The organism is Mycetocola sp., assembly GCF_025464835.1.
GTDB lineage: Bacteria > Actinomycetota > Actinomycetes > Actinomycetales > Microbacteriaceae > Mycetocola_A.
Genome location: NZ_JAODMP010000008.1, coordinates 1 through 56,274 on the forward strand (window position 1 = coordinate 1; position 56,274 = coordinate 56,274).

The 56,274-nt window shown below is 66.2% G+C and carries 55 protein-coding genes and 3 tRNA genes (1 of these 58 only partly in view); 28 read left to right on the forward strand and 30 right to left on the reverse strand.

The features are described from left to right. Positions 1–469 precede the first annotated feature (469 nt). Positions 470–542, reverse strand: a tRNA-Arg gene (locus tag JWP90_RS01015). A 237-nt stretch (positions 543–779) separates the two neighbouring features. Here JWP90_RS01015 and JWP90_RS01020 point away from each other — a divergent pair. Both JWP90_RS01020 and JWP90_RS01025 read left to right on the forward strand, forming a co-directional pair. Further along, entirely contained in the window at positions 780–2,480 is a 1,701-nt protein-coding gene (locus tag JWP90_RS01020; RefSeq protein WP_297358837.1) for an MDR family MFS transporter, read from the forward strand. Continuing rightward, complete coding sequence (locus JWP90_RS01025) at positions 2,477–2,971, forward strand: MarR family winged helix-turn-helix transcriptional regulator (RefSeq protein WP_297358667.1); 495 nt, start codon at positions 2,477–2,479, stop codon at positions 2,969–2,971. Before JWP90_RS01020 ends, JWP90_RS01025 begins: the two co-directional genes overlap by 4 nt. A gap of 29 nt (positions 2,972–3,000) precedes the next feature. Here the strand turns inward: JWP90_RS01025 and JWP90_RS01030 are convergent, their stop codons facing one another. From JWP90_RS01030 to JWP90_RS01040, 3 genes are read right to left on the reverse strand one after another with little or no spacing between them, the layout of a single operon-like run. Next, positions 3,001–3,810 (reverse strand): carbohydrate ABC transporter permease, encoded by an 810-nt coding sequence (locus JWP90_RS01030; protein WP_297358669.1) that lies wholly within the window; start codon positions 3,808–3,810, stop codon positions 3,001–3,003. Next, complete coding sequence (locus JWP90_RS01035; RefSeq protein ID WP_297358671.1) at positions 3,803–4,765, reverse strand: carbohydrate ABC transporter permease; 963 nt, start codon at positions 4,763–4,765, stop codon at positions 3,803–3,805. The genes JWP90_RS01030 and JWP90_RS01035 overlap by 8 nt, the downstream gene beginning before the upstream one ends. Further along, a complete protein-coding gene (locus tag JWP90_RS01040; protein WP_297358673.1) occupies positions 4,755–6,101 on the reverse strand; it encodes a sugar ABC transporter substrate-binding protein in 1,347 nt (448 codons plus the stop codon). Before JWP90_RS01040 ends, JWP90_RS01035 begins: the two co-directional genes overlap by 11 nt. A gap of 234 nt (positions 6,102–6,335) precedes the next feature. Here JWP90_RS01040 and JWP90_RS01045 point away from each other — a divergent pair, with 234 nt between their 5' ends. Genes JWP90_RS01045 through mgrA form a run of 4 tightly spaced genes read left to right on the forward strand, consistent with a single transcriptional unit; the run spans position 6,336 to position 11,363 of the window. Beyond that, a complete protein-coding gene (locus JWP90_RS01045) occupies positions 6,336–7,772 on the forward strand; it encodes an LLM class flavin-dependent oxidoreductase (protein ID WP_297358675.1) in 1,437 nt (478 codons plus the stop codon). A 30-nt stretch (positions 7,773–7,802) separates the two neighbouring features. Beyond that, positions 7,803–9,032, forward strand: a complete 1,230-nt coding sequence (locus tag JWP90_RS01050; RefSeq protein WP_297358677.1) for an acyl-CoA dehydrogenase family protein — start codon at positions 7,803–7,805, stop codon at positions 9,030–9,032. A gap of 10 nt (positions 9,033–9,042) precedes the next feature. Then, positions 9,043–10,266 carry an acyl-CoA dehydrogenase family protein gene (locus JWP90_RS01055; RefSeq protein WP_297358679.1) on the forward strand — a complete coding sequence of 408 codons (1,224 nt, stop codon included), beginning with the start codon at positions 9,043–9,045 and terminating at the stop codon, positions 10,264–10,266. A 29-nt stretch (positions 10,267–10,295) separates the two neighbouring features. After that, positions 10,296–11,363 (forward strand): L-glyceraldehyde 3-phosphate reductase, encoded by a 1,068-nt coding sequence (mgrA, locus tag JWP90_RS01060; protein ID WP_297358681.1) that lies wholly within the window; start codon positions 10,296–10,298, stop codon positions 11,361–11,363. Between the two features lie 81 nt (positions 11,364–11,444). Here mgrA and JWP90_RS01065 read toward each other — a convergent pair whose 3' ends face one another. Further along, on the reverse strand, positions 11,445–11,831 hold the full coding sequence (locus JWP90_RS01065) for an MmcQ/YjbR family DNA-binding protein (protein ID WP_297358683.1): 387 nt from the start codon (positions 11,829–11,831) through the stop codon (positions 11,445–11,447). A gap of 39 nt (positions 11,832–11,870) precedes the next feature. Further along, positions 11,871–12,107: a hypothetical protein gene (locus JWP90_RS01070; protein ID WP_297358685.1), complete on the reverse strand. Its 237-nt coding sequence runs from the start codon at positions 12,105–12,107 to the stop codon at positions 11,871–11,873. A gap of 42 nt (positions 12,108–12,149) precedes the next feature. On the opposite strand from JWP90_RS01070, the gene JWP90_RS01075 reads away from it, so the two are divergent. Further along, entirely contained in the window at positions 12,150–12,602 is a 453-nt protein-coding gene (locus tag JWP90_RS01075) for a MarR family winged helix-turn-helix transcriptional regulator (RefSeq protein WP_297358687.1), read from the forward strand. 227 nt (positions 12,603–12,829) lie between these two features. Next, the gene (locus JWP90_RS01080) at positions 12,830–13,927 is read left to right on the forward strand and encodes a VIT1/CCC1 transporter family protein (RefSeq protein WP_297358689.1); all 1,098 of its coding nucleotides are present in this window, start codon (positions 12,830–12,832) and stop codon (positions 13,925–13,927) included. A gap of 83 nt (positions 13,928–14,010) precedes the next feature. On the opposite strand, the gene JWP90_RS01085 is transcribed toward JWP90_RS01080, so the two are convergent. Further along, a complete protein-coding gene (locus JWP90_RS01085; protein ID WP_297358691.1) occupies positions 14,011–14,778 on the reverse strand; it encodes a LysR family substrate-binding domain-containing protein in 768 nt (255 codons plus the stop codon). 105 nt (positions 14,779–14,883) lie between these two features. Here JWP90_RS01085 and JWP90_RS01090 point away from each other — a divergent pair, with 105 nt between their 5' ends. After that, positions 14,884–15,327, forward strand: a complete 444-nt coding sequence (locus JWP90_RS01090; protein WP_297358693.1) for a DUF5997 family protein — start codon at positions 14,884–14,886, stop codon at positions 15,325–15,327. Positions 15,328–15,527: 200 nt separating this feature from the next. On the opposite strand, the gene JWP90_RS01095 is transcribed toward JWP90_RS01090, so the two are convergent. The 7 genes from JWP90_RS01095 to serS all read right to left on the reverse strand — a co-directional run bounded on the left by JWP90_RS01095 (position 15,528) and on the right by serS (position 21,520). Next, positions 15,528–16,232 (reverse strand): DedA family protein, encoded by a 705-nt coding sequence (locus tag JWP90_RS01095; RefSeq protein ID WP_297358695.1) that lies wholly within the window; start codon positions 16,230–16,232, stop codon positions 15,528–15,530. 267 nt (positions 16,233–16,499) lie between these two features. Beyond that, positions 16,500–16,588, reverse strand: a tRNA-Ser gene (locus JWP90_RS01100). A gap of 71 nt (positions 16,589–16,659) precedes the next feature. After that, positions 16,660–17,916 (reverse strand): LCP family protein, encoded by a 1,257-nt coding sequence (locus tag JWP90_RS01105; protein ID WP_297358697.1) that lies wholly within the window; start codon positions 17,914–17,916, stop codon positions 16,660–16,662. Between the two features lie 50 nt (positions 17,917–17,966). Further along, the gene (locus JWP90_RS01110) at positions 17,967–19,235 is read right to left on the reverse strand and encodes an LCP family protein (RefSeq protein WP_297358699.1); all 1,269 of its coding nucleotides are present in this window, start codon (positions 19,233–19,235) and stop codon (positions 17,967–17,969) included. A gap of 39 nt (positions 19,236–19,274) precedes the next feature. Continuing rightward, a tRNA-Ser gene (locus JWP90_RS01115) sits at positions 19,275–19,359 on the reverse strand. A gap of 98 nt (positions 19,360–19,457) precedes the next feature. Continuing rightward, positions 19,458–20,258 carry an HAD family hydrolase gene (locus tag JWP90_RS01120; RefSeq protein WP_297358701.1) on the reverse strand — a complete coding sequence of 267 codons (801 nt, stop codon included), beginning with the start codon at positions 20,256–20,258 and terminating at the stop codon, positions 19,458–19,460. Then, entirely contained in the window at positions 20,255–21,520 is a 1,266-nt protein-coding gene (gene serS, locus JWP90_RS01125) for a serine--tRNA ligase (RefSeq protein ID WP_297358702.1), read from the reverse strand. Before serS ends, JWP90_RS01120 begins: the two co-directional genes overlap by 4 nt. A gap of 37 nt (positions 21,521–21,557) precedes the next feature. Here serS and JWP90_RS01130 point away from each other — a divergent pair, with 37 nt between their 5' ends. Both JWP90_RS01130 and JWP90_RS01135 read left to right on the forward strand, forming a co-directional pair. Continuing rightward, positions 21,558–22,529, forward strand: coding sequence for a diacylglycerol kinase family protein (locus tag JWP90_RS01130; protein WP_297358703.1), 972 nt, complete (start codon positions 21,558–21,560; stop codon positions 22,527–22,529). A gap of 576 nt (positions 22,530–23,105) precedes the next feature. Further along, positions 23,106–23,762, forward strand: coding sequence for a hypothetical protein (locus tag JWP90_RS01135; RefSeq protein WP_297358705.1), 657 nt, complete (start codon positions 23,106–23,108; stop codon positions 23,760–23,762). Between the two features lie 193 nt (positions 23,763–23,955). On the opposite strand, the gene gdhA is transcribed toward JWP90_RS01135, so the two are convergent. From gdhA to pheA, 4 genes are all read right to left on the reverse strand, one after another. Continuing rightward, positions 23,956–25,311 carry an NADP-specific glutamate dehydrogenase gene (gene gdhA / locus JWP90_RS01140; RefSeq protein WP_297358707.1) on the reverse strand — a complete coding sequence of 452 codons (1,356 nt, stop codon included), beginning with the start codon at positions 25,309–25,311 and terminating at the stop codon, positions 23,956–23,958. 145 nt (positions 25,312–25,456) lie between these two features. Beyond that, positions 25,457–25,924 carry a hypothetical protein gene (locus JWP90_RS01145; protein WP_297358709.1) on the reverse strand — a complete coding sequence of 156 codons (468 nt, stop codon included), beginning with the start codon at positions 25,922–25,924 and terminating at the stop codon, positions 25,457–25,459. Continuing rightward, positions 25,924–26,529 (reverse strand): hypothetical protein, encoded by a 606-nt coding sequence (locus JWP90_RS01150; protein ID WP_297358711.1) that lies wholly within the window; start codon positions 26,527–26,529, stop codon positions 25,924–25,926. The genes JWP90_RS01145 and JWP90_RS01150 overlap by 1 nt, the downstream gene beginning before the upstream one ends. A 64-nt stretch (positions 26,530–26,593) precedes the next feature. Next, positions 26,594–27,544, reverse strand: coding sequence for a prephenate dehydratase (gene pheA, locus JWP90_RS01155; RefSeq protein WP_297358714.1), 951 nt, complete (start codon positions 27,542–27,544; stop codon positions 26,594–26,596). A gap of 193 nt (positions 27,545–27,737) precedes the next feature. On the opposite strand from pheA, the gene JWP90_RS01160 reads away from it, so the two are divergent. Together JWP90_RS01160 and pgm are read left to right on the forward strand one after the other, a co-directional pair. Next, a complete protein-coding gene (locus tag JWP90_RS01160) occupies positions 27,738–29,045 on the forward strand; it encodes an alpha/beta hydrolase (RefSeq protein ID WP_297358716.1) in 1,308 nt (435 codons plus the stop codon). A gap of 63 nt (positions 29,046–29,108) precedes the next feature. Then, the gene (pgm, locus tag JWP90_RS01165; RefSeq protein ID WP_297358718.1) at positions 29,109–30,728 is read left to right on the forward strand and encodes a phosphoglucomutase (alpha-D-glucose-1,6-bisphosphate-dependent); all 1,620 of its coding nucleotides are present in this window, start codon (positions 29,109–29,111) and stop codon (positions 30,726–30,728) included. Positions 30,729–31,069: 341 nt separating this feature from the next. Here pgm and JWP90_RS01170 read toward each other — a convergent pair whose 3' ends face one another. After that, positions 31,070–31,747, reverse strand: coding sequence for an SGNH/GDSL hydrolase family protein (locus tag JWP90_RS01170; protein ID WP_297358720.1), 678 nt, complete (start codon positions 31,745–31,747; stop codon positions 31,070–31,072). 44 nt (positions 31,748–31,791) lie between these two features. Then, positions 31,792–32,721 carry an amidase domain-containing protein gene (locus JWP90_RS01175; RefSeq protein WP_297358722.1) on the reverse strand — a complete coding sequence of 310 codons (930 nt, stop codon included), beginning with the start codon at positions 32,719–32,721 and terminating at the stop codon, positions 31,792–31,794. A gap of 162 nt (positions 32,722–32,883) precedes the next feature. Between JWP90_RS01175 and JWP90_RS01180 the strand changes: the two genes are divergently transcribed. The 4 genes from JWP90_RS01180 (at position 32,884) to sufU (ending at position 37,273) form a co-directional block, all read left to right on the forward strand. Then, a complete protein-coding gene (locus JWP90_RS01180; protein ID WP_297358724.1) occupies positions 32,884–34,293 on the forward strand; it encodes a GH1 family beta-glucosidase in 1,410 nt (469 codons plus the stop codon). Between the two features lie 21 nt (positions 34,294–34,314). After that, positions 34,315–35,325: a LacI family DNA-binding transcriptional regulator gene (locus JWP90_RS01185; RefSeq protein ID WP_297358839.1), complete on the forward strand. Its 1,011-nt coding sequence runs from the start codon at positions 34,315–34,317 to the stop codon at positions 35,323–35,325. Between the two features lie 188 nt (positions 35,326–35,513). Next, complete coding sequence (locus tag JWP90_RS01190; RefSeq protein ID WP_297358726.1) at positions 35,514–36,827, forward strand: cysteine desulfurase; 1,314 nt, start codon at positions 35,514–35,516, stop codon at positions 36,825–36,827. Next, on the forward strand, positions 36,824–37,273 hold the full coding sequence (gene sufU, locus JWP90_RS01195; protein ID WP_297358728.1) for a Fe-S cluster assembly sulfur transfer protein SufU: 450 nt from the start codon (positions 36,824–36,826) through the stop codon (positions 37,271–37,273). The genes JWP90_RS01190 and sufU overlap by 4 nt, the downstream gene beginning before the upstream one ends. Before the next feature lie 107 nt (positions 37,274–37,380). On the opposite strand, the gene JWP90_RS01200 is transcribed toward sufU, so the two are convergent. The 3 genes from JWP90_RS01200 to JWP90_RS01210 form a co-directional block, all read right to left on the reverse strand. After that, positions 37,381–38,307 (reverse strand): LLM class F420-dependent oxidoreductase, encoded by a 927-nt coding sequence (locus tag JWP90_RS01200; RefSeq protein WP_297358730.1) that lies wholly within the window; start codon positions 38,305–38,307, stop codon positions 37,381–37,383. After that, complete coding sequence (locus tag JWP90_RS01205) at positions 38,304–39,161, reverse strand: site-specific DNA-methyltransferase (protein WP_297358841.1); 858 nt, start codon at positions 39,159–39,161, stop codon at positions 38,304–38,306. The genes JWP90_RS01200 and JWP90_RS01205 overlap by 4 nt, the downstream gene beginning before the upstream one ends. Before the next feature lie 263 nt (positions 39,162–39,424). Then, entirely contained in the window at positions 39,425–40,474 is a 1,050-nt protein-coding gene (locus JWP90_RS01210; RefSeq protein ID WP_297358732.1) for a biotin/lipoate A/B protein ligase family protein, read from the reverse strand. A gap of 62 nt (positions 40,475–40,536) precedes the next feature. Between JWP90_RS01210 and JWP90_RS01215 the strand changes: the two genes are divergently transcribed. Next, complete coding sequence (locus JWP90_RS01215; protein WP_297358734.1) at positions 40,537–41,160, forward strand: histidine phosphatase family protein; 624 nt, start codon at positions 40,537–40,539, stop codon at positions 41,158–41,160. Between the two features lie 167 nt (positions 41,161–41,327). Here JWP90_RS01215 and JWP90_RS01220 read toward each other — a convergent pair whose 3' ends face one another. Further along, complete coding sequence (locus JWP90_RS01220; protein ID WP_297358736.1) at positions 41,328–42,203, reverse strand: alpha/beta hydrolase; 876 nt, start codon at positions 42,201–42,203, stop codon at positions 41,328–41,330. Between the two features lie 106 nt (positions 42,204–42,309). Here JWP90_RS01220 and JWP90_RS01225 point away from each other — a divergent pair, with 106 nt between their 5' ends. From JWP90_RS01225 to JWP90_RS01245, 5 genes are all read left to right on the forward strand, one after another. Next, positions 42,310–42,735 carry a MarR family winged helix-turn-helix transcriptional regulator gene (locus JWP90_RS01225; protein ID WP_367182656.1) on the forward strand — a complete coding sequence of 142 codons (426 nt, stop codon included), beginning with the start codon at positions 42,310–42,312 and terminating at the stop codon, positions 42,733–42,735. A gap of 5 nt (positions 42,736–42,740) precedes the next feature. Next, positions 42,741–44,159, forward strand: coding sequence for an MFS transporter (locus JWP90_RS01230; protein ID WP_297358843.1), 1,419 nt, complete (start codon positions 42,741–42,743; stop codon positions 44,157–44,159). A 423-nt stretch (positions 44,160–44,582) separates the two neighbouring features. After that, positions 44,583–45,503, forward strand: coding sequence for a 2-hydroxyacid dehydrogenase (locus tag JWP90_RS01235; protein WP_297358741.1), 921 nt, complete (start codon positions 44,583–44,585; stop codon positions 45,501–45,503). A 388-nt stretch (positions 45,504–45,891) separates the two neighbouring features. Further along, positions 45,892–46,650, forward strand: coding sequence for a FadR/GntR family transcriptional regulator (locus tag JWP90_RS01240; RefSeq protein WP_297358743.1), 759 nt, complete (start codon positions 45,892–45,894; stop codon positions 46,648–46,650). Between the two features lie 51 nt (positions 46,651–46,701). Then, a complete protein-coding gene (locus JWP90_RS01245; RefSeq protein WP_297358745.1) occupies positions 46,702–47,967 on the forward strand; it encodes an alpha-hydroxy acid oxidase in 1,266 nt (421 codons plus the stop codon). Between the two features lie 69 nt (positions 47,968–48,036). On the opposite strand, the gene JWP90_RS01250 is transcribed toward JWP90_RS01245, so the two are convergent. Continuing rightward, entirely contained in the window at positions 48,037–48,774 is a 738-nt protein-coding gene (locus JWP90_RS01250; protein WP_297358747.1) for a glycosyltransferase, read from the reverse strand. A gap of 153 nt (positions 48,775–48,927) precedes the next feature. Between JWP90_RS01250 and JWP90_RS01255 the strand changes: the two genes are divergently transcribed. Then, positions 48,928–49,107, forward strand: a complete 180-nt coding sequence (locus JWP90_RS01255) for a hypothetical protein (protein WP_297358749.1) — start codon at positions 48,928–48,930, stop codon at positions 49,105–49,107. 243 nt (positions 49,108–49,350) lie between these two features. Here JWP90_RS01255 and rocD read toward each other — a convergent pair whose 3' ends face one another. Continuing rightward, positions 49,351–50,775, reverse strand: coding sequence for an ornithine--oxo-acid transaminase (rocD, locus tag JWP90_RS01260; protein WP_297358751.1), 1,425 nt, complete (start codon positions 50,773–50,775; stop codon positions 49,351–49,353). Next, positions 50,748–51,608, reverse strand: a complete 861-nt coding sequence (ddaH, locus tag JWP90_RS01265; RefSeq protein ID WP_297358753.1) for a dimethylargininase — start codon at positions 51,606–51,608, stop codon at positions 50,748–50,750. The genes rocD and ddaH overlap by 28 nt, the downstream gene beginning before the upstream one ends. A gap of 180 nt (positions 51,609–51,788) precedes the next feature. Here ddaH and JWP90_RS01270 point away from each other — a divergent pair, with 180 nt between their 5' ends. After that, complete coding sequence (locus tag JWP90_RS01270; RefSeq protein WP_297358755.1) at positions 51,789–52,226, forward strand: Lrp/AsnC family transcriptional regulator; 438 nt, start codon at positions 51,789–51,791, stop codon at positions 52,224–52,226. A 90-nt stretch (positions 52,227–52,316) separates the two neighbouring features. On the opposite strand, the gene JWP90_RS01275 is transcribed toward JWP90_RS01270, so the two are convergent. Both JWP90_RS01275 and JWP90_RS01280 read right to left on the reverse strand, forming a co-directional pair. Then, the gene (locus tag JWP90_RS01275; RefSeq protein ID WP_297358757.1) at positions 52,317–52,484 is read right to left on the reverse strand and encodes a hypothetical protein; all 168 of its coding nucleotides are present in this window, start codon (positions 52,482–52,484) and stop codon (positions 52,317–52,319) included. 366 nt (positions 52,485–52,850) lie between these two features. After that, positions 52,851–53,102 carry a hypothetical protein gene (locus JWP90_RS01280; protein ID WP_297358759.1) on the reverse strand — a complete coding sequence of 84 codons (252 nt, stop codon included), beginning with the start codon at positions 53,100–53,102 and terminating at the stop codon, positions 52,851–52,853. 65 nt (positions 53,103–53,167) lie between these two features. Between JWP90_RS01280 and JWP90_RS01285 the strand changes: the two genes are divergently transcribed. From JWP90_RS01285 to JWP90_RS01295, 3 genes are all read left to right on the forward strand, one after another. Beyond that, on the forward strand, positions 53,168–53,917 hold the full coding sequence (locus JWP90_RS01285) for a GTP pyrophosphokinase family protein (protein ID WP_297358760.1): 750 nt from the start codon (positions 53,168–53,170) through the stop codon (positions 53,915–53,917). 58 nt (positions 53,918–53,975) lie between these two features. After that, positions 53,976–54,344, forward strand: a complete 369-nt coding sequence (locus JWP90_RS01290; RefSeq protein ID WP_297358762.1) for a GntR family transcriptional regulator — start codon at positions 53,976–53,978, stop codon at positions 54,342–54,344. Positions 54,345–54,458: 114 nt separating this feature from the next. After that, positions 54,459–54,851, forward strand: a complete 393-nt coding sequence (locus JWP90_RS01295; RefSeq protein ID WP_297358764.1) for a ChaB family protein — start codon at positions 54,459–54,461, stop codon at positions 54,849–54,851. A gap of 40 nt (positions 54,852–54,891) precedes the next feature. On the opposite strand, the gene JWP90_RS01300 is transcribed toward JWP90_RS01295, so the two are convergent. Beyond that, on the reverse strand, positions 54,892–56,274 hold the 3' portion of the coding sequence (locus JWP90_RS01300; protein WP_297358766.1) for a DHA2 family efflux MFS transporter permease subunit. The gene runs 9 nt beyond the window's last position; the window shows 1,383 of its 1,392 coding nt (coding positions 10–1,392); its start codon lies beyond the right edge, outside the window — the gene reads right to left on this strand; it ends in the stop codon at positions 54,892–54,894.

Consider the following 56,274-nt stretch of genomic DNA (forward strand, 5'->3'; position numbering starts at 1 on the left):
GCAGGTCGCGTGGCGCCACGAGCTCGCGCGGCTTACCGGGATCGTCGGTCCGCCAAAGGCCTGATCTCGTGCAGGCCGCTCGGAGGCGCGCAGTCAATACGTATGCGCCCGAGCTGTCGGCGTCAGCATCTGCGTCGGCGAGTGAGGAACATCGCGCTCGCAGGGCGCGGGGCACTCTCAGTGTGAATGAAGCATCGTCGGGCTCCGAGCCCTACCCGCAAAGGCGTTCGGCGACGCCTTGTCTCCACGCCAATAGATCGGCCAAGAACCCATCTGATGGTCCGCGAGGTTCTTGACGTCACCCGCACCGCTTACTCCGCAGCCTTTGCTTGCTCCTGGGAGAGCATGTCACTGCCCTTCCCCGCTAAGCGGTAGAGCAAGCTCGGACTTAACGACGGGGATGACATGGGGCGCCAACGAAAAAACCCCGGAGAGACAGCCAGAACTGGCGTCTTTCCGGGGCATACCGTGCGCCCGAAGGGATTCGAACCCCCAACCTTCTGATCCGTAGTCAGATGCTCTATCCGTTGAGCTACGGGCGCATGGGCTTGGCCTAACAGAACGAGAGTCGCTCCCAGGCCGTATTAGAGACTACATGACGACACGTCGAGGCGCCAATCGACGCAAGCGGTCCAAGCCCCGCCCCGGCGGTCGTCCACCACCGACACGAGGGTATAGTTGATATTTGTCAATGACCGAACCCCCGGAGCCGAATGCCTCGAACCGCACGCCGCGCTATCTCGACGAAGACCAAACGCACGGCATCCGCCGATGGAACCATGACCCAACGCCAAGTCCTGGAAGCGCTGTCCGGCCTGCTGCTTGGGATGTTCGTGTCGATCCTCGCCGGAACGGTAGTCGCAACATCCCTGCCCGTGATCATCTCGGAACTCGACGGAGACCAGTCCGCGTACACCTGGGTCGTGACCTCCACTCTTCTGGCGACGACGGTGTCGACCCCGCTGTGGGGAAAGTTCGCCGACCTCTTCGACCGCAAACTGCTGATCCAGCTCGCCCTCGGGCTCTTCGTCGTCGGATCCGCAGCCGCGGGGTTCTCGCAGGACACCAACACCCTCATTCTCTTCCGCGTCTTCCAGGGGCTCGGTGGCGGCGGGCTGGCCGCCCTCAGCCAGATCATCATGGCCGACATCATCAGCCCGCGTGACCGCGGCAAGTACGCCGGACTCTTCGGCGCCGTCATGGCGGTCGGCACCGTCGGCGGGCCGCTTCTCGGCGGACTGGTGACGGATGCCTTCGGCTGGCGCTGGAACTTCTTCATCGCGTTACCGATAGCGATCGTCGCGATTCTCCTGCTCCAGTCGACGTTGCACCTGCCCAGGCACCCGAAGCGCACCGTCCGCATCGATTACCTCGGCGCCGTCCTGATCGCCGCCGGCGTCTCACTCCTCCTGATCTGGGTCTCGCTGGCCGGCCACCAGTTCGAGTGGGCATCGGTGCCCACCCTCGTGATGGTCGTCGGGTCGGTCGTTCTGCTCGCCGCCGCCGTGATCGTCGAACTCAAGTCGCCCGAGCCGATCATTCCGCTCGGGATGTTCCGCAACCGCACCTTCACCCTCTCCGTCATCGCGAGCATCTCGGTCGGCGTTTCGATGTTCGGCACGTCGGTGTTCCTCGCTCAGTACATGCAGCTCGCCCGCGGCGCCACGCCGACGGAATCCGGCCTGCTCACCATCCCGATGATGGCCGGCCTTCTGATTTCGTCGACGGTGTTCGGCGGCCTGATCAGCCGTCGTGGCAAGTGGAAGGCGATCATGGTGTCCGGGTCGGTGCTGACCGTCGTCGGCTCGATCCTGCTCGGCACGCTGCACTACGACACGAACCTCATCCTCGTCGGCGTCTACATGGCAGTGCTCGGTGCCGGAATCGGCATGCTCATGCAGAACCTGGTTCTCGTCGTTCAGAACTCCATCGAGGTACGCAACCTCGGTGTCGCGACCAGCGCGATCACCTTCTTCCGCAGCCTTGGCGGCACCATCGGCGTCTCCGTACTCGGCTCCATCCTGGGCACTGTCGTCGCGCAGAGCATCAAGGAGAACATTGCCGCCCTCAAGCCGGCCGACCAGGTTCTTGCCGGAACCTATCTCGGGAGCGGAACGATTCCGCAGATCTCCGAATTGCCCACCGTGCTCAAGACCGTCGTCGAAAGTGCCTACGGAAGCGGCGTCGGATTCGTCTTCCTCTGCGCCGTCCCGCTGGCGGTCGTGACACTCATCGCTGTCGTCTTCCTCCCGAACGTGCCGCTTGGGACCCTCAATGCCGTGCAGCTGAAGACGCAGACGGGTGGGCGCTCAACCGCCGCCGACAAGGCGCGCGAACGCGACGACGCCAGCGACATGCTCATCGACGTCTCCACCGCCAGCGTCGCGCTGCCCGCAGTGGGACTCGCCCACCCCACGGAGTCGGCGCAAACCGTGAGCTCGCGGGAGAGCGCCGACCAGGCCCGAGGCGGCGACCGTTGAGCGCCCACCAGACGCACGGGGCGGCATCCGACGACCGGCACGCATCAGCGATCCTGACCGTCGAAGATTCGATCAGTACCCTGTCGCGCAAGCTGCATCTGATCGTCCGGAACGCGGCAACAGCGGTTGACCCGTCGCTCCAGCCCATCAGCTACCGGCTGCTCCGGACAATCCAACGCTGCGGCTCCGTGCAGGCCAGCGTGGCGGCCGATATGCTCGTCGTCGACCGCAGCGTCGTGAGCCGGCAGGTTCGACAGCTCGAGGAACTCGGTCTGGTCGAGACCCGTACCGATCCGGACGACGGCCGGGCGCGCATCCTCGTCCTCACCGACGAAGGCACACGTCGGATGCGCTCGGTCAACCCGACGAACCGCACGATTCTGCACGGATTGCTTTCGTCGTGGTCGGCGGAGGAGCTGGAGAGCTTCGCGGCCCAGGTCGATCGCCTCAACGAAGCGGCCGACGTCGGGACCGCCGATTCGACGACCTGACAGGCGCCGGCCGCACGCCCGGAGGTGAGCTACTTCACGCTGCCGCTGACGAGTCCGGCCACGAGCCAGCGCTGCAGGAACACCGCAGCGGCGAAAACCGGGATCACGCCGATGAGGGATGCCGCGGCGATCTTCCCGAAGTCCTGGAGACGCTCCCCGAGCATGAGGGAGAGCACCACAGGCACTGTTTGCGCTTCCGGCCCCTGGGTGAGGAATGTCGCGAGAACGAACTCGTTGTAGTTCAGCACCGCCACGATCACACCGACGGCCACCAGCCCGGGCGTGAGCAGCGGCACGACGATGCTCCCGAGCACCCGGAAGGCTCCGGCGCCGTCGAGCTGGGCTGCCTCGTCGAGCTCGACCGGGAGCTTGCGAACGAAGCCCTCGAGCAGCCAGACCGCGACGGCCGTGTTGGCGAGCGCGTACACGATCGTGAGCCCGGCGAGGGTGTTGTTGAGCCCAAGCACGCGGAGGAGCGTGAAGAGCGGCACGACGGCGACGATCGGCGGCAACAGCCACGGGCTGAGGATCGTCGCAGCCAGCGTCCGTCCGCCGGTGCGGTAGCGCACCATCGCCCAGGCAGCGGGCAGGGCGATGACGAGGGTGAGCACGGCACCGCCAAGCGAGGTGATCACCGAGTTGAGGATGCCGCGCGGCAGTCGCGACGCGGCGGCATCCACCCAGTTGCCCCACTCCGGATTCGACGGCCAGACAATCCCCGCCGAGATCTCGCCCTGCTTCATCAGGGACACCGAGAGCAGGTAGGCGAGCGGAAGCAGCGTGAACAGCAATGCGACGCCGACGGTGACGGTGGCGAGCCGGCTCGAACGCTTAATCATGGTGAAGCCTCCTCGTGATCGCCACGACCGGCAGCGTCACCACGGTGACGACGACGGCGAGGAGCAGGGTGATGGTGCCCGCCCGGCCGAGATCGAACTGCTGCAGTGCCGCCTGGTAGATCAGGTAGGCGGGAACAGTCGTGGACTGCCCTGGGCCGCCTGCCGTCATGATGTAGACGAGATCGAAGACCTTGAAGGCCAGGACGATCCGGATGAGAAACGCCGCAGCGATGGTTCCCGCGATGGCCGGAAGGGTGATCTGAGCGAAAAGCCGGATGCCGCCGGCCCCGTCGAGCGCTGCGGCCTCCGTCAGTTCGGGGTCCTGTCCCAGGAGCGCCGCGAACACGAGCAGGGCGATGAGCGGCGTCCACTCCCAGACGTCGGCCACGGCGATGCCAAGGAACGCAAACGTCGGTGACGCCAGGACGGACACCGGGTCGCCGGAGTACCCGAAGAAGCTGAGCACCGTGTTGAACAGCCCGCCGGAGGGATTGAAGATCAGTTTCCAGAGGATGCCGACGACGACCGGCGGAGTGATCATCGGCAGCAGGAGCAGGGTGCGTACCACCGCGCCTGACCGGGCGCTGCGGAACAACGCCAGCGCCGTGGCAACCCCGAGCACGGCGCTCGCTGCGGACACGAAGATTGCGTAGATGGTGTTGCGCAGCAGCGACGCAACGACATCGTCGTCGCCGAGCGCGGCCTCGAGGTTCGCCGTGCCGACCCATTCCTGGAACGGCCGGCCCAGGCTCGATTCCGACAGCGCGGTCAGCACGATGAAGATCAGGGGGTAAAACCCGAGCACGATGAGCGACAGCACGCTCGGCGAGATGAAGAGCCGGTGGGCCGTGGCGTCTCGGCCGCGCCAGCGTGCGCGTGCCGCGGGAACGCCGGAACCCGGCGACGTCAAGGAACGTCGCCGGGTATCCGGTTTCTGGCTGGTGCTAAGAGCCAAGGATCTTTTCCCATTCAGCCTGCACGCCGTCCAGGGTCTCCTGTGCCGTTCCGCCTTCGCCCGCGAGAAGCTTGGCGAGTTCGTCGGTGAGGATCTGGGCAAGCTCGGTCGCGTGTTCGCCGGTCGGCCAGGCGAGCGCACCTTCGAGTGTCGCCCGGTTCGCTTCCTGCAGTTCGGGGTACTCGGTGCCGTAGCTGTCGCTCTCGAGCGACGAGATCCGGTTCGGGTCGATGCCGGTGGGAGGTGTCGCGGTGAGCAGCGCCTCGTTCACGTCGGAGGACGCGGCCCACTCGACGAATGCCTTCGCGAGTTCGGTCTTCTCGGTGTTCGCGGCGATGACCCAGCTGAAGCCGGCCACGAGCGATGCGCGGCTCTCGGTGTTGTCTCCGCCGGTCGGCAGGAACGAGACGCCCCACTTGTCGACGACCTCCGAACCGCTCTCCGGGTCCTGCGACCGCACCCCGAGGTCGGTCCAGTTCTCGATGAACCCGACTTTGCCGGCGAACCAGGCGCTGTTGCCAGCACCGAAGTCGGTTTCGGCCGGGGTCGGCAGTGCGTAGTCGTTGATGTCGACGAGGGACTGTGCCGCGGCGACTGCTTCGGCCGAGTTGATGGCCGGCTTGCCGTCGTCGTCGAGGAACTCCCCGCCGAAGCCGGCGAGGCGGTTGGCGAAGCTGGCGCCGAGGATCAACGGCGACTTCTGGCCGAAGATCGCGGCGCCGTAGACACCGTCGGCCTTCTCGTTCTCGGTGATCGTCTTCGCCTGTTCGAGGTACTCGTCCCAGGTCGCCGGCGGTTCGGTGAAGCCGTTCCGCTCGAGGATCTCCTTGTTGTAGAACAGCACGTGCGTGTCGCCGTCGAAGGGGACGCCGTACCGCTTGCCGTCGACCTCGCTGTACGGCTCGTAGATCGAGGGGATGAAGTCGTCGGTGTCGAGCGCGTCGTCGGATTCGACCCACTCGGTGAGGTCCTGGATGGCGCCGTCGGCGGCGAGGTCGCCAAGCGAGACGTACCACGGCGCCGCGACGTCGATGGTGTTCGCGCCGGACTGCTGGTCGAGCGCAAGCTTTGAGCCGATCTCGTCGTACGGCACGATGACCGGGTTGATCCTGGCGCCGGTCTCCTTCTCGAACTCGGTCGACAGCCACTCGGACGCTCCCTCGTGGGAGGAGATCAGCAGGACGGTGAGCTCCTCACCGGTGAAGTCGCCGTCAGCGGCGGCGCTGTCCTCTGCGGGCGCCGAGCAGCCGGCAAGGACGAGGGAGACGGATGCCGCGAGGCCGGCGGCTGTGAAAATCGTGCGCGGCCGGCTGTTCCGGCGAGGCGAGAATGACATGTCGAACTCCTGAAGGGGATGGGTGCAATTGAAGATACGGACGCCCCCGCCCCGCCCGGCGGGTGTGACGTAAGACTTCGACACGTTTCGTCATGAAGCTCACGTTCCCGGACCGGAACATTTCCTTAGGTTTCGCCTCCCCACATCGCCGGAGGCACCGCTGGTAGCTTTCGAAGTCCGGCGAACGGGACCCAGGCATCCGTTCGCGTCGCTACGCATCCATCGGACGGTCCAATGCCTTCTCGCATCATTCTCAACGCCTTCGACATGAGCTGTGTCACCCACCAGGCCCCAGGACTCTGGCGCCACCCGGACAACTCCGCCGACCGGTACAACGACCTCGCCTACTGGACGGACCTCGCCCAGATCCTCGAGCGGGGAAAGTTCGACGCCATCTTCCTCGCCGACGTGGTGGGCCTGTACGACGTGTACCGGCACTCCGCTGCACCGGCACTGACGGATGCCGCGCAGGTGCCGGTCGGCGACCCGCTGTTCCAGATTCCCGCGATGGCAGCGGTCACCTCGAAGCTGGGCTTCGGTGTGACGGTGGCGCTGACCTACGAACAGCCGTACGCGCTGGCCCGCAAATTCTCGACCCTCGACCACTTCACGCAGGGGCGGATCGGCTGGAACGTCGTCACCTCGTACCTCAACAGCGCGGCGAAGAACCTCGGGCTGACGAAGCAGATCCCGCACGACGAGCGGTACAACCTCGCCGACGAGTTCCTCGACGTCACCTACAAACTCTGGGAGGGGTCGTGGGAAGACGGCGCCGTTGAACGCAACCGCGAGACCGGCGTCTTCTCCAACCCGGCGAAGGTCCACCCGATAAACCACCACGGGAAGTATTTCGATGTTCCTGGCATCCACCTGTCTGAACCATCACCCCAGCGCACCCCCGTCATCTTCCAGGCGGGCGCCTCGCCCAAGGGCCGGGACTTCGCGGCCAAGCACGGCGAAGCGGTTTTCATCAACGGGCTCACCCCTGAGCTGACCCGCACCGCGACTGACGACATCCGTGACCGGGCTGACGCGCTCGGGCGTCCACGCGAATCGGTGAAGATCCTCACCCTCGCGACGGTCATCACTGCGGAGACCGACGAGGAAGCGCAGGCGAAGTACAGCGAATACCAGAAGTTCGTGAGCCTCGAGGGTGCCCTCACCCTCTTCGCCGGGTGGACGGGGATCGACCTGTCCGAGTACGACCCGGACGAGCCGCTCAAGTACATCGAGACGGATGCCGGTCGCTCGGCGCTCGGTCTGTTCACCACGGCCGATCCCGACCGGGACTGGACCATCCGCGACATCGCCGAGCACGTCGGCATCGGAGGGATCGGCGCCGTCATCGTCGGCTCACCGACCACCGTCGCCGACGAACTCGAACGGTGGATCGACGTCGGCGGCATCGACGGCTTCAACCTCGCCTACGTGATCACGCCCGGGACCTTCGAGGACGTCGTCGAGTTCGTCGTCCCCGAGCTGCAGAAGCGCGGCCGGGTCTGGGACGACTACCCGGAGGGCACGCTGCGCGAGCGTCTCAACGGCTCGACGTCGCCGTTCGTTCCCGACTACCACCCTGCGCACCAGTACCGGGGCGCATACGCCGCCCTCGAATCGGCCGCAGATCACACAGCGCCATCGCGCTTCGACGACACGCTCCAGAACGCCTGAAAACCGGCGACGAGACCGAAGGACAGAATGATGGCAGACGCAACATCAACCACTCCGCCCCGCACTCACTGGTCGGGCGCCGCCGACCAGACCGAACTCGATCGCTGGCAGGCCATCGCCGAGGGCGTCGCCCGTGAACTCGCGGTCGACGTGCTGGAGCGCGACCGCGCCAACGAGGATCCCCGCCGCGAACTGCAGCTCCTCCGCGATTCTGGCCTGGTCAACCTGCTCGACCCGGCAGAGCTCGGCGGGGGCGGAGCCCACTGGGAGACCGCGTTCCTCGTGATCCGCACGCTGGCCCGCGTCGACGCATCCGTCGCCCAGGTCCTGGCCTACTCCTACATCAACAAGAGCAACATCGGCTTCCTCCTCCCGCGTGAAAAGCAGGCCGAGTGGTACCGCGCGACGATCGACGGTCAATGGTTCTGGGGCGACAGCGTCAACCCTGTCGACCCGGACCTCCAGCTGACCCCGGATGCCGGCGGCTGGCGACTCAACGGCGTGAAACACTTCTCGACGGGCGCCTCCGTCGGCGACCGGATCCTCATCTCTGCGGCGGTGACCGGCGGGGACCGCGACGGCCAGCTCGTGCTCTTCGTCATCGACGCCGGAGCCGACGGCGTCGAGCCGCTCGGCGACTGGGACGCGCTCGGCCAGCGGCTCTCGGCGAGCGGCTCGGTTCGCTACACCGACGTTCGCGTCACCGAGGCGGACCTCCTCGGTGTACTCACCGAGGAGCCGTTCGCGAACCTCATCACCCCCGGCATCCAGCTCGCGTTCGCGAACCTGTACCTCGGCATCGCCCAGGGCGCTCTCGAGCAGGCGCGGGACCTCACCCGTGCACGCAAGAACGCCTGGTTCCTCTCCTCGGCCGACCGCTACCGCAACGACCCCTTCGTTCTGCGGGTGTTCGGTGAGTTCGTGGCCCGCGTCGAAGCAGTCGAAGCACTCGCCGACAAGGTGGGGCGCCGGTTCGACTCGGTCGTCGAGCTCGGCGATGCTGTGGCATTCGAGACCCGCGGGGCGATCGAAGTCGACATCGCGAAGGTCAAGATCGTGTCGACAGAGGTCGGCATCGAGGTCTCGAACCGGGTTTTCGAGGTGACCGGCTCCAGTTCGGCGAAGTCGAGCGTTGGGCTCGACCTGTTCTGGCGCAACATCCGCACCCACTCGCTTCACGACCCGGTCGATTACAAAAAGCTCGAGGTCGGTGCTCACTTCCTCAATGGAGAGTTCCAGCCGATCTCGCTCTACACCTAGGAGATCCCGGATGCCAACGACGACAGAAACACAGACCACCTCCCGGCTCGACGCCGTCCTCGAGCGGCTGAGGCCGATCTTTGATGACATCGCTGCCGGCACTGTGCAGCGCGAGCAGGAGCATACCCTGCCCCATGCTGAGGTCCGCCGACTCGTGGACGCCGGGTTCGCCGGACTGCGCGTGCCTGTGGAAGACGGCGGGGCCGGCCTCACCATTCCTGAGCTGGCCGAGGTGCTGGTCGAACTCGCCGCGGCCGACTCGAACCTGCCGCAGATCTTCCGGGGACACATCGCGTTCGTCGAAGACCGCCTCACCTCACCTCCTGGCAGCGAGCGCGACCGCTGGCTACGCCGTTTCGCTGCGGGCGAGTTCGTCGGCAACGCCTGGAGCGAAGTCGGGCAGGGCGCCATCGGTACCTCATCGACGACGCTCGACCGGGACGCGGATGGCTGGACGCTCAACGGTCGCAAGTTCTACACGACCGGAAGCATCTACGCCGACTGGATCGACGTCACAGCCCGCCGCTCCGACGGCGTCGACGGCACGGCACTGGTGCGCACCTCCCAGCCCGGTGTCACCATCACCGACGACTGGGACGGCTTCGGCCAGCAGCTCACCGGCACGGGCACCACCGTCTTCGCCCGGGCCGCCGTCGACGACGAGAACGTCTTCGTGTTCGCTGACCGCTTTCGGTACCAGACAGCGATCTACCAGCTCGTGCTCCTCTCCGTCCTTGCCGGTGTCGCGAAAGCTGCCGAACGCGACACGGCACAGGAGGTCCACGACAGGAAGCGCGTGTACAGCCACGGGTCCGCGTCGCTGGTGCGCGAGGACCCGCAGATCCAGGCGATCGTCGGTGAGATCTCGTCGGTGTCCTTCGTGGCGCACGCCACAGTCCGACATGTTGCGGAGACCATCGAGCGCGCCTATGAGACGTCGGGCCGCCGCGGCTCTGACGAGGACGACGCCACGAACATCGCCGCCGAGATCGCCTCAGCGCAGGGCCAGGTCGTCCTGTCGACCCTCGTGACCCAGGCAGTGACCCGGGTCTTCGACACCCTCGGGGCCTCAGCGGTCAGCCGCGCGAAAGGCCTTGACCGGCATTGGCGCAACGCCAGAACCGTCGCCTCCCACAACCCGTGGATCTATAAGGCCAAGATTGTCGGAGACTGGGCAATCAACCAGACCCCGCCGCCCTTCCTTTGGGAGATCGGCGTCGCCACCGATCGCTGACCGACATACCCATTCCTGAGGAGACCATCGTGACCGACGACGTGCGCTTCGACGCATCCGTTCCCGACATCCACGCGCCGTACCAGGCGGCATCCGATCGTTACACCCACCTCGGCTACCGCCGGGTCGGCGACAGCGGGCTGCTGCTCCCGCCGATCTCACTGGGGCTCTGGTACAACTTCGGCGACAACCGGCCGTTCGACGGCCAGCGCGAGATCCTGCGCCACGCCTTCGACCGGGGCATCACCCACTTCGACCTCGCCAACAACTACGGCCCGCCCAACGGCAGCGCCGAAGAGAACTTCGGACGGATGCTGTCGCGCGACTTCAAGCCGTACCGCAGCGAGCTGATCGTGTCGACGAAGGCCGGGTGGCCGCACTGGCCAGGGCCGTACGGCAACTTCGGATCCCGCAAGTACCTGCTCAACAGCCTCGACGAGTCGCTTGAGCGCCTGCGCACCGACTACGTCGACATCTTCTACTCGCACCGGGTCGACCCTGAGACACCGCTCGAGGAGACCATCGGCGCGCTCGACACCGCTGTGCGCCAGGGCAAGGCGCTGTACGCCGGGATCTCGTCGTACTCGGCCGAGCGGACGGCGCGCGCCGTCGAGATCGCGCGGAGCCTCGGCACGCCTCTGGTGATCCACCAGCCGTCGTACTCGCTGGTGAACCGCTGGGTCGAAGAAGGGCTGCTCGACACCCTCAAGGACACCGGACTGGGTTCGATCGCGTTCACCCCGCTCGCGCAGGGGCTGCTCACCGGCAAGTTCCTCAACGACCCCGAGGCGGAGCACGCCACCCCTCGCGGCTCGTTCAACGACAGCTTCCTATCGAAGGACAACCTCGCCCGCCTGCGCGGGCTGAACGGCATCGCCGAGTCGCGCGGCCAGACCCTCGCCCAGCTCGCGCTGGCCTGGGTGCTCCGGCCCGGCGGCGCCACGAGCGCCCTCATCGGCGTCTCCCGCATCGAACAGCTCGACGAGAACCTCGCCGCGCTGGAGAACACGTCGTTCACCGACGACGAACTCGCCCGCATCGACGAGTTCGCCGGCGACGCCGGCGTCAACCTCTGGGCACAGTCGAGCGACCTGTAGGCCGCGCGCGGTCTCACAGAACGGATGCCGTCGCGCACGCAGCCGGGACGGCATCCGTTTCACCGTCGATGCTGCTCATCGCTACCGCAGGTGCCGCTCGTCGAGCGCGGTGAGCTGGCGCTTGAGGGCGATCTGCCGGTACGAGGTGTCGATGAGCTCGGCCACGAACTGCCAGTCGGTTCCGTCCACCGACAGGTCCATGCCCAGCCAGCCCGCCGGTCCGAAGTACGGCGGCACGAAGAACCGGTCGTCCTCGAGCAGGGCAGGGCGTTCGTCAGGATCCGGCTTGAAGACCATCGTGTGCGGGCGATCCGTCGACGATGCCATCACGACGAAGAGCTTCTTGCCTGCACGGAAGGTGGGCCTGCCCCACGCCTCTACCTCGGCGAACTCCGGGTAGTCGGCACAGATGTCGCGAACGGCGCTCACGATCGCGTCGGTCGGCTCGACAACAGTCGGATGCTCCATGGCCGTGATCATACGCCCGGAACCGGCGGGCAGCCGGAGTCAGGCGGCGGAGGTGGGGCAGTACAGCTGGGTGCGTTCGCCGCTGCGGTCGACGGTGTGCAATGACATCGCCTGACCACAGAGCGGGCAGGCGGAGTCGGAGGCAGGAGGTAGCGGCTCTTCGTTGTACGGGCCGAGCGGGGGTGGCCCGATGTACGGGCGGAGCCGGTTGTTCAACCAGTTGGTGAAGCCGCCGGCATCCGCGATACTCTGTCGAGGCTTTTTAGTTCGTGCCATAACAATTAGTGTATAGGCTAATCAGGGGAGGGGGCCCTATCCATGACCGAGCACACCGGTGAGGCAGCGAACCTACTCGCCCTCGAGAACCAGGTCTGCTTCGCGCTCGCCGTGGCCAGCCGCAGCGTTCTTGCGCTGTACCGCCCGGTCCTTGAGCCCCTCGGCCTCACCCACCCCCAGTACCTCGTGATGCTCGACCTGTGGCAGCACAGCCCACGGTCGGTGAAAAAGATCGGCTCCGCCCTGCAGCTCGAGCCTGCCACGCTCTCCCCGCTCCTGAAACGGCTCGAGGCCGCCGGCTACGTGCGCCGCGAGCGCAGCACGGTCGACGCGCGGGTCCTCGACATCACTCTGACGGATGCCGGACGCCGCCTCCGCGAGCTGGCCGAAGACATCCCGACGAAGATCATCTCCGAGCTGGGCATGTCCGTCGACGAACTGACGAGGATGCGCGAAACACTCCACACCGTGATCGCCGCGGCAGCGCCCGCCTGAAAAGTGCGCTCGAGCGACCTGGGATAGGATGAAAAGCAGCGAAGGGGAGTAGTTCCCACCGCCGGTTCAATCCAGGAACGGCGACGCGGTCTGTCGACACACTGGTCTTTTCGACCCGGCAGCCCACCCGCAGAAGCGGGCGAGCGAGACCTTCGGCCACATATCCACGATGGCCGAAGTCTCGAAAATTCTTGAGGATCTTCGGCCCACCGCAGCAGGAGTTCCCCGTGACCGAATCCCCCGCCACTCGCACACCCAGCGCCGCCGAGATCAAACGCTGGCGCCGGTATCTCGCCGACGAACGTGCCGAAGCATCCGTCTACGGTGAGCTCGCCAGCCGCCGGACTGGTGAGGAACGTGCCATCCTGCTCGGGCTTGTCGACGCCGAACGGCGGCACGAGGCCCACTGGATCCAGCTGCTCGGCGAACACGCCAACGACCCCACGCGCACCGCCCTCCGCACCCGCCTCCTCGCTTTCCTGGCCAGGCGGTTCGGCTCTGTCTTCGTTCTTGCCCTCATGCAGCGCACCGAATCGCGCTCACCCTACGAAGCGGATGTCGACGCCACCGACGCAATGGCGGCCGACGAGAGACTGCACGAAGAGATCGTGCGAGGCCTCGCCGCCAGGGGGCGCAACAGCATGTCCGGCATGTTCCGCGCAGCGGTGTTCGGCGCGAACGACGGACTGGTGTCGAACCTGGCCCTCGTGCTGGGCATGGCCGCGACCGGTGTTGGCAACGGCGTGGTGCTTGCCGCCGGGATGGCCGGGCTCCTCGCCGGGGCATTATCGATGGGAGCAGGCGAGTTCGTCTCCGTGCGGTCCCAGCGCGAACTGCTCGAGTCGACCGCCCCTGACCCTGCCGCCCGAAGCGTCCTCCCCCAGCTCGACGTGGACGCCAACGAGCTTCAGCTGGTCTACCGTGTCCGAGGCATGGCACCGCAACAGGCAGCTGAACATGCCCGCGAAGTTCTCAACGGCCTCGACTGCGCCCACGTGAACATCAACACCGGGAGCATCCCCGCGCAGAAGAACGAACACGAAGAGATCGGCTCGGCACGCGGCGCTGCTGTCTCCAGCTTCCTGTTCTTCGCGTCGGGCGCGATCATCCCCGTGCTTCCTTACCTGTTCGGCCTGAGCGGCCTCGCGGCCGTCGCCGTGGCATCCGTTCTCGTCGGAATCGCGCTGCTCATGACCGGCGCCGTCGTCGGGGTGCTCTCGGGCGCTTCACCGCTCAAGCGTGCACTGCGCCAACTCGGCATCGGCTACGGCGCCGCGGCGGTCACGTACCTGCTCGGACTGATCTTCGGCACGACCGTCGCCTAACGAGAGTCGGCTTCATCGTGCGCAAACGGAGCTGATCGGCCGGTTCCGAGGTCGATTCCCGCCCGCCGCTCCGCGAGGAACGACTAGGAGCGGCCTCGACCCCGGTTGCGGCCCTTGCCGAGCTTCTTCGGTGCCCGGTGCGGGCGAGGCGTGAACGGCTTCGCCTTCTCCTTGGGCTTCGGTTTACGCTCCTTGGCCGGCGCTTTCTCGGGCTCCTCCTGCGGCGCGCGGGAACTGCGGGCGGTCCGTCCGCGGACCACGCCGATGAACTCCTCGACGTCTGCAGTGGTGTTCTCCTCGAGCCAGGTGAGCGCGATCTGTGACTCAGCGACATCCGTCACCTGGATGGCGACAACATCCTTACGGGCGTACAGTCGGGCCACCGATTGCGGAACGATCAGGATGCCCACCCCAGCGGCGACGAGCTCCGCGGCGTCATCACCGGTGCGGATGCTCGGAAGCGACCGTCGGGTCCCCTCGCGAATCTCGTCGGCGACGTCGCGCCACTCAGGCACGGACTCCGGCTCCTGCAGCAGGTGTTCCCCGGCAAGATCCGCGACCGAGACGGATTCCGCCTGCGACAGCTCGTGCTCCTTCGGCAGCATCACGACAGGGGTTTCCCGGTAGAGCGGGATCACGCTCAGTCCGTCGTCGTCGATCGGCAGCCGCACAAAGCTGACCTCCGCCGTGCCGGCGTGCAGCACCCGAACCTGATCCTCCTCCTGTGTCGGGGCGAAGCCAAGCGGCAGGTCCGGGCGGCGTTCTGCCCATACCTTCGACCATTTCGCCAGCGTCACACCGGGCACGAAGGCCACGGTGAAGAGGCGGTCAGGCGTCGATTCGGCGTCCATGGTGCCTCCTTCATGCCGCTCGGTAACGAGAACGGTCGTCTCACAGGGTATTACGGATGCCGCCATCCGCGTGTTGCACAACGCCCCACCGGTTACGCTTGCGGTATGGCTTCCAACAAGACCCCCCAAACCATGAAGCCGGAGACGGCAGCGAAAAAGCTCAACGTCTACCTGCCCGCAACGCCCGAAGAGTTCCAGAACGAGCCGGTGACGCGAGAACAGCTCAACGAGCTCCTCGCCTCGCCGCCGGAGTGGCTCGTGGAACTGCGCAAGAACGGACCGCACCCACGTCAGGAGGTTGCGCGCAAGCTCGGCATCTCCGTATCCGGTCTCGCCCGCTCCGAGATGGCGGATGCCGCCCTGACGACAGCAGAAATCACGGCGCTTCTCGAGGGTCCCCCGGCCTGGCTTGTGGCTGAGCGCGCCACGCACGCCGCGGTGATGACCGAGAACACCCGCATCAACGAACGCAACGCCGGCCTTCGCGTGCTCGCGGAAGAAAAGGCCCGCAAAGAGCAGAAGCAGCGCGAGCGCGAGCGACAGGAGTAGCTCAGGCGACGAGAGAACGGCCCGCGAAACCAGCGCTCCGCGGGCCGCTTTGCTGCCGCCCGCTCACCCGGTCCGGACGAAAACTACCCCCGGCACACCGCGAGATCCGGTCCGAAGTGCCGCGTCTGCCTGTTCCTGCGGATGCGCCCGCTGTCTCCTCCGCTGCGTGGAACGACGCAGCCGGCCCAGGTGGCTCCGGGTTATCCCACGCTCTCGAGTTCGCGCTCACGGCGGCGTGCCCGGTGCCGCAGAACGGCGCGCACCAGCCACCAGCCGGCGAGCAGAGCGGCACCAGCGACGACGACGTATTTGAGCACGTCGGCGTACTGCAGAACCGCGCCCCAGTTCTCGCCGAGGAGGAACCCGGCGATCACGAAGATGCTGTTCCAGATGAGGGAGCCGGCCGCGGTGAGCAGCCCGAAGACGACCATGTTCATTTTCTCGATTCCGGCGGGAACGGAGATGAGGCTGCGGAAGATGGGCAGCATCCGCCCGAAGAAGACCGCTTTCTTGCCGTGTCGGCCGAACCAGGCGATCGTCTTGAGAATGTCATCGGGGTCGACGAACGGGATTCGGGCGGCGAGCCAGACGGTGCGATCGTGGCCGAGCCACCGGCCAAGGCCGTAGAGAACGAAGGCTCCGACGACGGATCCGAGCGTTGTCCAGATGATGGCCTCGGCGATGGTGAAAGAGCCCTGGCTGGCGGTGAATCCGGCCAGCGGCAGGATGACTTCGCTGGGGATGGGCGGGAACACATTCTCGAGGAAGACGATGAGGCCCGCGCCGATCGGTCCGAGCGCTTCCATGACCTGGATCGCCCACTGGGCGATGCCGTCGGCGATGCCAGCCGAGGTCGCGTCCGCTGAGGCGGCGACGAGGGAGTCGGTACGGGATAGCAAAGGCATGGACGTTGTCTCCACAGTGGTTGGGACTGCGGCAACGGCAACTCCGACGATGCCAGGACGGACGCCGTCAGTCTGCCATACCGACTCGGGTCTTGCCTGAGAATCCTGCCGCATCCACCCGCAGCACCGGCGAGATCATCGCCGAGCACACCATCAATACTGACTAGAACTACCAAGCCAAGAAATGACGAAAACCCCCTCCCGAAGGAGAGGGTTTTCAAGAATGTCTCGACACATCTCTCAACGATGTCCCGACACATCACAGGGCGGAGACGGCGGGATTTGAACCCGCGGTCCCCTTACGAGGACTCCACCTTAGCAGGGTGGTGCACTAGGCCGAACTATGCGACGTCTCCATGCGCGACCGACTGGCGGATGCACGGGCTCAATCATAACCGGCAAATCGCCAGCGACCGAATTGAGTCGATCAGTTGGCCACCGAGCACGTCTCTTCGAGGGCGGTCTGCCCCTGGAGGCCGGCGATGACATCCGGCGTGGGAGCGGGAGTCGGCGTCGCGCTGGCAGTCCCGCCCGGTGTCGGCCGAGGTGTCGCGGGCGGGGCCGTTGGTGTTGTTGGGGCCGGCGCAGTCGGATTCTGCTCGACGCCGGTGCGCTCAGCACTTGGATCGGGCAGGAACGGCCGGTCATCCGCGATCCGTTCGAACAGCTGATCGGCGATGGCCTGCACCGGGATCACGCGGTTGGGATCATCCGGGTCGTACATCACCGGATACTGGATCAGATTGAGCTTGTCGAGGTCGATAGTCTGCAGAGTGCGCGCCATGGCCACCATTTGCGTGAGGTTGGCCAGCGACGTGGACAGGTTCACGTGCTTCGCTGCCACCTGTGCGAGTGAATAAAGCTTGGTCACATCCGTCAACGTGTCGTTGCTCTTGATCTTCCGCACCAGTGAAGAGATGTACTGCTGTTGATTGGCGATCCGGGAGAGGTCGCTGCCGTCGCCGACGCCGTGCCGGGTTCGAAGAAAAGCGAGTGCGGTGTCGCCGGAGATCACGCTGGTTCCAGCCGGAAGGTCAAGCGAAGACAGCGGGTCCCTGATCGGGGCGCTCAGGCACACCGGCACACCGCCGACGGCATTCGTCATGCTGACGACCGAAGCGAACGACATCTGCGCTGCGTATTCGATGTCGAGGCCGGTGAGGTCCGAGATGGTGGCGACCGCGCAGGCGAGACCGCCGCGTTCGAAAGCCGTATTCAGCTGCGGGGCGCTCCGAGCTTCGTGGACCTCACCGGTTTTCGGGTCGGTGCACGCCGGCTGCGGAATGATGAGGTCGCGGGGGAAGCTGACGACAACCGCCGAGGAGTGGTCCTCGGCGACATGCAGCAGCATGTTGACGTCGTTGAGGGTGGACGCCCGCTCACCGAACGCTGCACCCTGCTCGGGGTCATTGTCTGCACCGATGACGAGAAGGTTGAATCCGCCCTCGAAGGCATCGATGTCCGGTACCACCGGCTGGGGGCTGGCGCCGGGGCGGCCGATATCGACGGCGTTGGAGTTCACCTTCGAGGTCAGGTCCCAGACCACCCAGGCGGCGACGGATGCTCCGCTCAGGAGCACGACCGCCAGCATGATTGCGAGGCCGCGAAGCACCGCTGGAACCGCACCCTGGCGCGGCAGGCGGCCATGCTTGATCACCGCCCCAGCTGGTCTCGACCTGCTCACAGAGCAACTCTAGAGCGCGGATCCCGCCACGTGATCCCCCCGGAAAGGTATTACTGGTTGCCCTTGGAGCAGGTGTAATCGCCGGCGGTCTGGCCCTGCACGGATTTGTCGAGGACAACGCCTGGTTCGCTTGCCTCGGCCGTCGGTGGAGTGGTTCCGTTCGGCGCTGGAGTGGTCGGCGGCGTCGGGGCGGGGGTCTCCTTGACGGGCGCGTTCGGGTCGATCACCGAACCGGGACCGGTCTCGCCGCTGAGCGAAAGCGGTTCGTCGGCAGCGAGGGCGTCGAACAGTTCCTCAGCCGGGCCCTTCAGCGGAAGCACGCCTTCATAGCCATTGATGTCGCCGTACTCGGTCGGGTACTGGGCGAAGACCACCTGGTCGAGTGGGATGTCCTTGAGCGCCATCGCGATGGACACCATCGTGTTGATGTTCGACAGGCTCGTCGACAGCGTCATGTTGCTCGCTGCCGCCTTTGCGATGCCGAAGAGTTTCGACGGGTCGGTCAGCGTCTCGCTGCTCTTGAGCGTGCGCACGAGCGACGAGAGAAAGACCTGCTGGTTGCTGATCCGACCGAGGTCGGAGCCGTCACCGACGCCGTGGCGGGTGCGCAGGAACTGCAATGCGTCCATGCCCTGGAGGGTGTGGGTGCCGGCGTCGAGATACGTCTGCGTGTAATCGTCTTCGATCGGTTCTGCGACACAGACGTCAACGCCGCCGACGGCGTTCGAGAGCTCGATGACACCGTTGAACTGCACTTCCGCGGCGAACGGAATGCTCAAGCCTGTGAGCTTTTCGACGGTGAGCACGGTGCAGGCGAGGCCGCCGTAGGAGAGCGTCGTATTGATCTTCTGGGCGGCCATAGCGCCGTATGTGCCACCGTCTTCCTTCGGGCAGGACGGGATCGGCACGAACATGTCGCGGGGGAAGCTCACGACCGTCGCCGACGAGTGGTCCTCCGAGATGTGCAGGAGCATTGTCACGTCATTGAGAACGGCGGTTTCCTTCGCGACGTCGCCGAAAACGGCATCCTGCCCCTGCCTGCTGTCGCTGCCGACAAGAAGCAGATTCACGCCGCCTTCGATGGCGTCGATGTCCGGCGCGCTGGCCCCGGGGGTCTCATTGGCAAGGGCGACCGGCGGAGCGACGCTCGACGCGATGTCCCACACCGCGTACGCGGCGATGGCCGAACCGCTGACCAGAACGACGGCGAGCACTGCTGAGATGAACCTGGCGATGACTCCCGCTGTGGTCGAAGTGCGGAGCCGCCCGTGCCGCGCGGTCGAGGAGGAAAGCCGGGAGCGGCGGACGGGTTCGCTCACGCTGGCTCCTTTCGCGACAGGCGGATGTGGAATTGAGAGCGGAGGGCGTGGGATTCGAACCCACGAGACATTTCTGCCCACCAGTTTTCAAGACTGGCTCCATCGGCCGCTCGGACAGCCCTCCATGCATACTGTCGAGGAAACAGCAGACAACGCTCGATTGTAGCCGATGGGGACCGGGCCAGACTGACAGGAACGCCTGACAGGGGGCTGAATGGCCGGTCAGAGCGAGCGGAGAACCGCCACAACACCGTCTTCGTCGATATTGCCGGTGACTTCGGTTGCCACGGCCTTAACTTCGTCAGGCGCCTGCCCCATCGCGATCGCGCGGCCCCCTCGGCGGGCCCACTCGAACATCTCGATGTCGTTGCGTCCGTCGCCGACAGCGACGATCCGGTCTCGGGGCACGTCAAGCCATTCACGCACCCGTTCCAGCGCAGTCGACTTGTTGACGCCGAGCGGTGCAATGTCAAGCCATGCGGTCCAGCCGATGGCGTAGGTGACGGAATGCAGGCCCATTTTCTCGACGATCTCGAGGAAGTCCACCTCGTCATGTTCGGGCGAAACGACGACGACCCTGGTGACCGGTTCGGACAGCAGGTGCTCGAACTCCACCTCCTCGGCGTTCTCCAGATTCCAGTCGGTCATGCCCTGGGTGTACCGCCGGTAGCCGCTCGGGTACTCGACCATGTACCGGCCGTCGGCGAGGTGTGAGCGGATCCGTGTCAGCACCTCACGCGGGTTGAAGGTCTCGATCAGATGCCGGCTGTACCCGGTCGGTTCGGCGTCGTCGCGGCGCATCACGAGGGCGCCGTTGGCGCAGACGACGTACTCGGGGGCGATATCGAGCTGCTGGAGCACGTGGTGCGTGGTCTCCCAGCTGCGCCCGGTCGCGAGCATGACGTGATGACCCTGAACGGATGCCGCCCGTGCGGCCTCGACGACGGCATCCGACATCGTCCCGTCCTCGTGCAGCAGCGTGCCGTCGATGTCGAGCGCGACGAGCAGCCCGTCGCCGGTCACAGCGGCGAGAGAACGTCGAGCCCGCCAAGGTAGGGGCGCAACGCCTCGGGGACGAGCACTGAACCGTCGGCCTGCTGATGCGTTTCGAGCAGGGCGACGAGCCAGCGCGTGGTGGCGAGCGTGCCGTTGAGGGTAGCGACAGGTGTTGTCTTGCCGTCCTCGCCCGCCCGGTAACGGATGTTCAGCCGTCTGGCCTGGTAGGTCGTGCAGTTGGAGGTGGAGGTGAGTTCGCGGTAGGCGTCCTGCGTCGGAACCCACGCCTCGACGTCGTACTTGCGGGCAGCGCTCGAGCCGAGGTCGCCCGCGGCGGTGTCGATGACACGGTAGCTGAGGCCGAGGGCTTGCAGCATGCCCTCCTGCCAGCCCAGCAGGCGGAGGTGTTCGGCCTCGGACTCCTCGGGCGTCGTGTAGACGAACATCTCCAGCTTGTTGAACTGGTGCACTCGGATGATGCCGCGGGTGTCGCGGCCGTATGAGCCGGCCTCGCGGCGGTAGCAGGTGGACCATCCCGCGTACCGGATCGGGGCATCCGCGACGTCGATGATCTCGTCGGCGTGGTACCCGGCGAGCGCAACCTCGCTCGTTCCGGTGAGGTAGAGGTCGTCTGCGGGCAGGTAGTAGACCTCGTCGGCGTGGGCGCCGAGGAATCCGGTTCCTGCCATGATCTCCGGCTTGACGAGCGTCGGTGTGATCAGCGGGATGAAACCCTCGGTGAGGGCGCGGTCGAGTGCCATGTTCATGATCGCCAGTTCGAGCCGCGCGCCAATGCCGCGGAGGTAGTAGAACCGGGAGCCGGAAACCTTGGTGCCGCGCTGCATGTCGATGGCCCCGAGGAGTTCGCCGAGTTCCAGGTGGTCCTTGGGCTCGAAGTCGAATGCGGGTTTCTGACCGACCTCGCGGAGGGTGATGAAGTCGTCTTCCCCGCCGGCGGGGACGCCGTCGAGGATGGGGTTCTGGATGGCGCCGACGATCTCGGTGAATCGCGTCTCGGCATCCGACACCTGCTGCTGCGCCTTCTTGACCCGGTCGGAGAGCCCCTTCACCTCCGCGACGAGGGCGGCCTTCTCTTCTTTCGGGGCTTTCGCAACGCGCTTGCCGAAGACGTTCTGCTCGGCGCGGAGCTCCTCGAAGGCGGTGATGGCGGCACGGCGGTCACGGTCGGCGTCGAGGGCCTGGTCGACGAGATCGACGGGCGATCGCCGAGCCTCCTGCGAACGCCTGATGAGGTCTGGATTTTCGCGGAGGAGCACTGGATCAATCACGCGAGCAAGTCTAACCGCGCAGGGTACGGTTGCAGGTATGAGCAAGTCCGGCACCAAGCGCGCGGCGGTCGTTTACAACCCCACCCGGGTCACCGCGGCGGCACTGCACTCTCTCATTGACCCCGCAGCGGCCGAGGCCGGCTGGGGCGACACGCTCTGGTACGAGACGACAATCGCGGACTCGGGCAAGAACCTGAGCCGCGAGGCGGTGCGGGCGGGGGCGGACATGGTCTTCGCCGCAGGCGGTGACGGGACGGTCCGTTCCGTGGCCGAGGGCCTCCGGGATTCCACCGCGGCGCTCGCCCTGCTCCCATCGGGAACCGCCAATCTCCTGGCGCGCAACCTCAACCTCCCGATCGGCAACGTGCCAGAGGCCGTCGCGATCGCTTTCACCGGGCGCACCCGTCACATCGACCTGGGCATCGCCACCCTCAGCCGGGTGGACGGCACCATCGAAGAGCACGGGTTCCTCGTGATGGCCGGTATGGGCATCGACGCCGACATCATGGCGAACACGAACGAAACCCTCAAGAGGACCGTCGGCTGGCTCGCCTACGTGGACGCCGGCATCCGCGTGATCCCGAATGCTGGCCCTTTCCGCATCCGTTACCAGCTCGACGACAAACCGAGCCACAGCGCCCATGTCTCCACGATCCTCTTCGGCAACTGCGGAACTCTCACCGGCGGGCTGGAGATGATGCCGGATGCGATCATCGACGACGGCCAGCTCGACGTCGCCGTGCTGCAGCCGAAGGGCACACTCGGGTGGATCGACATCTGGCGCAAGCTCCGCTGGGAGAACGGCGTCCTTCGCCGGTCGAGCATCGGTCGGCGGATCATCCGGGCGACCTCAGGGAACGCGTCGACGATCACCTACCTGCGCTCGAGCGGCATCACCGTGTCGCTCGACAAACCGCGCGACGTCGAACTGGACGGCGACGGGTTCGGGGTGATCTCCGGGGTGCGTTTCGCTGCGGATGCCGGAGCGCTTGCGGTCCGCGTGCGGTAGCGGCGCGCCCTCCCTCGCTGCGTTGCCCCGAACGGCTGACACCACCACTGCGTTGCCAAGAAAGGTCGCACTGCGGCCGAGAGTCGAGCCCAATCTGGCGATGCGATGCTTCTTAGCCACCCGCGCACCTGAGAACCCTCCACAGCCAGGCGCACCCCATCCTCCCTTTGCTGTGCCACAAGAGGTCCCAGCATTCGTTGCGATGCCACAAACGGTTACACATCGCCCGCAAACTACAGCCACATGCGGCAACGCAATGCTCAGCGCCCTCTGTGCTTCCTGTGGACAACGACATCGACGGATGCCGCTGTCAGGCATCCTCGAGCAGTGACGTTCCGAAAGCCTCTCCCGCTACCGCTCCCTACGGCGTTCTCGGTTGCCGATGCGTACGCGCGCGGTTTCACCAGAGGCCAGCTGCGCAATCGCTCTCTTGCCGCGCCTTTCCACGGCATCCGAACCAGTGCTTCGACGGCAAACGACTTCGAAGTGAACTGCCGTGCGCTGGCTACACGGATGCCACCCGGCGCGACCTTCAGTCATCGAACGGCGGCGCTGTTGCACGGAATGCCGCTTCCGATGAACAACGTCGACGGGCCGCTCGAGACGACGGTGCCAGTGCCGGGGCGAGCGATGCGCCGGCGCGGAGTGCTGGGACACCGCGCCTTGCTTCTCCCGGGCGACATCGAGTTCTCCAGGAACGTACCCGTCACCTCCGTCGAGCGCACATGGTGCGACCTGGCTGGGATTCTCCAGCTGCCCGACCTCGTTGCGGTCGCGGATTACCTGCTGTGGCATGAGACACCCAGGTCGACAGCCGGGCGGCTGGCAGAGGCGATCGAAACATACCCGTCGCGCGCCGGACGCCGGGTGCTGCGTCGAGCGCTCGACCTGAGTAGCGACCATTCCCGGTCACGTCCGGAGTCGCTCGTTCGCGTGGATCTCGCACTGAGCGGCCTGCCGACGCCTCAAGCGAACTACGAGCTCTATCTCACCGTCGCCCGGAGGACCGTTTATTTCGACCTCGCCTATCCAGAATACAAACTCGAACTCGAGTACCACGGCGACCAGCACCGCACGGATATCAGGCAATGGCGCAGCGACGTAAGGCGAGCCAACGACATCGGCGACGAAGGGTGGCAAACCTTACAATTCACCGCGGCTGATCTCACCAACCTGCCCGGGTTGCGAGGCCGGGTTGAGCGACGCCTGCGGTCTCTCGGCTGGAACGGCTAGCGGTCTCCCGCTGAGGCATCCCGCCGCTTCCGTACCGAAGCCGCGTCTGCGTTGCCAGAAACGGTTGCAGGTGATGTTGCTGTGCCGAAAACGGTTGCAGACTCCGCGAAAGTCGGACCGTTTTCGGCATACCAGCGAAAGTCGGACCGTTTTCGGCATACCAGCGAAACTCACCGCCCGTAGAAGCAGCGGACTAGATGACGCCCTGCGCAAGCATCGCGTCCGCAACCTTGACGAAGGCAGCGGTGTTCGCGCCGACGACGTAGTCCCCCGGGCTGCCGTACTTCTCGGCGGCCTCATACGCGGACGAGTGCACACCACGCATGATGAGGTGCAGGCGATCTTCGCTGTCGCTGAAGCTCCAACGCTGACGCGACGCATTCTGGCTCATCTCCAGGGCGCTCGTGGCGACGCCACCGGCGTTCGCCGCCTTCCCGGGGCCGAACAGCACACCAGACTGCTGGAACGCGTGAACCGCATCGGGGAAGCACGGCATGTTCGCGCCCTCGGCGACGGCTTCGACACCGTTCCGAATGAGGCTCTTCGCGTCCTCGAGCGTGAGTTCGTTCTGGGTCGCGCTCGGCAGGGCGATCTGGCCGGGAACATCCCAGACACTGCCGCCCGAGACGAACCGTGCGGAGCTGCGACGCTCGGCGTACTCCGAGATCCGAAGCCGATCAACCTCTTTGATCTGCTTGAGCAGGTCGAGGTCAATGCCCTTCTCGTCGACGATGTACCCGGAGGAGTCGGATGCTGTGATGGCACGACCACCGAGCTGGTGCACCTTCTCGATGGCGTAGGTGGCGACGTTGCCTGAACCGGAGACGATGGCGGTCTTGCCTTCGATCGACTGGCCCTTCGTCGCGAGCATCTCCTCGGTGAAGAAGACGGCACCGTAGCCGGTTGCCTCTGTGCGCACCTGCGCGCCGCCCCACCCTGTGCCCTTGCCGGTGAACATCCCGGACTCGTGACGGTTGGTGATCTTGCGGTACTGACCGAAGAGGTACCCGATCTCGCGCGCGCCGACGCCGATGTCGCCGGCGGGAACGTCGGTGTGCTCGCCGAGGTGCCTACCCAGCTCGTTCATGAAGCTCTGGCAGAAACGCATGATCTCTGCCTCGCTCTTGCCGTGCGGGTCGAAGTCGCTGCCGCCCTTGGCGCCACCGATGCCCTGCGCGGTGAGCGCGTTCTTGAAGATCTGCTCGAAGCCGAGGAACTTCATGATCGACAGGTTCACGGTCGGGTGGAACCGCAAGCCGCCCTTGTACGGACCGAGCGCAGAGTTGAATTGCACCCGAAAGCCACGGTTGACCCGCACACGGTTGTTGTCGTCGGTCCATGGGACCCGGAACATGATCTGGCGCTCCGGCTCGACCAGTCGCTCGAGGATGCCGGCTTCGCTGTACTCCGGGTGCTCAGCGAGCGCCGGCGCGATGGACTCCAGAACCTCGTGGAGTGCCTGGTGGAACTCCGGCTCCCCCGGATTGCGCGAAACAGCGGTTTCGTAAACGGTGTGAACGAGCTCGGACGGCGTGGACGATGAAGGCACTGGGGAACTTTCTAGGAGCGTGAATATCGCGAACGACGCTGAACGCAGGGAACGCGGGCACTCGATTCGTGGATCCATCGTGGCGCGACGCGCAGAAAGGCCGTTGTGGGGCCCCCAACAGTTTGACTTGCCGGGGAGGCATCCGTCAATTTCGGGCCAGCGGATGCCGCGACTGCCAACGCGCCGCCCCTGCGAAAACCGCGCCGATGATCAGGGCGAGGCCGGTGAAAGCCGGGATGCCGATCGGCTGCAATTGCCATCCGCCCCACGAGATGACGGTGTACTCGGCACGGTACCCGCCCCACGAGATGGACACATTTCCGTCTTCCATCTCATGGATCTCGAAGGCGCGCTCGGGCATGTCTCCACCCGATGAAAGGTTCTCCATGATGAGCGATCGGCGGAAGTAGCCTGTGTCCGTCCCGACGGACTCGGGAATTCCGGCCTCTTCCAGTTGCCGGCGCTCTTCAGCAGTCAACGTCACCGCCGCCGTGGCGGCGTCGCTGCGCAGTTGGGCGTCCACGGCGGCAACCGCGATTCCGCCGACGAGCAGGAGCACGCCGGCGGTGATCGCCATCCCGATCAGACCCAGACGTCGAAGCGAGGCGACCATCAGTCTGACTGGTTCCCGGGCGGAGCAGCACCGGAGTCGTCGTCGACGAACCGGCGCTGTGGACTCCACCGCCAAGCCACGAAGAAAAACACGCCGAGCAGGGTCAGCACCCCAGCGAGCGCAAGGAGCGGCGAGAGCCCCCATGCCAGCTGGGCCGCGATCATGGCCTCAGGCATGCCCCCCTCGGAAGCCCCGGATCCGTAGACCGCGCCGCTGAAGACCTGCTTGAGAGACCAACGGAAGCCTCCGACGCCGCCGGCGATGAGCACCAACCCCGCAACGCTGAGGGCGACCAGGTACGGATTCCGCCAGGGTGATGCGGGCACAACCGGTGCGGCCTCCTCATCGGATCGCTCCTGGTCTGGCGATTCTGCGGGCCGGAACATGTCGTCCGCCCCTGCCGTCGCCGACTGCTCGGAGCCCTCCGCAGCGTCGACCGGTGCCGGCGGGATGCGTCGCATGATCGGCTCGGGGACAGGCGTTATCGGCCGAGGCTGAACGTGTTCGTGCTGCTCCGTCGGGGCTGCGATTTCTTCGTGCACGGCCGGGTCGAAGCCGCGCTGGAACTCGGGGCTGTAGCGGGGGTCGAAACCTGCACGGTCCATCCGATGCTCCTTCGACGAGGCGAATGTCTGGAGCCTAGCGAACCGCGACAGCTGCGGCGAGCGTTCAGGCCCCGGGTTCGCCGGTGACCAGGCCGCGCAACCAGTCCCGCGCCTCGACGAACACGTCGTCGCCGTATTTCGGATCGAAGGTGATCGAGGCCTTGTCTGCCCGGGGATAGGACCCGAGGAAGATCACGCCAGGGCTGAACCGGCGCACGCCGAGTAGGGCGTCGGCGACCCGTTCGTCCCGAATATGGCCGTCGGCGTCGATGATGAAGCGATACCGGCCGAGTTCGTCGCCGATCGGACGCGATTCGATCAGGCTCATGTTGACGCCGCGGGTCGAGAACTGCTCGAGCAATTCAAGCAATGCTCCGGCGCGGTCCACCGGCAGCTCGGCGATCAGGCTGGTCTTGTCCGCGCCGGTCGGCTCAGGCAGCTGGGTGGTCTTGCTGACGAGGAGAAAGCGGGTGACGGCGTTGGGGTTGTCACCGATGTTCTCGGCGAGCACATCGAGGTCGTAGTGGGCCACGATCCCGGGCGGCGCGATGGCAGCGTCCGCAATCTCGCTCTCGAGAAGAGCGGATGCCGCCGCAACGTTGCTCGTCGCCGGAATGTGTCCGTGCTCCGGCAGGGTCGTATCCATCCAGGCGTGGCACTGGGCGTAAGCGACCGGGTGGGCGTTGACCACCCTGACATCGGCGAGCGCGGTCCCCCGGCGTGCGACCAGGACGAAGTTCACCGGAACGAGGTATTCGCCGATGATGCGAAGCCCCGGCATGGTGGCGAGAGCATCCTGAGCCACCGAGACGCCGCCTTCGATGGAATTCTCGATGGCGATCACAGCTGCGTCACTGCGACCCTCGAGAACATCGTCGAGCGCTTCGCCCACGTTGTTGACCGACCGCCAGTTCTGGCCGGCCGCCTCGGGAACCTGGGCGAGAGCCGCCTCGGTGAATGTGCCGCGAGGACCGAGATAACTGTAGGTGCGGAGCGCGGGGCGGGTATCTGCCATGGTCTTGAGCCTACTGGTCAGGCCCGAATGGGGAGTGTGCTCGAGGGGCCCGGGCCGATAGAGTTAGCGGAGTGTACCCGCCAAATCTTTGCGTGGCGGGAGCGACATTCGCGCGTCGTGGAACTGAGGGTGGAACTCGGTGGGTTTCTGGGGGGTTACCAGGGGGACGGTATCGCACCGTATCGCCCCACTTTTGCATGCGTTCGGTGGGGCCGCGACGGCACTCGCCGTCGGAGTTGCTGCGCTCGGGATGCTGCCGGAACCCGGGGCCGCCGACGGTGCCCCCTCACCCATCGTGACGATGGAAGAAGTGCCGTCGAACGGCGCCGATTTCGCTGTCCAGTTCGGCGGTCGGGTGTCCGCCGCGGTGGAGACTCTGGCCAGCTTGCCCGCCGCCCAGGTGGCTGCATTGTGGGTGGATCTGCCCAGGCCGTTCGTCGGCGAGCTGATCGAGGAACGGCCGGATGTGATCGGCAACCTCGAGGGGGCGAGCTACACCGACCGGGACCGTGCCAACATCCGCCGGCTGGCCACGGTGCAGCGGGACGCCGTCGCGACGGAGCAGCTTGCACTCTCCCAGCTCCGCTCACCCTCCGCGCTGGACTCCTCCGCACTGACCGTGGCAGAAGCAACCGCGCGGGTCGAGGCGATCGATGTGCTGCTCGGGCTGTTCAGGAACGCACCATCCAACGACGCGCGCCGGTACCTGCTCAGCCTTGACTCCTCCGTCGACGGCCCGCCACTCGCCGCGATCTCCGTCGGCGACCTCGACTCGGCGCCCTACGCCACGTACTTCGTGCCCGGCATGAACAGCAGCGTGCTCCAGGCCGAAGATTACCTGCGGGGCGTCACGCGAATCCAGCAGGCCTCTGCCGCGAGCGCCGCCGTGTTGTGGCTCGGTTACGAGAGCCCCGGTCCGGTCGAGACCGTGTCGACGGCGCGGGCCGAGGCGGGTGCCGTTCTTCTCGGTGCTGCCCTCGACGGATACAACGCATACCGTGACGCCGTCGGCCTGCGCTCCGAGCTGACTGTCCTCGCACACTCCTACGGCTCGACGACGGCTGCGATCACTCTCGCCGGCGGGGATCACGCTGTGAGCTCGTTCGTGATGATCGGGTCGGCCGGTGTCCCCTCCCACATCAGGCTCGAGGACCTCAACGTTCCGGCCGGCAGGGTCTACGCATCCGAAGCGACGGCCGATGGGCTGGCCGCGAAAGGCCAGTTCTGGTCAGGCCGCGCTAACCCGGCGTCTGCCGAGTGGGGCGCCCAGCTGTTCAGCAGCAACGGAACCACCCTCGCGGATGGCACGATCCTGTCGGCGGTCCGGGCCCATGACGCCGTCGGCGCCGACGATGCAGCCGACCACGAGAAGTACCTCGGCGATGGAACCCAAAGCCTGTACGGCATCCGCAGGATCGTCACAGGCCAGCCGTACGACATCGCTCCGGTCGCTCCGGCGCCATCGACCGACAGCACCATCCTCGCGACGGCCGCGAAGTAAAGCCGCGACGGCCGCGAAGTAAAGCCCCGGCGGATGCCGATGGCATGATGCCACAATGGGTGCATGACTGACCGCGCAGGAACCCCAGCAGCCGAGTCCGACCTCGTCGACGTCCCCGCTCTCCTCAATGCATACTTCGAGTTGAAGCCCGATGTCTCGATCCCCGAGCAGCGAGTGGTGTTCGGCACCTCCGGCCACCGAGGCTCCTCGCTCAACACGGCCTTCAATGAGCATCACATCGCCGCTACGACCCAGGCGATCGTCGAATACCGGGCCAGCCAGGGCATTACCGGGCCTCTGTTCATCGGCTCGGACACCCACGCGCTCAGCCACCCCGCACAGACCACAGCAGTGAAAGTGCTCGTCGGCAATGATGTGCGTGTAGTCGTCGACGAGTTCGACGACTACGTGCCCACGCCGGCGCTCAGCCACGCGATCCTGACCTGGAACAACTCGGGGGTCGAGGAACAGGCCGACGGCATCGTCGTCACGCCGAGCCACAACCCGCCAGGGGACGGCGGGTTCAAGTACAACCCCCCGCACGGCGGCCCCGCAGACAGCGACGCCACGAGCTGGATCGCCAACCGTGCCAACGAGATCATCGAATCCGGCATGGTTGACGTCAACATGGCTGAGCCGAGCGCCGTCGAGACGTACGACTTCCGCAGCAGATATGTGGAAGACCTCGGCACCATCATCGACATGGATGCCATCCGCGACTCAGGCATCCGGATTGGCGCCGACCCGCTCGGAGGGGCGAGCGTGAGCTACTGGCAGGCCATCGCCGACCGGTACAACCTCAACCTCACCGTGGTGAACCCTCATGTGGACCCGACCTGGCGTTTCATGACGCTTGACTGGGACGGCAAGATCCGGATGGATCCGTCGTCGCCGTCGGCCATGGCATCCGTTCTCGCCCATCGCGACGAATACGACATCCTCACCGGCAATGACGCGGATGCCGACCGGCACGGCATCGTCACGCCGGACGGCGGGCTGATGAACCCCAACCACTTCCTCGCCGTATCGATCGACTACCTGTACCGCAACCGGTCGGGCTGGGGTGCGGATGCCGCCATCGGCAAGACCCTCGTCTCCAGTTCGATGATCGACCGGGTCGCCGAATCGCTCGGGCGCCGGCTTGAAGAGGTACCGGTCGGGTTCAAATGGTTCGTGCCGGGACTCGTCGACGGCTCGGTCGCGTTCGGGGGCGAAGAAAGTGCCGGGGCGAGCTTCCTGCGCAAGGACGGCACCGTGTGGACGACGGACAAGGACGGCATCCTGCTCTGCCTTCTCGCGGCTGAAATCCTCGCGGTCACCGGGAGCACCCCATCCGAGCTGTATCGCGGGTTGACCGAAAAGTATGGCGACCCGGTATACGAACGCGTCGACGCGGCGGCGACACCGGCGCAGAAGGCGGCGCTCGGCAAGCTCGACGGCGACGCGATCGCCGCGACCGAGCTGGCCGGGGACCCGATCCTCGCGAAGCTCAGCAAAGCCCCTGGCAACGGCGCGGCCGTCGGCGGCGTGAAGGTCGTTACCGCGAACGCCTGGTTCGCGGCCCGGCCGAGCGGCACGGAAGACGTGTACAAGATCTACGCGGAGTCGTTCACGGGCATCGAGCACCTCAGGCAGGTTCAGGCTGAGGCGAAGCTCATCGTGAACGCGGCGCTCGGGGGTTAGCCGGACGGACGCTCAGCAGGAGGCGGGTCCGGGACAGCGCCGATCGCTCCACCTGTTGAGTGTCCACAGCGCGCGATGTGCCTGTCCTACCTTCGGCCTCGCGGGGGCGGATGCGCCCCTCGAAACTCGCGTAGCGCGAAGAGGGTGTTCGGCGCCGTCGTCGTCGGCACCACAATCGAGTTCGAAAAATCGGGCCGCTGGGCGAGGTGGAAGACGAGCGATCAGGAGGCAGCCGAACCGGTTTCGGCTCGCTGAAGCTGACAGGAAAGGGGCCCGCCGGGAGGCGGGCCCTTTTTCGTGTGCCGGAGAACTCCTGCCAGCGATGGCGCGAGAGCGGCGGCTCAGAGCTTCAGCTTCGTGAGCTCCTCGTCCATGCGCTCCGCGATTTCCGTGTGCCCGGCGTCGTTCGGGTGGACGCCGTCGGCGGCGATCCACTCCGGGTGTCCCTCCAGCCACCGTGATGCTCCCGGAATGTAATCCGCGCCGACCTCGGAGGCGGCATCCCGGACCCAGCCGATGATCGTGTCGACGGATCCCGGGCGTTCGTCGGTGTACCAGAACGGTTCGACGACAACGAGGCGGGTGTCTGGCAGTTCCGCGGCGAACGTGTTCAGGTCATGACGGATCGCCGATTCGATCTGAGTGGCACGCTCCGGCATGGCGAAGTTGTCGTTGAGCCCCATGGTGACCACGACGATGTCGGGATCCTCGGCGACGATGAGGCCGACCAGGTCGTCGGCAAGCAGATCCCGGTTGATCACGTATCCCAGTCCATCGACGCTCGGGTTGATCTCCGCCCAGCCTCGATCCCTGGCGACCTGCGTCGACCACCGGAGGTCCGGGTCGCTCACGCCGGTGCCGCGCGTGTACGAATCACCGTAGAACGCGGTGACCTGCTGACCCGGCGTGCGGGACACTCCCCGATCATCGTCGGGCGCGCCCATCGAACAGGCGGCCAGCGCGGATGTCGCAAGTGCGGCGACGACGGCGAGAAGACGAGTTGCTGCAGATGCCGCCATACGATTGCACTCCGGTTGGGTTTCGAGGTGGCGCCGAGGCACCGTTATGCGGGGATGCTCCAGAACCAGGCGTTACCGCCAGGGTGCTCGACCGTGATGACGTTGTCGAGGTCACGGTAGTCGCCGTCGAGATTATGGCTCACGAAAGCGATCTTCGTCTCGCCGTCGACAACCTCCACCCGCGACACCAGCATCACATGGTCGGGGATCTCGTTGAGGTTCCAATCGAAGATGCCGATGTCCCCGACCTTCACCTGGTCGCGCTGATCGAGTGTCAGCTTCGTCAGGCCGAGGCTTGGGTCGCTCGCGAGCCACGCGTCCATCGCCGGAACGTAACCCCACGCCGGGCTCCAGTCCGCGATCGTTGCGGCTGCGTTCCTGTTGAACCAGGTGTCATTCTGTGTCCAGCCCCGCTGGATGAGCGTCTGGCTGACGAAGTTGGCGCAGTCCCCGCCGACCGGGTTGAGGTTTCCCCACTCATCCGAGTTGTAGTCGTTCCAGTGCTTCAACGCGTACTGCATCTGCGCGTCGACACCGGTGACGACGGCATACGCGTAGTTCAGCGGAGCCGACTGCTGGAGAACCTCGTTCCCACTGGACACGACGATCGCTGCATCCGCTGGCTGGAAGTGCAGAGCGGCCGGTGCGACGGCGGTGACCTCGCCGTCGCCTGTAACGGTCACGTCGGCAGCGGGGACGCCACCGATGGTGACGTCAGTGACGTCCGCGAGGCCGGTTCCGGTGATGGTGATGGGTGTCCCGCCGGTCACCGAACCGCTCGCCGGCGTGATCGCGCTGGCCACGCTCGCGTCGGCGGGGGCGGAGGTGCTGATGGCCGCCGGTCGTTCGTCTTCCGGCGTGACCGACGCGGAGCATCCTGCCCAGACCAACGCCGAGCTCACCACGATGACCACTGCCGCGATACGTCGGGATCGAACCCGGAGGCTGACGGGTCTGCGGGCACTACTCGGCACGGTACATCCTTCAAAGAAACAGCGGTGAATCTCCATGGTAGGCGACCGATGTGTCCTGTTCCTGATGACTCGCTTGACAACGGGCGGGTCAGCGCCGTAGCGTGTCCGGGATTCCTGAGAGCGCTCTCAGGTCGACATCTGCGAAGGAGCAGTGAAGCGCCAGTGACATCAAACTTTCCGTCCACTTTCCTCTGGGGGTCGGCGACCGCTGCCGCCCAGGTCGAGGGCGCAGCGCACGAAGACGGCAAAGAGGATTCGATCTGGGATGCCTTCGCCCGGGTCCCTGGGGCGATCGCGAACGGCGACGACCTCGAGATCGCCGTGGATCACTACCACCGTTATGTCGGTGATGTCGCGATCATGAAGCAGCTCGGCCTTGGTTCGTATCGCTTCTCGACGAGTTGGGCCCGTGTCGTGCCCGGTGACCGGGAGCCGAACCCGGCCGGCCTGGACTTCTATTCCCGCCTCGTTGACGAGCTGCTCGGAGCAGGCATCCTGCCCTGGCTGACGCTGTACCACTGGGACCTGCCACAGGCCCTCGAGGAGAAGGGCGGCTGGACGAATCGCGACACCGCGCTGCGCTTCGCCGACTACGCCGAAACGGTGTACGGCACGCTCGGCGACCGGGTGAAGAACTGGACCACGTTCAACGAACCGTTCTGCTCGTCACTGCTCGGTTATGCGGCCGGCGTGCACGCCCCCGGCCGGCAGGACCCCGCCGCGGCCGTCGCCGCCATCCATCACCAGCACCTCGGCCATGGTCTCGCCGTGAACCGGCTGCGGGAGCTCGGTGCCGACCAGATCGGCATCACCCTCAACCTCTCCAACGCGATCCCCCTGAACGCAAACGACCCGGTCGACGTCGAGGCTGCCCGCCGGTTCGACGTGCTGCAGAACCGGGTCTTCCTCGACCCGATCGTGACCGGCGCCTACCCGGAGGACGCGCTCGCCGACCTTGAGCAGTTCGGGCTCCGCGAACTCATCCAGCCGGGCGACCTGGAGATCATCGGCACGCAAATCGACTTCCTGGGCGTCAACCACTACCACGACGACCAGGTTTCCGGGCACGAGGACGACTCGGGAACCGATGGTCATTCCGGAGCGACCGGGCGGGAGGTCCGGTCATGCTGGATCGGTTCCGAGTACGTCACCTTCCCCAGTCGCGGGCTGCCTCGCACCGCCATGAACTGGGAGGTGAACCCGTCGGGGCTGCACAAGCTGCTCGTGCGTCTCGGCCGCGAATACCCGAACCTGCCGCCCCTGTTCGTCACGGAGAACGGCTCGGCGTATGACGACTCCGTCTCAGAAGACGGCCAGGTCCACGACACGGAGCGCACGAAGTACATCCAGGACCACGTGCAGGCGGTCTCGGATGCGATCGCCGACGGCGCCGACGTGCGCGGCTATTTCGTGTGGTCGCTGCTCGACAACTTCGAATGGTCATGGGGCTACGACAAACGCTTCGGTATCGTGCGGGTCGACTACGAGACACAGGAACGCACGATCAAGGATTCCGGGCGCGCCTACGCGCAAATCCTCGCCGACGCAAGATCCGGCATCCCAGCGCAGTAGATGACGCCGGAAGGGCGCATGATGGGCACACCGGCTCGGTCGCCGACACTGGAGATGGTCGCAGCGCGTGCCGGGGTTTCCCGCGCCACGGTGTCCCGCGTGGTCAACGCCTCCCCCACGGTCACCGCTGAGGTCGCGGCACTCGTTCACGCGGCGATCTCCGATTTGAGCTACGTGCCCAACCGCGCGGCCCGATCGCTGGCCAGCCGCACGACCCAGGTGATCGCCCTCGTCGTTCCCGAGTCGACAGCGAAGGTGTTCGCCGACCCGTTCTTCGCGTCTGTCGTGCAGGGCGTCGCCCTCCACCTCGCCGAGACGGATTACACACTCAACCTGCTCATCGCCTCCGAGACCACGTCAGACAAGACCAGGCGCTATCTGCTCGGCGGCAACGTCGACGGCGCCCTCGTCGTCTCACACCACTCCGGCGACCACTCGTACACACACCTGGGGCAGGGGCTCCCGGTCGTGTTCGGCGGCAGGCCGCTCAGCGCCGATGCGCTGTTCGGCCACTACGTCGATGTGGACAATGTCTCCGGCGGCCGGCTCGCCACCCGTCACCTGATCGAGCGCGGCTGCCGCTCGATCGCGACCATCGCCGGCCCTCAGGACATGCCGGCGGGCATCGACCGGCTCATCGGTTGGCGGAATGCCGTCACCGCGGCCGGCCTGGATGAATCCCTCGTCGAGTACGGCGACTACTCCCCCGCCGACGGAGCCGCGGCGATGCGCCGGCTGCTCGACAGGCGCGTGCCGATCGACGGCTTGTTCGTATTCAGCGACCAGCTTGCTGCAGGCGCATACTCGGTTATGCGTGAGGCGGGCCTCTCCATCCCGGGCGACATCGCCGTCGTCGGCTACGACGACGACCGGTACGCGTCGACGGTGAGCCCGACGCTCACGACCGTGAATCAGGCCCCGGTCGAGATGGGGGCCAGGATGGCCGAGATCGTCGTGCGCCTCATCGGCGGCGAACAGGTCGAGACGGCGACGATCATGCCGACGAAGCTCGTGGTGAGGGAGTCGGCGTGAGCTGGTTGCCGGTTCACGGGGGTTCGGCGGCCCTGTCGATGCTGCACGGTCAGCACTTGAGGGAGTAACAGGAGCAGAATAGAGGAATACCCTGCGGCTGCCTGCGCTTGACAGAGGGGGAGCCCTGGCGAAGGGATGCAAACGCTGCCGGCGACATCCGTGCCCCGATACAGATCGTGAGTTATGCAATGCCCCACCCGACCGGAACGACAATGGAGCTGGCGACCCCGCTCGCCGACGCCGAGGTGCTGCGCCTGCGCCGCGACTTCCCCGCGCTCAACCAGCAGGTCCACGGACGGGACCTGGTCTACCTGGACTCCGGCGCAACCTCGCAGAAGCCGGTCAGCGTGCTCGACGCGGAACGCTCGTTCTACGAACATGAGAACTCCGCCGTCCATCGCGGCGCCCACACCCTCGCCGCGAACGCCACTGAGTTGTTCGAGAATGCCCGCGCCACCGTCGCCCGCTTCGTCGGCGCTCGCGAGAACGAGATCGTCTGGACCTCGAACGCCACCGAGGGGCTGAACCTGATCGCCTACGGCATGTCCAACGCGAGCCTCGGCCGCGGTGGGGCGGATGCCGCGCGCTTCGTCCTCACGGAGGGTGACGAAATCCTGACCACCGAGGGCGAACACCACGCCAACCTCGTGCCCTGGCAGGAACTCGCCGCCCGCACCGGTGCGACCCTCCGCCACATCCCGGTTGCCGATGACGGCACGCTCCGGATGGACGAGGCCGAGCGGCTCATCACCGGGCGCACCAAACTGGTCACCTTCACCCATGTGTCAAACGTGACCGGTGTCCTCAACCCCGTCGACGATCTCGTCCGGATGGCCCGCGCCGTCGGGGCGCTCGTCGTGCTCGACGCCTGCCAGTCCGCACCGCACCGTGTTCTCGACCTCGCAGCGCTCGACGTCGACTTCGCCGTCTTCTCCGGTCACAAAATGCTCGCGCCCACCGGCATCGGCGTGTTGTACGGCCGGGCCGAGCTCCTGGACGCACTGCCTCCGTTCCTCACAGGCGGGTCGATGATCACGACCGTCACGCTGGAGGCATCCGGGTACCTGCCCGCCCCTCAGCGATTCGAGGCCGGCACCCAGAAGGTGTCACAGGCCATCGCTCTCGCTGCCGCCGTCGACTACCTCTCATCGGTCGGCATGGACCGGATCGAACGCTGGGAGTCCGAGCTCGGCGCCCGACTCGTCGGCGGGTTCAGTGCTATTCCGGGCGTTCGAGTGCTCGGCCCTGGCACCGGTGTGCACCGTGCCGGTCTTGTGAGCGTGGACGTCGATGGTGTGCACGCTCACGATGTCGGTCAGTTCCTCGACGACCGCGGAATCGCCGTGCGTGTCGGGCACCACTGTGCGCAGCCGCTGCACCGCCGGTTCGGGGTGACTGCCTCAACCAGGGCAAGCGCATACCTCTACAACACGACGGCTGACGTGGATGCAGCGATCGATGCGCTCGCCGGCGTGCGGGCGTTCTTCGGGGCGTCGTCGTGAGCGGCGACCTGGCTGGCCTGTACCAGCAGGTGATTCTTGATCACTCCCGCGAGAAACACGGGTTCGGGCTTGCACCGACGGCGGATGCCTCAAGCCACCAGCTCAACCCGACCTGCGGCGATGAACTGACCCTGCAGCTGCACGCCACCGACGGCGTGATCGGTTCGGTGACCTGGGAGGGGGCGGGATGCTCCATCTCGATGGCATCCGCGTCGCTTCTGCATGACCTTGCGCCAGGGCTGACCTACGACGAGGCTCGGGAACGGATCGCCCTGTTCCGGGAGCTCATGCAGTCCCGTGGCGCAGGGGTCGAGGATGAGGATGAACTCCTCGGTGACGCGATCGTGCTCGAGGGCGTCTCCAAGTACGTCGCCCGGGTGAAATGCGCAATGCTCGCCTGGGTCGCGCTCGAGGCCGACCTGGCACAGCTCGACGCCGCCCACTGACACCGCCGCGCCTGGGCTCAACAAGAGACCTCGGCTGCGGCACAGGCTCAACAGGACGAAATGGCACCTTCCGGCTGCGGCATCCTGCTGAGCGTCGCGGTAACTGCTCAGCCGAGCTCGGGCACGACCTCCGCGGCCAGGAACTCCAGGTGCTCGAGGTCGCGCAGGTCGAGGATCTGCAGGTAGACGGTCTCGACCCCGTCGTTCTGCAGCGCGCCGAGGCGGTCGACGATCTCGGCCGCCGTGCCGGCGAGCCCGTTCTCGCGCAACTCCGCCGGCCGGCGACCGATGGCTTCGGCCCGCCGTACGTATTCTGCTTCGTCCTCGCCCCCGGCTGCGACGAAGGCCGCCGAGTACACCAGGTCGTCCGGATCACGGTGGATCGCCTCACACGCGGCCCGCACACCGGCGAACTTCGCGCGGATCTCATCGAACGGAACGAACGGCAGGTTGAATTCGGTGGCGAAACGCGCTGCGAGAGCCGGAGTGCGCCTGGGCCCTCCTCCGCCGACGATGATCGGAAGCGGTGTCTGCATCGGCTTCGGCAGAGCCGGTGAATCGGTGAGCGTGTAATGCTCGCCGGCGAAGGAATAGGTCTTCCCGGTTGGGGTACCGAACAGCCCTGTGATGATTTCGAGCTGCTCCTCGAGCATCCCGAATCGTTTCGGCGGGAACGGTATGCCGTAAGCGGCATGTTCCTCCTCGAACCAGCCGGTGCCAAGGCCCAGCTCGACCCGCCCACCCGACATCGCGTCGACCTGGGCGACCTGGATCGCCAAGATTCCCGGTGGTCGGTAGGTCACGCTCGACACAAGCGTTCCGAGACGGATGCTCGTGGTCTCGCGGGCGAGGCCGGCGAGCGTCGTCCACGCGTCGGTCGGCCCTGGCAGCCCTGAGAAGTGGTCCCCCATGAGCATGTAGTGGTCGCTGCGGAAGAATGCATCGAAACCGAGCCGCTCCGCGGTCTGGGCGACGGCGAGGATGTCGTCGTAGCTGGCGCCCTGTTGGGGTTCGGTGAAAATCCGGAACTTCATGAGGTGCGTCCCTCCTCTGGCGTGGGTCCGTCGAGCCACTCCACCGGGATACCGGCGAGCCGCTTCTGCATGACGGTGATCGCTTCAGGGTTCTGGTCGATGAGGACGAACTCACGGCCGAGCGCCGCGGCCACCGCCCCCGTTGTTCCGCTCCCGGCGAAGAAGTCCAGCACCCGGTCGCCTTCGCGGCTTGAGGCCTGGATGATCCGTCGCAGAACGCCGACGGGTTTCTGGGTCGGGTACCCGGTCTTCTCTTTCCCTGTGGGCGAGACAATGGTGTGCCACCAGACGTCGGTCGGCAGCTTGCCGCGCTCGACCTTCTCGGGGGTGACCAGGCCAGGAGCCATGTACGGTTCACGGTCGACGGCATCCGAATTGAAGTAGTACCGCTTCGGGTTCTTCACGTAGACGAGGATCGTGTCGTGTTTCGTGGGCCAGCGGCTGCGGGACTTGGCGCCGTAGTCGTATGCCCAGATCAGTTCGTTGAGGAAAGCGTCACGGCCGAAGATCGCGTCGAGGAGGACCTTGGCGTAGTGAGCCTCACGGTAGTCGAGGTGCAGGTACAGGGTGCCGTCGTCGGCGAGGAGCCGCCAGGCCTCGACCAGCCGGGGTTCGAGGAACGCCCAGTAGTCGTCGAAGGCATCATCGTAATGTTTCAGAGCGCCCCGGATGCGTTCGTAGCTCTGGCCTTTGAACCCGACGGTTCCCCCTGCGCCCGGTTCGGCTCGCACGCTGCTGGTCTCGTGGCGCTGCTGCTGACGCCCTGTGTTGAACGGGGGGTCGATGTAGACGAGGGTGAAGGATTCATCGTGCAGCGTCGGCAGGATGTCGAGGTTGTTGCCCGAATAGACGATGTTCGCGGCCGGGGCGCTGGCGGGCTCATCGACGGGAATCGACACCGTCCCGTCGAGGATGCCTCCTGGTCCGTCCCCGGGGATCGGAGCGGGCGCCGCGATGCGTGTCTCACGGTCCCGTTCGATTGCGGCCACGTACCGAGTGGGAGCGAACATTTCGTCGATCACGCCGGAAGCCCCGCCGGTGGTGGTTGTGCTCGGGCGCTTTCGCGCCTTCGGAGCGGGAGCCTCCGAGAGCTTCTCGTCCTGGATCAGATCTTCACTCACGGCACCCGATTCAGCCACGCGTCTGAGGCGAACTTGGACTCCGCCAGGGCATCGGCAGCAGCATATTCCTCAGGTGTTATATCTCCGCTTGTTGCGCCGGTGAGGCTGATGAAGGTGTTCTTCATCCGGTCGATGATCTCCGCGCGGCTCAGACCGGTCTGGCTGCGGAGCGGGTCGACCCGTTTGGCTGCGGACTTGGTGCCCTTGTCGCTGAGCTTCTCGCGGCCGATCCGCAGCACCCGAGCCATCAGCTCGCCGTCCATGTCGTAGCTCATCGTGACGTGGTGCAGGACGGCGCCGTTGCCGAGGCGTTTCTGGGCTGCTCCACCGATCTTCCCTGCCGTGCTCGTGATGTCATTGAGCGGCTGGTAACGGGCATCGATGCCGAGAGACTGCAGTGCAGTCAACACCCAGTCGTCGAGATAGGCGTAGCTGTCGGCGAACGTCATGCCCTGCACGAGTTCCGCGGGCACGTAGAGCGAATAGGTGATCACCTGCCCCTTCTTCATGAGCATGGCGCCGCCGCCGGAGACCCGGCGGACAACCTCGAAGCCGTTTTCTCTGGCCTGTTCGAGGTCGACTTCGTTCTTCACCGACTGGAAACTGCCGATCACCACGGCGGATTCGTCCCACTCCCAGATCCGCAGCGTCGGTCCACGCCGGCCGGCACCGACCTCTGCCGTGAGCACCTCGTCCAGAGCCAGGTGAACCCGTGCTGGAACAGCGTTCGAATGGATCAGGTGCCAGTCGAAATCCTTCCAGTCGGCGGCGCCGACGAGTGACCGTCGGACCGCGGTGCCGACAGCCTCAGGGCTGAAGCCGAGCAGGGTCGCACCGTCGGGAAGCCCTCGGGAGATGGCGGATGCGAGCGACGCGGCATCCGTTTCGACCGGAAGTCCGTTGACGGCCCCGTTGATCGCGTCGAGCGCGGAATCCGGTTCGAGGAAGAAGTCACCGGCGAGCCGGAAATTCGCTATTCGGCCGTCGACGACGTCGAGGTCGACGACGACGAGTTTTCCGCCGGGAACCTTGTACTCACCATGCATGCGTTCAGCCTAGTCTCGCCCGTCCTTGGTGAGACCGGGCCGGGCGGGAGCAGAATGGGTACATGACGACACTCTTCCTGGTCCGGCACGGCGAAACCGTGTGGCACGCAGAACACCGGTACGCAGGAATGGCGGACGTCGAACTTACCGACGAGGGTTTTCGGCAGGCCGAGGCGCTCGCGCTGTGGTCGGCCGATGCCCGGCTCGACGCCGTGTATTCCTCCACCCTGAGCCGCGCCGTGCTGACGGCGGAACCGAGCGCACGGGTTCTCGGCGAGATCGTCGAAACCGACCCTGACCTGTGCGAGGTCGCCTTCGGCATCGGTGAAGGGCGCACTCTCGACGAGTTGCGGCCCGAACATTCGGATGCCGTGAACGCGTTCGAAGCACGCCCAGCCGAGGCCGTGCTGCCAGGGGGTGAGCGCGGGCTGGACGGGATCACCCGTTACCTGCGGGCGTTCGACCGCATCGAAGCAGCCTTCCCCGACGGTCGGGTGCTGGTCTCCTGCCACGGCACTGCGCTGCGCCTCACCCTGTGCGCCATGCTCGGGATCGACCCGAATCGCTACCGGGACCTGATGCCCGTCGTGCAGAACTGTGCGGTGACGGCGATCTCCTATGTCGACGGTGCGGCCCGGCTGTACGCGTTCAACGTGCCGGCTGACGTCGCTGCGCACCGGTACTGAGCCCGCGGCATCATTCACGAGCGCGGGTGGACGGGCGATACGCCGGCGCCGAGTTACCTCAAAAGGTCGTTCCCGCGGGTCAGGAACAGCACTTTCGGGCAACTCAATCGCGGGAACAGCACTGTGGGCCCGATCTCATCGCGGGCTGCCGGGCCAGGCCCGCGGAGTCAGGCCCTCGGTGCGGCGTGCCGGTCCAGCCAGTCCACGAGGTCGGCGATGATCTCGTCGCGGTTGGTCTCGTTGTAGATCTCGTGCCGCGCGCCCGGGTAGATCTTCAAAGTCACGTCGCTGAGTTTCGCCCGCTTCACATACGCGTCGCGAAGCAGCGTCAGGCCGCGGGTGCCGCCGAGCGGATCATCCGCGCCGCCCTGGATGAGCATCGGGATGTCGCGAGGCATTTTCTTCGGCGGACGCCCGAGGAACGCGAACGCCTGCACGGGCGTCCACGCGGGGGTGACGCCAATGTCGAAATTGTGCTCGTCAGCGGTGAACGCTGCCCACACTGCTTCGTCGCGGCTGAGCCACTCGAGACCGGTAGCCGTCGGTGACTTCCACCTTTTGTTGTAGTTCCCTGTGCCGATGACGCCAGGAACGGCGAGCGACGACCCGCTCAGCACGACGGCGTCGTAGATGCTCGTGCGGTTGATGATCTTCTGGCCCATCAGCGAACCCCAACTGTGGGCGAGAAGGACCAGGGGCGTATCGGGGTAGTCGGCTCGGAGCCGTTCCCCCACCAGCTGGACCGATGCGATCGCCGCCTTCGTCGTCTGCTCGCCGAGCTTGCCGACGCCGAGATGGTTCAGCCCGGTCTGCCCGTGGCCGCGGTGGTCGTCGGCGACGACGGTGTACCCGGCGGCGTTGAGGTCCGCGGCGAGCGCCGCATACCGGCGGGCGTGCTCGCCGACGCCGTGGCTCAGGTGGATGACCGCTTTCGCCTCGGTGGCCGGCCATACGTAGTAGTAAATCGTCACCCCGTGCGCGTCGGTGAGGGTCCGCGTTTCGGGCGTCGAGGCATCCGCCCCTGTCTGATCGTCTTCGGCCATTTCCCCAGCGTAGTGAACGAGCTGCACCGGCGCGCGACCGGGTACGTACTTAGCATTGCTAATCAGACCTTTACCTTCGCTAACGAATTTGTTAGACTTGACCTCCGTGGCAAAGACAATTGCGGAGCAGGCGGCAGACCTGCGCATGGGAACCTTCCGGCTTGCTCGACGACTTCGCAACGAACGCGCGAACGACGAACTGAGCGACGGGCAGTTCTCGGTGCTCGGCGGCCTGTACACCCACGGACCCCACACCTTGAGCGGTCTGGCCGAACGCGACCACGTCTCCGCGCCGTCGATGAACCGCACAGTGAACTGTCTCGAGGAATCGGGTTACCTCACCAGGATCACCGACCCGGCAGACAAACGCCGCGTCTCGATCGAACTGACGGATGCCGGAACGGCGATCGTCAAAGAAACCGTCAAGAAGAGAGACGCCTGGCTTCACCACCAGCTGCGGGCCCTCGACCCCACCGACCGAGAAACCCTGGCGAAAGCCGCAGACCTGATGAGGAGACTCGCCACCCAGTGAGTGCAATGTTCCGATCCCTCTCGAGCTACAACTACCGGTTGTGGTTCATCGGCGCGCTCGTGTCGAACATCGGCGCGTGGATGCAGTCCACCGCGCAGAGCTGGGTGGTGCTCACTGTCCTCACCGACAACGATGCCGTCGCCGTGGGCATCACCATGGCCCTCCAGTTCGGGCCGCAGCTGCTGCTCGTTCCGTTCACCGGGCTCGTCGCGGACCGGTTCGACCGACGCAAGATCCTCATGCTGACCCAGTCGGCGTTGATGCTTCTCGGCGTCGGCCTCGGTCTTCTGCTGCTGCTCGGGCACGCCCAACTCTGGCACCTCTACGTCTTCGCCCTCCTGCTTGGCATCGTGAATGCTTTCGACGGCCCCGCGCGACAGACCTTCGTCTCCGACCTCGTTGACGAGCACAACATGTCGAATGCTGTCGCCCTCAACTCGGCCTCGTTCAACGCGGCCAGGATGATCGGACCGGCTCTCGCCGGGCTGCTCATCGTGCTCATCGGATCCGGCTGGGTGTTCATCGTCAACGCCGCCACCTTCCTCGCCGTGCTCTTTGCCCTGTACAAGCTGCGCACGAGCCAGTTACGCGTCCACCCTCGGGCGCCGCGCCAGCGCGGCCAGCTGGCCGAGGGCTTCCGCTACGTCCGGTCTCGGCCCGATCTCCTCGTCATCTTCATCATCGTTTTCATCATGGGCGCGTTCGGCATGAACTTCCCGATCTTCGCGTCGACGATGGCCGTCGAACTCGGCGGCGGCGCCGGAGCGTACGGCCTGCTCTCGTCCATCCTCGCGATCGGCTCGCTCACCGGGGCGCTGCTCGCCGCCCGGCGGGACCGTGCCCGCATGCGGGTGATCATCGCGGCCGTCGGCCTGTTCGCGGTTGCCGCGTTCGTGGCATCCGTCATGCCGACCTTCTGGAGTTTCGGGGCCGCGCTCATCTTCATCGGTTTCGCGACCGTCACCATGCTCACCACGGCCAACGCCTTCGTGCAGACCACGTCGGATGCCGCGGTGCGCGGCCGGGTGATGGCGCTGTACATGGCGGTGCTGATGGGTGGCACTCCCTTCGGGGCGCCGATCGTCGGCGGCATCGCTAACGCATGGGGGCCTCGCTGGGCTCTGGCCGCGGCCGGTGTCGCCGCCCTCTTCGCCTGCGTGTTCGCGTTGACCTGGGCGGTGATGGCCCGGAACCTGCGGCTGCGGCTCCACCCGGACTCCAGGTGGCGGCTCGTCGTCACTCACGCAGGCAAGAAACTGCCGGTGTCATCGATGGTGCCCGAAGACTTCTCCGAGCAGATCGCGCTCACCTCACCGATCTCGCTGCCGGCATTGTCCAGACATCAACCGCGCCCACGGCCCACCGGAGACGGGGACCCGGCGCCCGAAAAGGCTCGCGCGGGTACAACTGCCGAGCGCGGGTGAAACCGCACCAGCGCTCCACACCCGCGGCAGACGTCTGTTCCAATGCCGCGGCGCCGGCCGTACGGGCATGATCACCCGACCCGGCTGAGGAAAACCAGGACACGTTCCAGCAGAAGACTGGTGACCTCCTCGTCATAGGCGGACAGGCTGACGGTGAACAGGTGCTGATCCCCCTGTAGAGGAACAACTCTGCGTCCTCCGCCTCATCGACGAGCGCCCGGCCTCGTCGATGTCACCCGAATCGATGAACTCCGGGTCGGCATCCATGGCGTGGGTCTGCACCGGCACACCGCGCGGCCATGAGTTCCCGAACTCGGAGACGGGAAGGCAGGCGTGGAAAAGGAGAGCTCCCTGGCACCCTCCCGGGTCTGCGCGAGCAGCAAGCCGGCTGCGTCGTCGTTCGGGTTCGCTAGGCTCGACTGCATGACCACTCCGCTCCTCGTCAGTGTTCCGGGCAGGACCCTCCGTGAGGCGATCGGCGACATCGTTGGTGTCGAGTTCGTCCAGTGGGACATGTCCGGGCCTCCTCCCGTCTCGACCATCGACATCGTGATCCCGCCATACATGGGTGCGACGGAGAAGCTCGGGGCCCTCGCCGGAGTCACAACCCGGCTCGTGCAGAGCCAGTCCATCGGATACGACGGAGTCGAGGAGGTGCTGCCGCTCGGCAACGTGTTCGCGAACGCCGCCACGGTCCACGAAACTTCCACCGCCGAGCTGACGCTCGCGCTGATCCTGGCGTCACAGCGCGGCATCCCGGACTTCGTCCGCGCAGCCGGTGAAGGGCGCTGGGCTCCGGCCCGTCATGCGAGCCTCGCGGACCGCACGGTGCTGCTCCTCGGCTACGGGGGCGTCGGCAAGGCGATCGAGGAACGTCTGCTGCCGTTCGAAGTGAACGTCGTCCGCGTCGCCACCGCCGCACGGTCCGACGAGCGTGGCCACATCCACGGGGTCGATGAACTACCCGAGCTGTTGCCCGAGGCCGACATCGTCGTCGTCGGCGTTCCGCTCACTGACGGCACGACCGGCCTCGTCGATGACGCCTTCCTCTCGGTGATGCGCGACGGCGCGCTCCTCGTGAACATCGCCCGCGGCCCCGTGGCCGACACGGACGCGATCCTCCGCCATGCCGGATCTGGGCGACTGCGGTTCGCGCTCGACGTGACCGATCCCGAACCCCTCCCCGACGGGCATCCGCTCTTCGCTCTTCCCACCGTGCTGATCAGCCCACACGTTGGCGGCGCCACCACAGCCATGATGCCGCGGATGGCCCGGCTCGCTCGTGAACAGATTGAACGGATGCAGCGCGGCGACGATCCTGTGAACGTGGTGCTCCGCACCTAGCTGTAGCCGGGCGGCCGATCGGATGCGGTGCGCATGACTCCGCCGGATTCACGGTGCCCTCTCTCTCGATTCTGCCAAGACCCCGTGGTGCGGGTCGGCGCTCCTGTTCCCGGCGGAATTGTGCGCCCCTCCGCAATACGAGCGCGCATCACACGACCTCGGCCCGGCGCTACAGCGGCGCTGCTCCGAACGTCGGTGGCGTCTGCGTGCACAACTCCGCCACGTCACGGCCTGACGGCGTCTCGAGCGGGGAAGAACCGGGGACAGACGCCGAACCACGGACGGGATCGGCGGAGTTGCGCGCGCTAACCGAGGGCGACCCACTCTCGTTGGGCGGCCGATTCTGTATAGACTGTGTGGTCTGACCACACTTGGCGACGGGAGCAGCGTGCCGGACGAACCTCGAGCGTGGCAGGTGGTGCTCGAGTCGATCGAGCGCGACCTGCTCCATGGACGGCTGCGCCCGGGCGATCACCTGCCGGGGGAACGGGCGCTCTCCGCGGCCCTCGGCGTCGGCAGATCCAGTGTGCGGGAGGCTCTGCGCGTGCTCGAGGTGCTCGGGCTCATCCGCACGGCCACCGGGTCCGGGCCGAACTCCGGGGCGATCATCGTTGCCCTGCCAGGCGGCGGCATGTCGGCCCTGCTGCGGCTGCAGGTCGCCGCGACCGGGTTCGCGGTTGCGGACATTGTGAAAACCCGCCTGGTGCTCGAGACCGCTGTCGCCGCCGACCTCGCCGAGGCGTTTCCACGACCGCAGCTCACGGCATCCGTCGACCTGCTCAACATGATGGAGTCACACCCGTACAGCCAGGCGGAGTTTCTCGCCCTCGACGCGCAATTCCACCTGACCCTGGCCGAGGCGTCCGGCAACCAGGTCATCGCCGCGACGATGGCCGGTCTGCGCACCTCGATCGAAAGCTACGCGCGGCAAGGGGCAGCGAGCCTGGCGTCCTGGTCAGACACATCCGCCCGGCTGATGCGGGAGCACCGCGGCATTCTCGCCGCCATCGGGTCCGGCGACGCGGCGCTGGCCCGCACCACCGTGCACTCCCACATCTCCGGCTACTACGCCGAAACGAACCTGCCGTCCCCTCGATCCACCGAAATACCGAACATGGTTCCGGATGCCGCCCCTCGGGGCCCGTGAACAGCCATCTTTGGTATCTCGATCACCGCACCACCACAGGAAGACACTCCCATGATCGAAAGACGAATCCCCAGGGTCCACGACCTCGCGCCGCTGATGCAGTTCAAGAGGCCCGAGTTTCACGCCCGCACCCGCCGGCTGGCCGCAGCGACGAGCATCGCCGACCTGCGCATCATCGCGAAGCGGGTCACCCCGAAAGCGCCATTCGACTACACAGACGGCGCCGCGGAGGGAGAGGTGTCGCTATCCCGTGCGCGCCAGGCGTTCGAGGACATCGAGTTCCACCCGTCGGTGTTGCGCGACGTGTCGCGAGTCGACACCACCCGGGAGGTGCTCGGCAAGACGAGCGCCCTGCCGTTCGGCATCGCGCCGACCGGATTCACCCGCATGATGCAGACCGAGGGCGAGCGCGCAGGAGCGACCGCGGCCGAGGCCGCCGGCATCCCGTTCACCCTCTCCACCATGGGCACGACGTCGATCGAGGATGTCGCCGCCGCAGCACCCGGCGGACGTAACTGGTTCCAGCTCTACATGTGGACAGACCGCGACCGCTCACTGGCCCTCGTCGACCGCGCCCAGGCGGCCGGCTATGACACGCTCATGGTCACCGTCGACACTCCCGTCGGCGGCGCCCGCCTGCGCGACGTGAAGAACGGATTCTCGATCCCCCCTGCTCTCACCCCGAAGACCATCCTCAACGCTCTGCCGCGGCCGGCCTGGTGGATCAACTTCCTCACCACCGAACCGCTTGCGTTCGCGAGCCTCGACCGCTGGTCGGGAACGGTCGCCGCCCTCATCGACACCATGTTCGACCCGACCGTTGGCCCTGACGAGGTCCGCTTCATCCGCGAACAGTGGAAGGGCAAACTCGTGGTCAAGGGCATCCAGTCGGTCGCCGACGCCCGCCTCGCCGTCGAGCTCGGCGCCGACGCGATCATCCTGTCGAACCACGGCGGACGCCAGCTCGACCGGGCACCGATCCCGTTCCACCTGCTGCCCGCCGTCGTCCGCGAAGTTGGCGCTGAGGTGGAGGTCCACCTCGACACCGGCATCATGAACGGGGCCGACATCGTGGCATCCGTCGCCCTCGGCGCGAACTTCACCCTCATCGGCCGGGCCTACCTGTACGGGCTCATGGCCGGCGGGCGCCAGGGTGTCGACCGCGCGATCGACATTCTCTCCGGCGAGATCCGCCGCACGATGAAGCTGCTCGGTGTCGCGAGCCTCAACGAGCTGGAACCACGCCATGTGACCCAGCTGGCCCGGCTGGTGCCGTACGCGCAGCCCACCGGTGACGACGTCCCCTCCCGGCCCTGACCTCTTGTGAACTCGGGCGGACAATCCGCGGTCCAGCCTCTCTGCGAGCACGGACCGCCCGACGTGATCTCAGCGGTTAAGCCGCCGCCGCAGCCGTCCAGGCAGGGCACCGATCCCCCAGAGCGTCACCCGAGCCATCGCTTCGAGCACGATCCCGCCGGTCATCTTCGACTCCCCGAATCGTCGTTCGATGAAGGTGATCGGAACCTCGACGATGCTGAGGCCAGCTTTGGCGGCGTGGAACAGCAGGTCCACCTGGAACCCGTAGCCCTGGCTGTGCACGTCTTCGAGACGGATGCTGCCCAGTGCGCGAGCTGTCAGCACCCGGTACCCGCCCGTCACGTCACGCGGCGACAGGCCGAGGACGATCCGCGAGTAGGCGCTGCCGGCTCGGGACAACAGTTCGCGGTACGCCGGCCAGTTCTCGACACCCCCGCCGGGAATCCAGCGCGACCCGAGCACCACGTCCGCGCCGGCATCCGCCGCGGCGAGCAGCGCAGGCAACTGCTCCGGCTGATGGGAACCGTCCGCGTCCATCTCGACGAGGCGGACGTAACCGCGCTCGAGACCCCAGCGGAACGCTGCCCCGTACGCGCTGCCGAGCCCGGTCTTCCCGGCACGGTGCAGAACGAAAACGGCGTGGTCGGATGCCGCGAGCGCGTCAGCGATGCGCCCGGTGCCGTCTGGAGAGTTGTCGTCGACCACCAGCACGTCGACATCCGGCGTCGCGGCACGCACCCGAGCCACGATGGCGGCGATGTTCCGACGTTCGTTGTAGGTCGGGATGATGACGAGCGTTTCGGCCACGGCATCCCTTCCCCAGCATCGCCCCTGAGGCCGGGCGACATGAGGTCCCAGACTACCGAACGCCGCTCATCATCCTGAGCACAGGCCCGGCGATAAGCGTAAGCGCGATGCGAGCGCGAGCGCGGCGCGAGCGCGACGCCGAGCATGATCGTGATGCCCGCGAGCACAGCGGCGTTGACGGCTGTCGCGGTCATCACACCGACGAGCACGAGCACCACGATCACCGCCACGGATGCCGCGGGGGCGCCGAACTGCGGCCAGCGCGATCGGGGCAACGGGTCGGGGGCGTGCCGGGCGGGATCCGGCAGCCGTTTGCGGCCCATCGAGCACTGAAGAAGCCCGATCGCCATACCGAGTGGCACGACCCCGAACCCGACGTGGAAGCCGAGCGAGCTCTGCAGGATGCCGGTGAGGGCCGAAGAAGCCGCCGAGGTTGATCCCGCGGCAGAAGAGGGAGAATCCGGCCTCACGGACGGCACAAAGCGAAGCGTCGTGAAAGGCGGCAGCCCCGACTCCGACATTCCATGGAACGTGACGGCGACCCGCAACCACGCAGGACGGCCCGTCGAGGCCTAGCTACACACTCCGCAACTCCTCAAGAACCTCTCCGAACTGGCCGATCATCCAGTCCAGGTCGGCTTCGTCGATGACGATCGGCGGGGCGAAGCGGATAGTCGAACCGTGCGTGTCCTTCGCGAGAACGCCCCGTTCCATCAGCCGTTCGCAGACCTCCCGGCCGGTGGCCAGAGCAGGGTCGATGTCGACGCCGGCCCACAGGCCGGCACCGTGCACGTCGACGACGCCGTGCCCGACCAATGCGCCGAGCTTCTCGTGCAGTCGCCCCCCGAGCACCCGCGCCCGCCTCTGGTATTCGCCGCTGGCCAGCATCCGTACGACGGCGTGGCCGACAGCGGATGCCAGAGGGTTGCCTCCGAACGTGGATCCGTGCTGACCCGGCTGAAGCACCCCGAGGATGTCGTCGTTGCCGACGACGGCCGAGACCGGCACGATCCCGCCGCCGAGTGCTTTGCCCAGGAGGTACAGGTCTGGCACGACTCCGACGAGGTCGCAGGCGAACGTCGTGCCGGTGCGGCCAAGCCCTGACTGGATCTCATCGGCGATGAACAGTACTTTCTGCGCGGTGCAGATCGCGCGAACGGCAGGCAGGTATCCCGCCGGCGGCACCCGGACACCGGATTCACCCTGGATGGGTTCGACCAGCACGGCGACGGTGTTCTCATCGATGGCGGCGGCGAGCGCATCCGTGTCGCCATAGGGAACGGTGCGGAAGCCCGGTGTGTACGGGCCGAAGTCCGCGCGGGCGTCGTCGTCGTCCGAGAAACTGATGATGGTCGTGGTGCGGCCGTGGAAGTTGCCGGCCATGACGATGATGTTGGCCTGATCCCGAGCGACGCCCTTCACCCGGTAGCCCCAAGCACGGGCGACTTTGATCGCCGATTCGACGGCTTCGGCGCCCGTGTTCATGGGGAGAACCATGTTCTTGCCGCAGAGTTCGGCAAGCGCATGCGCGAACGGGCCGAGCTGATCGTTGTGGAACGCCCGGCTGGTCAGGGTGACCCGGTTCAGTTGCGTCCGTGCGGCGTCGAGAAGCACAGGGTGGGAGTGGCCGAAGTTGACGGCCGAGTATGCGGCCAGGCAATCCAGGTAACGCCTGCCGGTCACGTCGGTGACCCAGGCACCCTCAGCGGATGCGACGACGATCGGGAGCGGGTGGTAATTGTGCGCGACGACCGCCTCCTCGGCCGCAATAGCCTCCTCCGACGCCTCCGAGATGCCGACGGCGGGGCCGGCCTCCTCAGCCGCTCTCACGGCCCCGACGGCGGCGACGGCATCTGATGGACCCGCGGAGGCATCGGAAGGTCCGGGTGCCGTCGGGCCGCCCTGGGCGGGACCTTGCGATGTCGCCGCCGTTCCCGGCAGAGCTTCCCGCGTCGCCGCCGTCTCCCGCACACTCATCGCCGCAGCTCCAGCGTGCAGCACTTCACTCCGCCGCCGCCGAGCAGCAGCTCGGAGAGGTCCACGCCGATGGGGTTGTATCCGCGTTCACGCAGCTGACGTTCGAACCCAATGGCTCGCGAGGCGATCACGACGTTGAAGCCGTCCGAGATCGAATTGAGACCGAGGATTGAGGCGTCCTCCTCGCTGACGATGATGGCATCCGGGTAGCGGTCCTGAAGGATCGCAAGTGACTTCGCGTCGAACGCCGAAGGCAGGTACGCGATGTTCGCGTTCTCATCGCCCGTCAGCGGGTCGAGCACAGCCAGGGCGGTGTCAAGGTGGTAAAAACTCGGGTTGACGAGGCTGAGTGTGACGACCTCGCGGCCGAACACGGAGGCAACTTCGGAGTGGCTGCGGGATTCACTGCGGAACCCGGTTCCGGCGAGGATCGTGTTGCCGACGAGAAGGAAATCACCTTCGCCCTCGTTGGTGTTCGCCGGAACCCGCAGGTCGAACCCCCGCTCCCGGAACCAGTCCATGTAGGCGGGTCCTTCGGCCTGGCGTTCGGGATAGGTGAAGCTTGCGCCGTAGGCGATGTTGTCGATGACGAAGCCCCCGTTGGCCGAATAGACCATGTCAGGCAGCCCGTCGACCGGGTCGACGAGTTCAACGGTGTGGCCGAGCTCGAGGTAGGTGTCGTACAGCGTCTGCCACTGCGCCAGCGCACGCTTCGTGTCGGTGGGGTTGGTCGGCTCCATCCACGGGTTGATCTTGTACGACACAGTGAAGTGCTCGGGCCGGCACATGAGATAGGTGCGGGGGCTCGGCGTCCTGGTGGCCGAAGCCAGCTGCGCCGCGGTGTCGGTGTTGGTCATGCACGTCTCCATATGAAGGGAAGCGGCGGACACTGTCCTCGAGTCCCTGCCGCAATCCGATCGCGGGGGCACGCCGTGCTCCCAGTCTCGCACGCAACCCACCGAACACGTCTGCCGTCTGGCGCAGAAATCTTGCGTTCAACCGCAGCTAAACGCAACGAAAGCGCCTAGACTACGGTCATGGACAATCTGGATCGCGGGATCATCGACCTTCTGCGTCAGAACGCCCGAGCGGGCTACGGTGACATCGGGCAGGAGATCGGGCTGAGTGCCTCCGCCATCAAACGCCGCGTCGACCGCTTGGTGGCTGACGGTGTCATTCGCGGCTTCACCATCAAGGTGGACCCCGCCGTCGACGGCCTGCACACGGAGGCGTACGTCGAACTGTTCTGCCGCGGAACGGTCGCTCCGGATGAACTGCTCAAGATCCTGTCGGCCGTCCCCGAGGTCGTCGACGCGGGCACGGTCACCGGTGGGGCCGACGCCATCGTGCACATGCGCTCTCGCGACATTCCGAGCCTCGAGGCCGCGCTCGAAAGGGTTCGGAACGCGCCGAACGTTGATCACACCCGGAGCGCCATCGTGCTCTCGCGCCTCATCCACCGCACCTCGGACTGACGACAGCAGGCATGACAAAAGCCACGCCCCCGAGATCTCGGGGGCGTGGCTTCGTTGTTCAGTTGTGCCGGAGCTTTTCCGGGTGGTCGGTTAGAGGCGCTTCTTGCCGGAGAGCGAACGAAGCAAGAAGACGATGACCGCGAGAACCAGCAGCACGACTCCGACCCACAAGAGGAACTGGAGAGACTGCACGAACCCACCGGTAACCAGAAGGATGACTGCAATGACTGCGATGACGATCAGGAGTGTGTTATTCATATCTGGACGCTATCAGCAGCGGACTTTCGGCGGTTTCGAAGCTGGGGGGCCTTGCGGGAGACGTTCGACGACTGCTATGTGATCGGGGATTCCGCTGCCCCGGTGAGGCCGGCGACCCGTGATCCACCGCGCTTCACCGGCATCCGTAGAGCGAAACGTGGGTGCGCGGCGGACCGGATCGGCTCGAGATGATCTGCATCCCGCTTCACCGCGGATGATTCAGGAAGACCTCGAGTAGCTCCAGGCCGGGGTACATCAATCGGGGCGCGGAGGTCGCGCACATCTCAGTTGCGGAGGAACGCAAGCAGCGCATCGTTGAGCTCATCGGCGTGGGTCCCTGCCTTTCCTGCTGCCGATGGGCCTTCATCACGTCGAGTCCTGGAGCGACGCGCTCTCCCCGTGCGGATGCGGCGAACGGGCGCCCTGGCCGCGGAGAAGCTGGGCCAGATTCTCGACCTGGAACGCTGGGGCGCGTTCCGAAGCAGTCTCCGGAAGGTGGCGGCCATGCTGCCAGAGGTCGCAGAAGCTTCCCCGTTCGGACGATGGGACGATCGTCCGAAGGCGTTCTGCGTCGACCCCGGAGCGGTAGCTAGCACGGTATTCGTCACGAAGTTCCATCAGCGGCCGACTGGCAGACTGAAAGACGGCGGTTCCAGACCCGCCACCGGAAGGAACCAGTCGCTATGGCCGACATCCCGCGAGAGTTGAACGACCTTCGTAAACTCACTGACGAGTTCACCCGCTTCATGCTTTCGTACAAGTTCGGCATCGACGAGGTGATGACGAAGCTCAATATCCTCAAGGAAGAGTTCCACCACCGGCACGACTACAGCCCCATCGAACACATCAGCTCCCGGCTGAAATCTCCCGAGAGCATCATGGAGAAAGCGACCCGCAAAGGCTGCGAACTGACGCTCGACGGCATCCGCTCCGGTCTTCACGACATCGCCGGCATCCGGGTCACCTGCAGTTTCATCTCTGACACGTACAAGGTCTGCGAGATGATCTCCGCCCAGCAGGATGTCACCATCCTCGAGGTGCGTGACTACATCCGGAACCCGAAGAGCAACGGCTACCAGAGCCTGCACCTGCTCATCGAGGTGCCGGTGTTCATGTCGGATCATGTGGAACGGGTCAAGGTGGAGGTGCAGATCCGGACCATCGCGATGGATTTCTGGGCGAGCCTCGAGCACAAGATCTACTACAAGTACAACCGCGCCGTGCCCGAGACCCTCCTCGACGAGTTGCGTCAGGCGGCGCAAGCGGCCAGCCGGCTCGACGTCAAGATGGAGCGCCTGCACGACGAGGTGGTCGCGCTCAGCGATGTGGAGGGCGCGGATGACGGAGAGATGGAACCGGCGGACGCCGGGCGTTCGGAACTGCCTGACGCCCTGGTGAGGATGCTCAGCGCGTCGCGCATCGAACGGTCCTGACGAGCGTTGCGTGGGCCCGATTGTATTGCTACAGTGACCTGAGCCAAGGGAGAGGGTCATGACCCCACGATTCGTGATCGACTCGAGTTCGCCGGTTCCGCCGTTCGAGCAACTCCGGCAACAGGTGATCGACGGGGCGCGGGCGGGCGAACTGGTGCCGGGAGACAAACTCCCGACGGTGCGTGGGCTGGCAGAAGAACTCGGCCTCGCCGCGAACACGGTCGCCCGCGCGTACCGAGAGCTGGAGCACGACGAGGTCATCGAAACCCGGGGGCGCAAGGGATCGTTCCTCGCCGCCTCGGGCGATGTCGGGCACCAGCAGGCTCAACTCGCTGCGGTCACCTACGCAGACCGGGTCAGGTCGCTGGGGTTGGATGCCGGCGAGGCACTGTCCATCGTGAAGGCGGCTCTCGGCATCCGTTCCTGACCGCGTGGATGGAGCACCCCTTGCCGGGGTCCGTCGTGCCGCGTACGGTTGCAGACCGACAGGGCCCTGAGGCCCGGGTACCGAGGTGACAACGCCCACCAGGGAGGGAGGATCTTGCCAGCGTCGGAAGAGATGCCGTCGACGATCGCCAGATCGCCGAAGCATGCCCAGGAAATCTGGTCCAGGGCCCATGACTCGGCTGTCGAGAGCTATGGCGAGGGCGAACGCGCCCACCGCACCGCTTTCGCTGCTCTCAAGCATGAGTACGAGAAGATCGGCGACCATTGGGAGAAGAAGGAGCGCTCCGGGCCGTCCGATGACAAAGCCGCAGGCACCGTCGGGTCACCGGGCGACAGCCAGGAGGGTGTCGATGCGAATGCGTCCAAGGCGCACCTGCTCGACATCGCGAAGCGGCTGGACATTCCGGGACGCTCCTCGATGAAGAAGGGCGAGCTGGTCGACGCCATCAAGAAGGCGAACCGCAGAGCAACCGCCACGAGTCGCTGACCTCTCGCTACACGGGCCACGCAGGTCAGGCCGCCGAGGATCAGGCGGGGAGAGCCGGTTCCTCCGCGAGCGACGGGTTACGGATGCCGGCGAAGGAGACGATACCGCCGAGGATCAACGCGATCGCCGTCGCGATCATCGCCCGGTGGAACCCGGTCAGGTCGAGCGTCGTGCCGAGGATCAGACCGGCGCAGGCAACAGCGACGAGACCGGCGACACGAGCAACGGCGTTGTTGATCGCCGACCCGATTCCTGCCTGGCTGGAGTCGATGGCGCCCAGAATCGCGCTCGTGAGCGGCGCGACGGTGATCGACAGTCCGATGCCGAAGAGCACCAGGCCGGGCAGCAGCTCGAGCCAATAGTTGATATCCCGGCTCACAGCGAGCATGAGAAGGAAGCCGAGACCGCCGACGATCGGACCGATCGTCATGAACAGTCTGGGCCCCAGCTTGCCGGCGAGCGCGCCGATCCGGCTCGACAACAGGAGCATGACGATGGTCGGCGGCAGGGTGGCGAGCCCCGCAAGAGTGGCCGGCCAGCCTGCCACCTGCTGCAGGTAAATCGCAATGACGAAGAAACCGAAGCCGAGAGCGCCGTAGATGAACACGGTTGCGACGTTGCCTGCCGAGAAGTTCCGCGAGTTGAACAGGGAGAGCGGCATCATCGGGTCCCGGGCGCGGCCCTCCCACCACAGGAACAACCCGAAAGCGACGACCCCGACGACGAGGGGAATCCAGACGACCGGGCTCCCCCAGCCGAAGCGTGCCTGTTCGATGAGTGCGAACACCGGCCCGCCGAGCCCGATCGCGCCGAGCACCGCGCCGACGACATCGACCCTGGGGCGGTTCGTGAGCGCAGGCTGCTTCTCCATCTTGAGCAGCAGCCAGAGGGTGACGGCGATCGGCAGCACGTTGATTCCGAACACGAGCCGCCAGGACACGGTGTCGACGAGGAACCCACCGAGCAGTGGGCCGATGATCATGGCTGTGCCGGTCCACGCCGTCCAGGTGCCGATGGCTTTCGCCTGCGCCTGCCCGGAGAAGGTGGAGATGATGATGGCGAGCGAACTCGGCACGAGCAGCGCCGCCGTCGCACCTTGCAGGGCACGCACCACGATGAGGAACACCGCACTGGGGGCGATCGCGCAGAGGAGCGAGGTCACCCCGAATCCGACCAGGCCGACAGCGAGAATGCGAACGCGGCCGAAGGCATCCGACAGCGAACCGGCGAGCAGGATGAACGCGCCGAGGGTGAGCAGGTACGCGTCGACCAGCCACTGCTGAACTGGCAGGCCGCCGCCGAATTCACGGGTGATGGCGGGCAGCGCCACATTGATGATCGTCCCATCGAGGAACGCGACGAACGAAGCGAGGATCGCGACGAGCAGTACGATGCGCTGCGTGGCCGTTTCGGTGCGAGGGAC

What these genes read in the sequence shown, in the direction of transcription:
- JWP90_RS01020 (WP_297358837.1), top strand. Translation starts at nt 780, where the DNA reads ATGACCCAACGCCAAGTCCTGGAAGCGCTGTCCGGCCTGCTGCTTGGG.
- JWP90_RS01030 (WP_297358669.1), bottom strand. Translation starts at nt 3,810, where the DNA reads ATGATTAAGCGTTCGAGCCGGCTCGCCACCGTCACCGTCGGCGTCGCA.
- JWP90_RS01040 (WP_297358673.1), bottom strand. Translation starts at nt 6,101, where the DNA reads ATGTCATTCTCGCCTCGCCGGAACAGCCGGCCGCGCACGATTTTCACA.
- JWP90_RS01045 (WP_297358675.1), top strand. Translation starts at nt 6,336, where the DNA reads ATGCCTTCTCGCATCATTCTCAACGCCTTCGACATGAGCTGTGTCACC.
- JWP90_RS01050 (WP_297358677.1), top strand. Translation starts at nt 7,803, where the DNA reads ATGGCAGACGCAACATCAACCACTCCGCCCCGCACTCACTGGTCGGGC.
- JWP90_RS01055 (WP_297358679.1), top strand. Translation starts at nt 9,043, where the DNA reads ATGCCAACGACGACAGAAACACAGACCACCTCCCGGCTCGACGCCGTC.
- JWP90_RS01065 (WP_297358683.1), bottom strand. Translation starts at nt 11,831, where the DNA reads ATGGAGCATCCGACTGTTGTCGAGCCGACCGACGCGATCGTGAGCGCC.
- JWP90_RS01070 (WP_297358685.1), bottom strand. Translation starts at nt 12,107, where the DNA reads ATGGCACGAACTAAAAAGCCTCGACAGAGTATCGCGGATGCCGGCGGC.
- JWP90_RS01075 (WP_297358687.1), top strand. Translation starts at nt 12,150, where the DNA reads ATGACCGAGCACACCGGTGAGGCAGCGAACCTACTCGCCCTCGAGAAC.
- JWP90_RS01085 (WP_297358691.1), bottom strand. Translation starts at nt 14,778, where the DNA reads ATGGACGCCGAATCGACGCCTGACCGCCTCTTCACCGTGGCCTTCGTG.
- JWP90_RS01090 (WP_297358693.1), top strand. Translation starts at nt 14,884, where the DNA reads ATGGCTTCCAACAAGACCCCCCAAACCATGAAGCCGGAGACGGCAGCG.
- JWP90_RS01095 (WP_297358695.1), bottom strand. Translation starts at nt 16,232, where the DNA reads ATGCCTTTGCTATCCCGTACCGACTCCCTCGTCGCCGCCTCAGCGGAC.
- JWP90_RS01130 (WP_297358703.1), top strand. Translation starts at nt 21,558, where the DNA reads ATGAGCAAGTCCGGCACCAAGCGCGCGGCGGTCGTTTACAACCCCACC.
- JWP90_RS01135 (WP_297358705.1), top strand. Translation starts at nt 23,106, where the DNA reads ATGAACAACGTCGACGGGCCGCTCGAGACGACGGTGCCAGTGCCGGGG.
- JWP90_RS01145 (WP_297358709.1), bottom strand. Translation starts at nt 25,924, where the DNA reads ATGGTCGCCTCGCTTCGACGTCTGGGTCTGATCGGGATGGCGATCACC.
- JWP90_RS01150 (WP_297358711.1), bottom strand. Translation starts at nt 26,529, where the DNA reads ATGGACCGTGCAGGTTTCGACCCCCGCTACAGCCCCGAGTTCCAGCGC.
- pheA (WP_297358714.1), bottom strand. Translation starts at nt 27,544, where the DNA reads ATGGCAGATACCCGCCCCGCGCTCCGCACCTACAGTTATCTCGGTCCT.
- pgm (WP_297358718.1), top strand. Translation starts at nt 29,109, where the DNA reads ATGACTGACCGCGCAGGAACCCCAGCAGCCGAGTCCGACCTCGTCGAC.
- JWP90_RS01170 (WP_297358720.1), bottom strand. Translation starts at nt 31,747, where the DNA reads ATGGCGGCATCTGCAGCAACTCGTCTTCTCGCCGTCGTCGCCGCACTT.
- JWP90_RS01185 (WP_297358839.1), top strand. Translation starts at nt 34,315, where the DNA reads ATGGGCACACCGGCTCGGTCGCCGACACTGGAGATGGTCGCAGCGCGT.
- JWP90_RS01190 (WP_297358726.1), top strand. Translation starts at nt 35,514, where the DNA reads ATGCCCCACCCGACCGGAACGACAATGGAGCTGGCGACCCCGCTCGCC.
- JWP90_RS01200 (WP_297358730.1), bottom strand. Translation starts at nt 38,307, where the DNA reads ATGAAGTTCCGGATTTTCACCGAACCCCAACAGGGCGCCAGCTACGAC.
- JWP90_RS01210 (WP_297358732.1), bottom strand. Translation starts at nt 40,474, where the DNA reads ATGCATGGTGAGTACAAGGTTCCCGGCGGAAAACTCGTCGTCGTCGAC.
- JWP90_RS01215 (WP_297358734.1), top strand. Translation starts at nt 40,537, where the DNA reads ATGACGACACTCTTCCTGGTCCGGCACGGCGAAACCGTGTGGCACGCA.
- JWP90_RS01220 (WP_297358736.1), bottom strand. Translation starts at nt 42,203, where the DNA reads ATGGCCGAAGACGATCAGACAGGGGCGGATGCCTCGACGCCCGAAACG.
- JWP90_RS01230 (WP_297358843.1), top strand. Translation starts at nt 42,741, where the DNA reads ATGTTCCGATCCCTCTCGAGCTACAACTACCGGTTGTGGTTCATCGGC.
- JWP90_RS01235 (WP_297358741.1), top strand. Translation starts at nt 44,583, where the DNA reads ATGACCACTCCGCTCCTCGTCAGTGTTCCGGGCAGGACCCTCCGTGAG.
- JWP90_RS01245 (WP_297358745.1), top strand. Translation starts at nt 46,702, where the DNA reads ATGATCGAAAGACGAATCCCCAGGGTCCACGACCTCGCGCCGCTGATG.
- JWP90_RS01255 (WP_297358749.1), top strand. Translation starts at nt 48,928, where the DNA reads ATGCCCGCGAGCACAGCGGCGTTGACGGCTGTCGCGGTCATCACACCG.
- ddaH (WP_297358753.1), bottom strand. Translation starts at nt 51,608, where the DNA reads ATGACCAACACCGACACCGCGGCGCAGCTGGCTTCGGCCACCAGGACG.
- JWP90_RS01270 (WP_297358755.1), top strand. Translation starts at nt 51,789, where the DNA reads ATGGACAATCTGGATCGCGGGATCATCGACCTTCTGCGTCAGAACGCC.
- JWP90_RS01275 (WP_297358757.1), bottom strand. Translation starts at nt 52,484, where the DNA reads ATGAATAACACACTCCTGATCGTCATCGCAGTCATTGCAGTCATCCTT.
- JWP90_RS01280 (WP_297358759.1), bottom strand. Translation starts at nt 53,102, where the DNA reads ATGGAACTTCGTGACGAATACCGTGCTAGCTACCGCTCCGGGGTCGAC.
- JWP90_RS01285 (WP_297358760.1), top strand. Translation starts at nt 53,168, where the DNA reads ATGGCCGACATCCCGCGAGAGTTGAACGACCTTCGTAAACTCACTGAC.
- JWP90_RS01290 (WP_297358762.1), top strand. Translation starts at nt 53,976, where the DNA reads ATGACCCCACGATTCGTGATCGACTCGAGTTCGCCGGTTCCGCCGTTC.